48 protein-coding genes are annotated in these 54,661 nt (G+C 49.8%); 45 read left to right on the top strand and 3 right to left on the bottom strand.

The annotated features are described in order from the left end of the window. Window positions 1-79: 79 nt before the first annotated feature. Window positions 80-1,027: an AraC family transcriptional regulator gene (locus PKO02S_RS16215; RefSeq protein WP_127584680.1), complete on the bottom strand. Its 948-nt coding sequence runs from the start codon at window positions 1,025-1,027 to the stop codon at window positions 80-82. A gap of 6 nt (window positions 1,028-1,033) precedes the next feature. Then, window positions 1,034-1,960, bottom strand: coding sequence for an acetamidase/formamidase family protein (locus tag PKO02S_RS16220; protein ID WP_127584682.1), 927 nt, complete (start codon window positions 1,958-1,960; stop codon window positions 1,034-1,036). Between the two features lie 214 nt (window positions 1,961-2,174). Between PKO02S_RS16220 and PKO02S_RS16225 the strand changes: the two genes are divergently transcribed. The 17 genes from PKO02S_RS16225 to PKO02S_RS16305 all read left to right on the top strand — a co-directional run bounded on the left by PKO02S_RS16225 (window position 2,175) and on the right by PKO02S_RS16305 (window position 21,825). Next, window positions 2,175-3,887, top strand: a complete 1,713-nt coding sequence (locus tag PKO02S_RS16225; protein ID WP_127584684.1) for a polysaccharide deacetylase family protein — start codon at window positions 2,175-2,177, stop codon at window positions 3,885-3,887. 89 nt (window positions 3,888-3,976) lie between these two features. Then, window positions 3,977-5,671: a sensor histidine kinase gene (locus PKO02S_RS16230; protein WP_164821489.1), complete on the top strand. Its 1,695-nt coding sequence runs from the start codon at window positions 3,977-3,979 to the stop codon at window positions 5,669-5,671. A 1-nt stretch (window position 5,672) separates the two neighbouring features. After that, entirely contained in the window at window positions 5,673-6,797 is a 1,125-nt protein-coding gene (locus PKO02S_RS16235) for a response regulator transcription factor (RefSeq protein ID WP_127584689.1), read from the top strand. Between the two features lie 158 nt (window positions 6,798-6,955). Further along, a complete protein-coding gene (locus tag PKO02S_RS16240; RefSeq protein ID WP_127584691.1) occupies window positions 6,956-7,675 on the top strand; it encodes an amidohydrolase family protein in 720 nt (239 codons plus the stop codon). Window positions 7,676-7,697: 22 nt separating this feature from the next. Continuing rightward, window positions 7,698-8,474 (top strand): AAC(3) family N-acetyltransferase, encoded by a 777-nt coding sequence (locus PKO02S_RS16245; protein WP_127584693.1) that lies wholly within the window; start codon window positions 7,698-7,700, stop codon window positions 8,472-8,474. Continuing rightward, window positions 8,471-10,117: an extracellular solute-binding protein gene (locus PKO02S_RS16250; RefSeq protein WP_127584695.1), complete on the top strand. Its 1,647-nt coding sequence runs from the start codon at window positions 8,471-8,473 to the stop codon at window positions 10,115-10,117. The genes PKO02S_RS16245 and PKO02S_RS16250 overlap by 4 nt, the downstream gene beginning before the upstream one ends. Before the next feature lie 101 nt (window positions 10,118-10,218). Beyond that, entirely contained in the window at window positions 10,219-11,157 is a 939-nt protein-coding gene (locus tag PKO02S_RS16255) for an ABC transporter permease (protein WP_246067068.1), read from the top strand. A gap of 14 nt (window positions 11,158-11,171) precedes the next feature. After that, on the top strand, window positions 11,172-12,053 hold the full coding sequence (locus PKO02S_RS16260) for a carbohydrate ABC transporter permease (RefSeq protein ID WP_246067070.1): 882 nt from the start codon (window positions 11,172-11,174) through the stop codon (window positions 12,051-12,053). A 50-nt stretch (window positions 12,054-12,103) separates the two neighbouring features. After that, window positions 12,104-13,333, top strand: a complete 1,230-nt coding sequence (locus tag PKO02S_RS16265) for a DegT/DnrJ/EryC1/StrS family aminotransferase (protein ID WP_127584697.1) — start codon at window positions 12,104-12,106, stop codon at window positions 13,331-13,333. Window positions 13,334-13,359: 26 nt separating this feature from the next. After that, window positions 13,360-14,160 (top strand): HpcH/HpaI aldolase family protein, encoded by an 801-nt coding sequence (locus tag PKO02S_RS16270; RefSeq protein ID WP_127584699.1) that lies wholly within the window; start codon window positions 13,360-13,362, stop codon window positions 14,158-14,160. Continuing rightward, window positions 14,157-15,107 (top strand): dihydrodipicolinate synthase family protein, encoded by a 951-nt coding sequence (locus PKO02S_RS16275; RefSeq protein ID WP_307720024.1) that lies wholly within the window; start codon window positions 14,157-14,159, stop codon window positions 15,105-15,107. Before PKO02S_RS16270 ends, PKO02S_RS16275 begins: the two co-directional genes overlap by 4 nt. Continuing rightward, the gene (locus tag PKO02S_RS16280) at window positions 15,085-15,561 is read left to right on the top strand and encodes a RidA family protein (protein ID WP_127584701.1); all 477 of its coding nucleotides are present in this window, start codon (window positions 15,085-15,087) and stop codon (window positions 15,559-15,561) included. The genes PKO02S_RS16275 and PKO02S_RS16280 overlap by 23 nt, the downstream gene beginning before the upstream one ends. Further along, entirely contained in the window at window positions 15,558-16,571 is a 1,014-nt protein-coding gene (locus tag PKO02S_RS16285) for a succinylglutamate desuccinylase/aspartoacylase family protein (protein WP_127584703.1), read from the top strand. The genes PKO02S_RS16280 and PKO02S_RS16285 overlap by 4 nt, the downstream gene beginning before the upstream one ends. Further along, on the top strand, window positions 16,568-17,803 hold the full coding sequence (locus PKO02S_RS16290) for a threonine synthase (protein ID WP_127584705.1): 1,236 nt from the start codon (window positions 16,568-16,570) through the stop codon (window positions 17,801-17,803). The genes PKO02S_RS16285 and PKO02S_RS16290 overlap by 4 nt, the downstream gene beginning before the upstream one ends. Window positions 17,804-17,831: 28 nt before the next feature. Then, complete coding sequence (locus PKO02S_RS16295; RefSeq protein WP_164821490.1) at window positions 17,832-18,698, top strand: creatininase family protein; 867 nt, start codon at window positions 17,832-17,834, stop codon at window positions 18,696-18,698. Between the two features lie 10 nt (window positions 18,699-18,708). Then, complete coding sequence (gucD, locus tag PKO02S_RS16300; RefSeq protein ID WP_127584710.1) at window positions 18,709-20,178, top strand: alpha-ketoglutaric semialdehyde dehydrogenase GucD; 1,470 nt, start codon at window positions 18,709-18,711, stop codon at window positions 20,176-20,178. A gap of 111 nt (window positions 20,179-20,289) precedes the next feature. Then, entirely contained in the window at window positions 20,290-21,825 is a 1,536-nt protein-coding gene (locus PKO02S_RS16305) for an N-acyl-D-amino-acid deacylase family protein (protein WP_164821491.1), read from the top strand. A 5-nt stretch (window positions 21,826-21,830) separates the two neighbouring features. Here PKO02S_RS16305 and PKO02S_RS16310 read toward each other — a convergent pair whose 3' ends face one another. Then, window positions 21,831-23,633, bottom strand: coding sequence for a sensor histidine kinase (locus PKO02S_RS16310; RefSeq protein ID WP_127584714.1), 1,803 nt, complete (start codon window positions 23,631-23,633; stop codon window positions 21,831-21,833). A gap of 167 nt (window positions 23,634-23,800) precedes the next feature. On the opposite strand from PKO02S_RS16310, the gene PKO02S_RS16315 reads away from it, so the two are divergent. From PKO02S_RS16315 to PKO02S_RS16450, 28 genes are all read left to right on the top strand, one after another. Then, entirely contained in the window at window positions 23,801-25,300 is a 1,500-nt protein-coding gene (locus PKO02S_RS16315; RefSeq protein WP_164821492.1) for an ABC transporter substrate-binding protein, read from the top strand. A 59-nt stretch (window positions 25,301-25,359) separates the two neighbouring features. Next, window positions 25,360-26,313 (top strand): carbohydrate ABC transporter permease, encoded by a 954-nt coding sequence (locus PKO02S_RS16320; RefSeq protein WP_246067071.1) that lies wholly within the window; start codon window positions 25,360-25,362, stop codon window positions 26,311-26,313. Between the two features lie 31 nt (window positions 26,314-26,344). Continuing rightward, window positions 26,345-27,175 carry a carbohydrate ABC transporter permease gene (locus PKO02S_RS16325; RefSeq protein WP_127584720.1) on the top strand — a complete coding sequence of 277 codons (831 nt, stop codon included), beginning with the start codon at window positions 26,345-26,347 and terminating at the stop codon, window positions 27,173-27,175. Window positions 27,176-27,193: 18 nt separating this feature from the next. After that, window positions 27,194-28,612, top strand: coding sequence for a response regulator transcription factor (locus tag PKO02S_RS16330; RefSeq protein ID WP_127584722.1), 1,419 nt, complete (start codon window positions 27,194-27,196; stop codon window positions 28,610-28,612). After that, on the top strand, window positions 28,599-30,074 hold the full coding sequence (locus PKO02S_RS16335) for a hypothetical protein (RefSeq protein WP_127584724.1): 1,476 nt from the start codon (window positions 28,599-28,601) through the stop codon (window positions 30,072-30,074). Before PKO02S_RS16330 ends, PKO02S_RS16335 begins: the two co-directional genes overlap by 14 nt. A 29-nt stretch (window positions 30,075-30,103) precedes the next feature. Further along, window positions 30,104-31,225, top strand: a complete 1,122-nt coding sequence (locus PKO02S_RS16340; protein ID WP_127584726.1) for a mandelate racemase/muconate lactonizing enzyme family protein — start codon at window positions 30,104-30,106, stop codon at window positions 31,223-31,225. A gap of 27 nt (window positions 31,226-31,252) precedes the next feature. Next, window positions 31,253-31,732, top strand: coding sequence for a VOC family protein (locus tag PKO02S_RS16345; protein WP_127584728.1), 480 nt, complete (start codon window positions 31,253-31,255; stop codon window positions 31,730-31,732). Beyond that, on the top strand, window positions 31,719-32,672 hold the full coding sequence (locus tag PKO02S_RS16350) for a thiamine pyrophosphate-dependent dehydrogenase E1 component subunit alpha (protein ID WP_127584731.1): 954 nt from the start codon (window positions 31,719-31,721) through the stop codon (window positions 32,670-32,672). Before PKO02S_RS16345 ends, PKO02S_RS16350 begins: the two co-directional genes overlap by 14 nt. A gap of 26 nt (window positions 32,673-32,698) precedes the next feature. Further along, the gene (locus PKO02S_RS16355) at window positions 32,699-33,670 is read left to right on the top strand and encodes an alpha-ketoacid dehydrogenase subunit beta (RefSeq protein WP_127584734.1); all 972 of its coding nucleotides are present in this window, start codon (window positions 32,699-32,701) and stop codon (window positions 33,668-33,670) included. Between the two features lie 37 nt (window positions 33,671-33,707). Beyond that, window positions 33,708-34,895 (top strand): dihydrolipoamide acetyltransferase family protein, encoded by a 1,188-nt coding sequence (locus PKO02S_RS16360; RefSeq protein ID WP_127584736.1) that lies wholly within the window; start codon window positions 33,708-33,710, stop codon window positions 34,893-34,895. Between the two features lie 20 nt (window positions 34,896-34,915). Beyond that, complete coding sequence (locus tag PKO02S_RS16365; protein ID WP_127584738.1) at window positions 34,916-35,662, top strand: SDR family NAD(P)-dependent oxidoreductase; 747 nt, start codon at window positions 34,916-34,918, stop codon at window positions 35,660-35,662. After that, window positions 35,659-36,459, top strand: coding sequence for an SDR family NAD(P)-dependent oxidoreductase (locus PKO02S_RS16370; protein WP_127584740.1), 801 nt, complete (start codon window positions 35,659-35,661; stop codon window positions 36,457-36,459). Before PKO02S_RS16365 ends, PKO02S_RS16370 begins: the two co-directional genes overlap by 4 nt. A 46-nt stretch (window positions 36,460-36,505) precedes the next feature. Continuing rightward, on the top strand, window positions 36,506-36,892 hold the full coding sequence (locus PKO02S_RS16375) for a RidA family protein (protein WP_174819915.1): 387 nt from the start codon (window positions 36,506-36,508) through the stop codon (window positions 36,890-36,892). Window positions 36,893-36,957: 65 nt separating this feature from the next. Beyond that, entirely contained in the window at window positions 36,958-37,992 is a 1,035-nt protein-coding gene (locus PKO02S_RS16380) for an alpha/beta hydrolase family protein (protein ID WP_127584744.1), read from the top strand. Continuing rightward, the gene (locus PKO02S_RS16385; RefSeq protein ID WP_127584746.1) at window positions 37,989-38,885 is read left to right on the top strand and encodes a GNAT family N-acetyltransferase; all 897 of its coding nucleotides are present in this window, start codon (window positions 37,989-37,991) and stop codon (window positions 38,883-38,885) included. Before PKO02S_RS16380 ends, PKO02S_RS16385 begins: the two co-directional genes overlap by 4 nt. Further along, window positions 38,812-39,801, top strand: coding sequence for a phytanoyl-CoA dioxygenase family protein (locus tag PKO02S_RS16390; RefSeq protein ID WP_164821493.1), 990 nt, complete (start codon window positions 38,812-38,814; stop codon window positions 39,799-39,801). The genes PKO02S_RS16385 and PKO02S_RS16390 overlap by 74 nt, the downstream gene beginning before the upstream one ends. A gap of 12 nt (window positions 39,802-39,813) precedes the next feature. Next, window positions 39,814-42,678, top strand: a complete 2,865-nt coding sequence (locus tag PKO02S_RS16395; RefSeq protein ID WP_127584750.1) for a M81 family metallopeptidase — start codon at window positions 39,814-39,816, stop codon at window positions 42,676-42,678. A gap of 39 nt (window positions 42,679-42,717) precedes the next feature. Beyond that, the gene (locus tag PKO02S_RS16400; RefSeq protein ID WP_127584752.1) at window positions 42,718-43,845 is read left to right on the top strand and encodes an amidohydrolase family protein; all 1,128 of its coding nucleotides are present in this window, start codon (window positions 42,718-42,720) and stop codon (window positions 43,843-43,845) included. Beyond that, window positions 43,842-44,216: a Rieske (2Fe-2S) protein gene (locus PKO02S_RS16405; protein WP_127584754.1), complete on the top strand. Its 375-nt coding sequence runs from the start codon at window positions 43,842-43,844 to the stop codon at window positions 44,214-44,216. The genes PKO02S_RS16400 and PKO02S_RS16405 overlap by 4 nt, the downstream gene beginning before the upstream one ends. A gap of 57 nt (window positions 44,217-44,273) precedes the next feature. After that, complete coding sequence (locus tag PKO02S_RS16410) at window positions 44,274-45,641, top strand: acyclic terpene utilization AtuA family protein (RefSeq protein WP_127584756.1); 1,368 nt, start codon at window positions 44,274-44,276, stop codon at window positions 45,639-45,641. Between the two features lie 28 nt (window positions 45,642-45,669). Further along, entirely contained in the window at window positions 45,670-45,975 is a 306-nt protein-coding gene (locus PKO02S_RS16415) for a DUF4387 family protein (protein ID WP_127584758.1), read from the top strand. A 75-nt stretch (window positions 45,976-46,050) separates the two neighbouring features. Then, complete coding sequence (locus tag PKO02S_RS16420) at window positions 46,051-47,406, top strand: MmgE/PrpD family protein (protein ID WP_164821494.1); 1,356 nt, start codon at window positions 46,051-46,053, stop codon at window positions 47,404-47,406. Window positions 47,407-47,415: 9 nt separating this feature from the next. Continuing rightward, window positions 47,416-48,858 carry an NAD-dependent malic enzyme gene (locus PKO02S_RS16425; RefSeq protein ID WP_127584762.1) on the top strand — a complete coding sequence of 481 codons (1,443 nt, stop codon included), beginning with the start codon at window positions 47,416-47,418 and terminating at the stop codon, window positions 48,856-48,858. A gap of 46 nt (window positions 48,859-48,904) precedes the next feature. Further along, on the top strand, window positions 48,905-49,915 hold the full coding sequence (locus tag PKO02S_RS16430) for an SGNH/GDSL hydrolase family protein (RefSeq protein WP_246067072.1): 1,011 nt from the start codon (window positions 48,905-48,907) through the stop codon (window positions 49,913-49,915). Window positions 49,916-49,920: 5 nt separating this feature from the next. Continuing rightward, the gene (locus PKO02S_RS16435) at window positions 49,921-51,324 is read left to right on the top strand and encodes an FAD-binding oxidoreductase (RefSeq protein WP_127584764.1); all 1,404 of its coding nucleotides are present in this window, start codon (window positions 49,921-49,923) and stop codon (window positions 51,322-51,324) included. Window position 51,325: 1 nt separating this feature from the next. Continuing rightward, a complete protein-coding gene (locus PKO02S_RS16440; protein ID WP_127584766.1) occupies window positions 51,326-52,645 on the top strand; it encodes a (Fe-S)-binding protein in 1,320 nt (439 codons plus the stop codon). A gap of 9 nt (window positions 52,646-52,654) precedes the next feature. Beyond that, on the top strand, window positions 52,655-52,795 hold the full coding sequence (locus tag PKO02S_RS33295) for an SDR family NAD(P)-dependent oxidoreductase (protein ID WP_373865214.1): 141 nt from the start codon (window positions 52,655-52,657) through the stop codon (window positions 52,793-52,795). A gap of 789 nt (window positions 52,796-53,584) precedes the next feature. Continuing rightward, a partial coding sequence (locus PKO02S_RS16450; RefSeq protein WP_164821495.1) for a hypothetical protein occupies window positions 53,585-54,661 on the top strand: 1,077 nt, incomplete at its 3' end.

Consider the following 54,661-nt stretch of genomic DNA (forward strand, 5'->3'; position numbering starts at 1 on the left):
CTCCAACTGAACATCTTCGCTAGAGACTATCAGGGTGTTCTTCCCTGGTGGTTTTTCTCATTGCGGTGGGATGATGGAATCACCACGAAACATTTTCTGTAGAGGCCGAGCGATATTGGGTCGGGGTAACGCCCATAATATTTTTAAAAACCCGTGTGAATGTACGCACCGAATCGAATCCGGATTCGAGTGAAATATCAGTTACAGAGTGCTCCGTATGTTTAAGCAGGCTAACGGCGCTGCGAATGCGCAACGCATGCAAGTAATCCAAAAAATTGACTCCGGTGAGCTTCTTAAACAAATTGCAAAAGTAGGAGTTGCTGATCCCATACCGTGTTGACATATCCTCAAGCTTGATCGACTTGTTGAAATTCGAATGAATGTACTGCACAACGTCGTACATATGTTCGAGCGTCGGATTGGGTTTGTCGGAATGCATACGCCCCGTATCGGTTTCATCGATCGCCAAACTTAATCTTGGACGTAACGAGGGGGTCATGTTAATGCCGTAGTAATCATTATGCGCACGGAGAAGAAGGATCAACATTTCGATCAGCTTGGTCAAAATTACACTCGTTCTGCCAATCTCCGCATGGTTGTATTCTCTCCAAATCTCGTTCATCATGCTCATCATGCGAACTCTCTGATCCGCCGATAGCGTAACCCATGAAGGAAGGGAATTCCCGAATAGCAATAAACGGTTCAATAGGCAAGCGTGGAGCGAGGTTTTGGACAACAATCCGACATCAAAGATGAGGCAGTATTTGCGGATCAAGCTTCCTGAGATGCATTGATATTTATGAAGTTGATGAGGCGGAATAAAGGTAACGGTGCCAGGAGACAGGGAGTGGCTGTACCCGTTAACCGTTTCCGATCCATTCCCTTCGATCACGAAGGAAAGCTCCGCAAAATCATGGTGATGCAAATAAGAGCTGTCTTGTGAGTAAGTCCATATCCAAAAAGGGAATTTCGTGCTGTCTTCCTGTGTCTCCGGGATCAATTCCTGATAATAGTGAAGCTTGATCACGCCGTATCACCCTCTTGATATAGAACAGATTTCAAACAAGTAGAGTTTTTGAATTTTACAAGCTACGCTGTAGGCGGGGTTATACAGGTTGGCAATTTGGTATTCGGCCGCTTGTCCCAGCAGCAGACTGGTTTCCTGAGCCGTCAGATGATAATCCTGCTGCAGCCATCGGAACATTTCGGAAGTCGCATGTTGAAAGGCCTGGTCCAAAGGGCGAGCGTTTCCAATGCAGAATAAATGGGTGTCCGTTTCCCCGCGAGGCCAATCGATAGCTCGATCCTTATGGATCCTGAAAGATAGGCGCACATCCATGGAGATTTCAATTCCTGTCCCCAGCAACTCACCGTCTCCCTGGACCGCATGGCCGTCGCCGAGATGAAATAACGCCCCTTCCGCGAATACAGGGAAATAACAGACGACTCCTGAAGTAAATCCGCTAAAGTCCATGTTGCCTCCATAGACCCCGGAGGTTGTTGTAGAGATCGCCTGTCCTCTTGGCGGGGCCACCCCCAGGCATCCCAGGAAGGGTTGAACGGGGAGCTTCAAGCGGCCTAGCGCTCCTTCGGACTCCGGCCAGCTGGCCAGCTTGCTTCCCATATCCACCCGCCAACGGACAAGTTCGGCCTCCGGTAATTGAGAAACGGTTTCGGGGTCAACAACGTTGGGGGCCAGCATGTTCATGGACCATCCCCAGCTGCGATTCGGCACGACCGATTCAAGCCGAACCTCCAGCATATCTCCCGGACAAGCTCCTTTGATAAAAATGGGGCCAGTCATGGGGTTTCCTCTCGAGGAAGCGCTTTTACCGGAATTGTTCCATCCCCTTGCATCGAGTGTGGAAGTAAGGATGGATTCTCCCTCGCAGATGAATGCTTGGGGTTCGTGCGTGCCTATTGTGTTAAAGTAGCGTTGGGGATGAAATAAAATTGACATTGTCGACTTCACCTTATGTCTGTTGGGTTTAGCTTCATCTTATCATCCCGTTCTGCAAATCAACGGATAAAATGATCCGGGATCGGGTAAAAAAACATCCGAAACAAGCCTCGGCGCACAAAATAATTGACCGTCAAGACAAAAATTATGGCCCTACGTGGCAAGAGAGCTAATTTATACTAAGGTTGCTTATCCAAGTTGAGAGAGAGGGGTGTTGAAAATCAAAATCGCAAGTGTAACGGTTCTGTTCGATAAGGAAGAAGCCAGGTCAAGATGGGGCAGGGGAGAGAATGTCCTTCAATATGAATTGAATGAAATCATGCGTCACTTTGGAGCGGGCGTTCAGTGGATAGAGCGGCTGGACGAGCAGGCACTCAGCTCTACCGATGTCCTGCTTGCAGCTCTGGAAGCTCAGGATGAGAGGACGACCCGGATCCTGCTCCAGTATATTGAACGCGGAGGCATCGTGATTTCATACGGCGGGTTGTCCGCACTGGCTGATCGGTTCGGGTATCGGGAAATCGCAACGGATGTCGGATATGCCTGTCTGCCACAAGAGATGGCCCGATCAAGCCGTCCGTTGAGGTATTTGCGCGCTAAACCTTGGATTGCCAGAGAGGAAGCGGGTAATGCCGTTCTATCAGGCCACAATCAGTTGAAGGCGATTAGTCCTGACGGCAAGCCAATCGCTGCCGCGCTGCTGCGTCTGGAGCTGGGCCTGGGCTGCGTGGAGCGATGGGCAATCGACATTCCTCAGACGATCGTCCATTTTCAGCAAGGCAGTAAGCCGGTTATCGAGGATGGCATCCCGGCACCGGACGGGTCCGCCAATGTAGATGAGGGAATATTGAAAGCGGATGACGGAGTGGAGATGGATTGGGACTTCGACCGGCTTGTGACCGATGCCGATGCCCCCTATTTTGCCTATCCTTATGCGGACTATTGGAAAGAAGCGCTGTTCGAGCATTTGCTGCAGAAGGTTACAGAACGCGGTTTGACTTTACCCTTCGTCGGATATTGGCCGGAGGGAGTGCGCGGTGTCGCCCTGCTATCCTTCGACAGCGATGACAACATGGATGAGCAGGGCTCCACTACGCTCGATGTGCTCCAGACTCACGGTGTCCGCACTACGTGGTGTATGCTGGAGCCGGGCTACACAAACGAAACCTATAAGCGAGCGACCGTGGAAGGACATGAATTGGCCTATCACTACAACGCGCGGATTCAGGAAGGCTATGTTTGGTCCGAGGATGAGTTTCAACGACAATTGATAGGGTTGCGCTCCAAAGTGCCTAATCCAGCGATCATTTCCAACAAAAATCATTTCACCAGATTTGAAGGTTGGGGAGAGCTGTTTCGCTGGTGCGAAGCGGCAGGGATCGAGTGCGATCAAACGCGGGGTCCGAGTAAAAGAGGCAACGTAGGATTTCTATTCGGCACCTGCCACCCGTATTTCCCGATTGCGCTGGCGGATGAACAAAACCGGATTTACCATGTGCTGGAGGTCGGATTTCTGACCCAGGATCTTAATGTTAATGCGGCTACATCCGACAGAAGTATTATTTCTCCGCTGTTTGAAGAAGTTGCGGCAGTAGAAGGGGTAGCTCATTTTCTATTCCATCAGAGACATATTCATCGATTCGAGCAAGTGCGCGCCGCGTTGGCCGAAGTGGTGTCGGAGGCGAGGAAGCATGGCTACGAATTCTGGACTTCCATGCAAATCAACGCTTGGATCCGAACAAGAGCTTCGATCCGAGTGAAGGCCGTGACTCCCGAGGGAAACATCACCTGCGAGAACAACATCCGTGGAGCCGTCATTTGGACCCCAATCCCCGATTATGAGGGCAGTCAAGCGGTCACAGAGCCGGGGATCGAGAAAAAATTTGGCGTATGGTGCAAGAAAACCGTATTGCCGCAAACACACTAGAAGACTAAGGGGTAGGCTATAATAGAATAGACAACCAGATAACCGAAACGAGGGATGCCTTGGTGAAGCGCTCCAAATGGATGTATACATTGAAAAGCAGAGTAATTGTCATTTTGCTTCTGAATTCTCTTGTTCCCATCCTGTTCATTGGAGGCATCTCTTACATTTCAATTGGAAATCTGTTGAGTCAAAAGCTGCAGTCCAGCATCAGGGACAATTTAAGGCAGGTCAGTTATACGATTGAGAATGAATTGAACAAATTAAATCATGTCTCCATGCAGCTCTCGTTCGAAACCGGGATAGGCCGAGATATCGAACGATATTATTCTTTGCCGATGGACATTTACGAGAAATCGCAACTGGAGCAGTCTATTCAGAACTATATTAATTTAATCACCTATACGAGCCCTAATTTAGGCTTCAAATATTATTATAGTACGCACCCGATCCAGTCGGCTTTCAAGCAGCCGGAAATCAGATCGGATTTTAACCCGGAGCAGCTGCCCAAGCTAACCAGCTTTAGCGGTATAACGTATAACGGTCTCCACCGGAGTATGGATCCTTTGTCCGAATCGCTTGTTTTTTCCGTTGACAGGCGCATCTTTCTTCCGGGAAACAGCAGTATGCATATTTATGTCGAAGCCAGTCCCATCCTGACTTCAACGATCCTGGGCGGCAGCTTGACTTCCATGCATGTGCAATATTTGATGGCGGATGACCGCAACACGATCATATACAGCGAGAATCCTCAGAACTTCCCTGTCGGCGAGGCCTTTGTTTCGGGCTCTCAAGGCTCAACGCCGGATGACGTTCACGGAAAAATTGTATTCGGGAATCGATCGGAGCAAGGATGGACGATGGCGGTTTTGATCCCCAAGTCGGAGTATAACCGGGAAATTAACGATTGGCTGCAACGGTTCTTTCTGGTCGTCTTGATTTCGCTTGGGGTTGCCATGGGACTCGCCTGGATTTTGTGGAGAACGGTCTATCGGCCATTGTCGGGCATCAACAAAGAAATCCGCTTTATTGAGAACAGCAAATTCAACTCTACCTTGCGCTACCCGGGGATCGCCGAATTTGATTTTTTAATTGATCGCTTCCAGCACATGAGACAAAGAATATTCGATTTCATTACGGAAGTCGAGCAGAACGAGAAAAAAAGAACGCAATTGGAGCTGGAGAAGCTGTTGTTCCAGATCAATCCTCATTTTATCCATAATACGCTGGACAGTATTCGATGGATTGCCAGATTGAATGGACAGGATGAAATCGACCGCATGATTTCGACCTTGAACAAGCTGCTCTATTACAATATGGGCAAGAGTGGAGTAGCTACAATCGGACAAGAATTAAACGCTCTCCGGGACTACGTGGAGCTGCAGCAAATGAGGTATGATTTCCTGTTCAACGTGCAAATTAGTGAAGTGGAAGTCCATCTGCGGGAGTTTGTGATCCCGCGCTTTATTTTGCAGCCGCTGGTGGAGAATGCCCTCTATCATGGACTGAAAATAAATGGGCAAATTTCAGTAAAGGTTGACTTGGAGAGTGGGAAGTCCATTCGGATTGAAGTCCGGGATAACGGTGTGGGGATGACTGCCGAACAGATTGAAGGCATTCAATCTGAAGAAAGCGACCAGAAAAAAAGGGGGATCGGCATCGGCATTTACTATGTTTCTCGAATGCTGAGCGTCCAATACAAGGGACAGGCCCAATTGCAAATCCAAAGCGAACCGGGCAAAGGAACATCAATGGTCGTGTACATTCCATTTACGGAGGCAACCTGACATGTTGAAAGTGTTGATCGTGGATGATGACAAGCTAGTCCGAAAAGGGCTAATTGCAACGATGCCATGGGCGGATTGCAACATGTCGATTGCCGGGGAGGCCAGCAATGGGATGGATGCGCTGGAGTTTCTGCAAGAGCATGAGGTCGATCTGCTGATTACAGACATCACGATGCCGGGGATATCGGGCATTGACCTCATGCGCGAGGTTCGCAGCCGATATCCTAACATTTGGTTAGTGGTGCTGACATTCCATCAGGAATTTGAATGCATTCAGGATGCCTTGCGGGCCGGCGCCATTGATTATATCGCGAAGGTGCAGCTGGAGAAGGAGCAGTCGGCGGAAGTGCTCGCTCGGATAGAAGCGCGAATCCGCCATGAGACCGATCAACTGGGCCAGAAGCATAATTCCCTTCAAATGAGTGAAAGAGAAAATGACGCTTTTTACTCGATTGACTTCGACAGCAAGCGGCGGCCTGATTTGGCGCACACGCTAATCGAACTTCCCGGGATTCGCGAAAAATGGTCGTCGCTTTTATGGGTGTTGAACGAGGATGTATACCAGGATTTGCTGGTCAGAACGAAGCAGCTGTATCTTCCCATTCCTAAGCTGGAAAGCTTGTTCTACGCGGCAATGACCGACTGGATGCGAATCGTTCCGGAGCACAAATGGGTTTCTCCCGACACCTTCGTATCGTTTCCGCATTGGGAAAACTGGGCTCAATGGCTAGATGAGATCCGCCTTCAGTTATATGGGATTTTGAAAAAAAACCACTCTGATGAGCTGTCGGATTGCATTTTGCGGGCCGTTTCGTTTATTAACGCCAATCTAAGCGAAGAGCTTCGATTGGTTGACGCAGCGAAAGTAGCGGCCATGAGCCGAAGCTATTTCAGCCAATGCTTCAAGGACGTCACAGGAAAATCGTTTCACGAATATGTGCGGGATGCGAGAATCGCTCACGCTCTAATCTTGTTGAAGCAGACGGAAAATCCAGTGTATTGGGTTGCCGAGCAGTGCGGGTATCCGAACGAAAAGTATTTCAGTCGGGTGTTTCGCGGACAAGTGGGGGTATTGCCAAGCGAGTATCGCCATGAGATGAGAAAAAACGTACGAAACAGGGTCTAATTTCGTACAATTTTCACGGACCCTTTCCTCCATTGTGAGGCTAATATTTACCCCAATTCAGGACAATTGCTGAACTCTTTCAAAGAGTTTTTTTTTTACAATGAAACCAAGGATGCAAGTCCTTACAAATCATTCTAGAAGGGAGTTGAAAGCCCCGGATGATCATTGACTGCCATTTGCATGTGAAAAACGGAGACTACTACCGTACGGAAAATTCCGGTGAAGAGATTGTTCAAGCACTGGACAAAGGGGGGATCGACAAGGGAGTCGTTTTTGCAATTTGTACTTCAACACGGGAATCGACGGACATGGTCTACAAGGAAGTGCAGAAGTATCCGGATCGCTTGATCGGGTTTGCCTATGCTCGCCCCAGCTACGATCGAATAGTAGCCGATGACATCCGCTATGCTCTTGCTCAGCGCAATATGAAAGGGATCAAAATTCATCGCGGCGAGACGCTGCTCCATCCCGATGTAATCGGGCCTGTATTGGAGGTAGCGATCGAATACGACGTTCCATGCCTGATTGATTCAGGGGACGACTTTCCGGCCATTAGCGGCATTGTGGAGAGGTATCCCATGTTAAAGCTAATTCTGCCTCATCTGGGTTCGCCGTCCGGGAAAGTATTCGAGATCGACAAGTACATCGAATTGGCTCGAAATCATGAGAATGTGTATCTGGATACGGCCTATGTCCCCACATATTGGAAAATCAAAGACGCCATTGAAAGACTGGGCCCGCAAAAGGTGCTGTATGGCTCCGATGGGATCCTTGTCGACCCGCGAACAGAGCTGATGAAGATTGAAGTGCTGAATTTCTCTCCCGAGACGAAGGAGTACTTGTATTACAAAAACATCGCTCGCCTACTCAAGCTGTAAATGTTAATGAGGTGACGGCTTCGTGAAGACCCCGGTAATTACGTACGAGAATTTGATAACAGGCTTACGTAAGTTGGAGCTCCCGCCCAATCCGATTTTACTCACTCACCTCTCTCTGAAATCACTGGGTTATGTGGAGGGAGGCGCGTTAACCGTGATTCGCGCTTTGCTTCATATTTGCGGTAACGAAGGCACGCTGGTTATGCCCACCTTAACCTTCGGAATCGTGAATGAGCATGCGCCGGTTTTTGACGTGAAGCATACGCCGACTAACACGGGACATATTCCAGAAGTTTTTCGCAAGCTCCCGGATTCCAAACGCAGCCGGCATATCTTTTCTTCGGTTGCCGCAATAGGCAAGCAAGCGGAGTCAATCGTTTCCTGGCATGAGGATACACCCTGCGGGAACGGTACCCCGTATCACAAGATTGTGGAAATGGGAGGCTACTCCCTATTTATCGGAGCTGGTTTCGGCAGTAACTCTTTGTTTCACGTCGCGGAAGAATTTGTCCATCCTCCCTATCTGACTTACAAAACGATAGAGAACGCCACTGTCGTGGATCAGGACGGGAGAATAACAAACGGTTCTTATCGTCGTTACAACTGTTCTCAGACTGGTGTTGTTCGTCATTTGGCTCAGATGGAAGCGGTATATCGTGATGCAGGAATCGTTACAGAGACTCGTCTTGGCGAGGCTTCCGTCAAATTAGTGGGCGCTTCTGATAATTTCAAAATAAGCTGCGAGCTATTGAAGCGTGATCCGGACTTTATTTTGAATAAGGGGGAAACGATCAAATGAAAAAAACGAAAGCGGTTTCAATCATGCTGACCGGCATATTGGCCATGGGGACTCTGCTGGCTGCTTGCAGCAAGGAGGAGGGGGGACAAGCGGTTGAATCCTCTCCGACTGCCAAGACCAATCAACCAAGGACCAAGTTAAAGCTGTTTATGGCCGATTCGGGTCTGCCGCATCCGTCTGGGGTAGACCCGAGCAATAACTCTTTCATCAATATCATCGAGGATTATGCGAATGTCGACCTTTCCTTGGAAGTTCCCAGCGCTCAAGATTTTAAGACAAAAGTGGATTTGCTGCTGGCGTCCGGCAATTTGCCCGATATTCTGCACACGACATACGCCGTGGATGCTGAGGCGAGGGCCAGGGAAGGGGCATTTATCGATCTTAAGAAGTACTACGATAAGTCCCCGATGGTTCAAAAGTACATTACACCGGAAATGATGGAATTTGCCAGGGATCCGCTCGCGCCGGCAGGAACGGGATACTGGCGAATCCCGATGTCGAATGCCAAATTCATGAACGGTTCAGGCGTCGTCGCACGGTACGATCTGATCGAGAAGTACAACGGCGGCAAATACCCGGAAACCGTAGACGAGTGGATCGACCTGCTGCGAAAAATCAAAAAAGCCCAACCGGATACCCCGGTGTTCTCAAACCGCGTCATCAACGATAAGTTGCTCAATTACGGAGGGCTTCCCATCTATTATTGGTATGGAGCCTTGCCCTACGAGTACAGGGTCCAGAGTGGAAAAGTGGTATCGAACTTCACATTGCCTGAATTTAAAGCGGCTACCGAGAAGATGAAAATGCTTTATAGCGAAGGCATTTTCGATATCGAATTCGCTGTTGTCGACGCTAAGAAATGGATCGAAAAGTACGTTTACAACGATGTGCTTTTCTCCGTCGACTCGCCTTCGGCCGTAATTCAGGAATACATCTTTGAAAGTCAATTTTATAAAGAAACGCCAAGCTTGAAGTCGCGTGTCTTGGACATGGCACCCAGTCTTACGAAGTATCCCGCCGAATTAAAAGATGTTAAATATACATGGGGGAAAATGCTAAATCCGATTCGGGGAGGACATTCTCTTCTTATCTCCAGCAAAACCAAAGACCCGGATCTGGCTTGGAAGGTTATTGAAGGTTTCGCTGCGCAGAATTTGCATGAGGCGATTTACTGGGGGAAAGAAGGCGAGACCTTCTCCACTCAAAACGGAAAGCGTGTACCGATTGTGGACAAGATTAACGATCCGAGCCGAGCCTGGGCACTTCATCTTGGGGTCATTATGGGCTTTGAGGAAGGGATTGAGATCAAGAAAACGATCGTGGAACAAAATATAGGCAAAGTATACGGGCAAGTGTCCACCAACCTGGATAAGGTGGCTGGCGAAGCCAAAAAAGGCGGATACCCGCTAACAGCCTTCTATGTTCCGTCCGACGCGGCCAAGAATAAGGCGGTCGAATCGCGCGAGTTTATTTCCAAGACTACGGCCGAAGCCATCATGGGGAAGATCACGATGCAGCAATTCGATGAACGGGTTAAAGAATTTGTGAGCAAATATGGCTTTATGTACGACGAAATGACCAAATATATAAATGACAATAAAGATGCGTTGAGAAAGAAAGGCGTTGTAGAAGTGGATTGGTAGTCAACCAAAGACCGGATGTCCGACAAGGGATGTCAGTTGGACCTCCGGTCTGATCCGGACGCGCTTCCTGTGCGTTCATTAACGGTTAAGGAAGTGAGCCTATGAATCAACCGCTTATCGAAAAGGCTGTGAGCATTCGCCGGAAAAGAATCTACAAGAAAACTTTATTTTCCTTGTATTTGTTGCTTGCACCCGCATTGATTTTGTTGTTTGTGTTTCACTACATTCCCATGTATGGCATTATCATTGCGTTCCAGAACTACTCGCCCTATAAAGGCTTCATTCATAGCGATTGGGTGGGGGTGAAATACTTTGCCTACTTTTTATCAGACCCCACGTTTTGGAAAGTGCTCGGAAATACAGTGATCCTGAGTGTCTATGATCTGGTGTTCGGTTTTACGGCCCCCATTTTTTTTGCCTTGCTCGCCAATGAACTGGTCAACAAGTCGTTTAAACGGATTACGCAAACGATATCCTATTTGCCGCACTTCTTATCATGGGTTGTGGTATCAGGATTGTTTTATCAAATTTTATCCCCTACAACGGGAATGGTAAACGAAGCTTTGGGTTGGATTGGTATAAAGCCTCTATTCTTTATGACAGAAGTGGAGTGGTTTCGGTCCATTTTAGTATTTTCTGAAATATGGAAGAACGTCGGATGGTCCGCCATTTTATACTTTGCGGTGATTGCGGGGATCGATACCAGTCTATACGAAGCTGCAATGATGGATGGAGCAGGACGTCTGCGTCAAATTTTTCATATCACCCTTCCTGCTATGGTGCCGATGATTGTACTATTACTGCTCTTGAAAGTTTCTACCATCTTTTCAATCGGATTTGAACGCGTGTTTACGATGCAAAATTCACTTGTTCTGGACGTATCCGACGTAATTAGCACATACGTCTACCGTCTAGGGCTGGAGCGGGCGCAATACAGCCTGACGACCGCCATCAGCTTTGTGCAAAGTACACTTAGTTTTGTTTTGTTGATTACGGCCAATAAAGTATCCAAAAAGTTTGTTGGTCTGGGGCTTTACTGATTGGGGGGACTTAGGTGAAATACAAGACCAAAGCCGGAAAAGTTTTTGAGATCATGAATTACTTGTTTTTTGTCCTGTTCTCGCTGTCCATTCTCATCCCGTTTGTAAACGCCATTGCCATCTCGTTGAGCAGTTATTCGGCTTTGGCCAAAGGAAGTGTAGGTTTGTGGCCAAAGGGCTTTACTTGGGAGTCTTATTATACGTTGGCCTACAGCAAACAGTTTTTGCGAACATTCCTGAATACGGTCTTCCTGACTGCCGTAAATACATCGCTGGTCATCGTTATTTCTTTAGCTGCAGGCTATGCGCTGTCCCATAAACATTTGCTGGGAAAAAAGTTCTTGTTTCCGTATTTGATCATCACGATGTACTTCAGCGGAGGATTGATTCCATCTTATATCTTAATTAACGGGATGGGGTTATCCAATACGTATTGGGCCCTTATTTTGCCGAATGTCATAAATGTGTTTTATATCATTGTTTTCCGTAATTCAATCAGTCAATTACCCCAGGAATTAATCGAATCGGCTGAAATAGACGGGGCCAGCGAGTGGCGCATTTTATATAAAATCATACTGCCGCTTGTCCTCCCTATGGCTATGGCGTTTGTAATATTCAGCGCCGTAGCTTACTGGAATGAATGGTTCGGCGTCTTGATCTACATTCGGGAAAGGAGCATGTGGACGTTGCAATTTCAACTCCGGGATATTCTCATTAATTCCATGTTATTTGATTCCGAGATGCAAAATTCTGCCGCAACGAGCGGACCCAGGGTTCACCCGGACAATCTGAAGATGGCGGCATTATTGCTGACCATCTTACCCATTATTGTCGTGTATCCCTTTGTCCAAAAATATTTTGTTCACGGGCAATTGGTCGGAGCCGTAAAAGGATAAATTTACACCTCAACCCAAACCATTTTTGCAAAAGGAAAGGAACTCGAACAATGACATTGGCCATATTGGGAGGACCTAAAACCAAATCGACGCCTTTCGGAAAAGGTCAGCGGTTTGATTTAGCGGAAGCCAACGAGCTAATAGAAGCGCTCCAGCAAAATACCTTATTCTATCACTACGGTAAAAAGGTGAAACAGTTCCTGAACGATTTCAACGAGCTTTATAATGTCAAATACAGTGTGGCTACCACTTCGGGAACCGCCTCCATCCATGTCGCCCTTGGCGCGGCCGGAGTCAGCGTTGGCGATGAGGTGATCACCAGCCCGATCACAGATCAGGGAACCTTGATCGGGATATTGTACCAGAATGCGATTCCGGTTTTTGCCGATTTGGACCCCCATACGTACAACATGGACCCTGGCTCAATCGAGTCCTGCATCACCCCGCGCACCAAAGCCATTCTAGTCGTTCATCTCGCGGGCAACCCGGCTGATATGGATGAGATCATGAAGATTGCCAGAACGCACAACCTGAAGGTCATTGAGGATTGCGCACAAAGCTATTTGACCCAATATAAGGGTCGTTACGCAGGCACGATAGGCGATTACGGTTGCTTCAGCACCAATGATTTCAAACATATCTCGACAGGCGACGGTGGAATCGTAACGGTTAACTCCGCGGACGAGCAGGATTACTTGACGACCCACGCCTTTGCGGATAAAAACTTCAAAAGATTTGGCGATACGGTGCAGAAGGATCTGCATTATTTGGCTCCCAATTATCGGATGAGCGAGCTGCAAGGCGCTGTGGGCGTTGCGCAGCTGAAGAAACTTCCCTGGATATGCGGACAGCGTCATAAATATGGCGATCGGATTACCGAAGGGATCAGCGGGCTGGATGGCGTGCTGCCGCATAAAGTCGCGGACGGAAACGAAAGCACGTATTGGTTTTATATGATGCGGATTGACGAGACTCGGTTAACTTGTACCCGCCAACAGTTCAGTGAGGCATTGGCAGCGGAAGGAGTCCCGAATTCGGCCGGCTATATTCCCGAGGTCATCTACATGCAACCTATCTTTCAGAAGCGCCAAGCCTATTTGGGCAGTCATTTTCCTTTTGATCTTACCGGAATTACCTACGAACGAGGTCGATGTCCGAATGCGGAAGAAATTTTGAAGACCGCCATCCGGATTAGCGTGAATGAATTTTATTCCGAGCAGGATATCGAGGAAATGATCGAGGCGATCAGAAAGGTCGCCCTCTACTACAAGAAAGCGTAAACGATTTCGAACGGGAGGAGAGTACCTTGTTCCGCAACCAACTTAAAGCTAAATGTTATAACGCGGCAAGTTCAACGGCGTTTGGCGTCTTTATCGGATTTCCTTCGACGCAGCTGGTAGAGATGGCCGCCTATACGGGCTTCGACGCCGTAGTCATTGATAATGAGCATGGCATGCTGTCTGCCGAGAACGTGGAGCATATGGTGATGGCCGCCGAACTGACGGGCATCACTCCGCTCGTGAGAGTCGTTTCGAGCGATCCGGCGGAGCTGCTTAAGGCCATGGATCGGGGAGCGCATGGCGTTCATGTCCCTCAGGTCGAAACGGCAAGTGAAGCGATCCGGATTGTGGAGGCGGTCAAATATCCGCCCGTCGGAAGAAGAGGCGCTGCTTTTTCGATGAGAGCCGCCCGCTTCGGAACCGTTCCCTTGTCTGATTATTTGGAGCGTGCCAACGAGGAGTCCTTCATTTGCATCCACATCGAGACCGGGAAGGCCTTGGATAATTTGCAGGAGATTCTGGAGGTTCAGGGAGTCGATGCCGTCTATATAGGGCCAACCGATCTTTCAGTCTCACTTGGCTGCAAGGGGGATGTCGATCACCCCGAAGTACGGAAGGCGATGGAGCAAATTCGGCATGCAGCCGTTGCAGCCGGAAGAAAGCTCGGTATTCATTCAAGGCATGCAGCTGGCGCTGTTCTCAGACAGGCGTGGGGAGCGGATTATGTGGGAGTGACGGTCACCTCGCTGGTAACGGACGCTTTTTCCGAATATATACGAGCTGTAAAGACGAAGCCGGAACAAACGAAGGAGGCGGATGAACAATGAGCATGGAGTACGAGACAATTGCCAAACGATTGGAAACCATATCGGCCATCCCCGTTACCCCCTTTCATCCGGTAACCAAAAGAATCGATTGGGCCGCATTGGAGCAAAACATACATTTTCTACTCGAACAGGGGCTTCAAGTCATCGTGCCGTGCGGGAACACGAGTGAGTTTTATTCGCTGACTTTGGAAGAAGCAAAAGCCGAGATTGCCAAAGTAGTCGAGATTGTGAACGGTCGGGCCCTTGTAGTCGCAGGCGTCGGGTACTCGACGGAAACGGCTATTCTGCTGGGAGAATATGCTCAAGCGGCCGGCGCCGATGCGGTCATGATTCATCAGCCTATCCATCCCTACGCCACAAGTCGCGGAGTTTACACCTACTTTAAAACCGTTATCGAATCCCTTGCTATTCCATCCGTCTTGTATTTCAAAGATCCGCATATTAGCGATGACATCCTGCTGCAGCTGGCTTTGCTCCCAAAGCTTGTCGGCATTAAATACGCGGTTAACGATCTGCCTCGTTTTGCCCAGCTATGTCGTAACATGCCGAAACACTCTTCCGTAAAGTTAATCTGTGGGACAGCCGAAAAATGGGCCCCTTTCTTTCTGACCGCCGGCGCTTCAGGGTTTACTTCGGGTCTGGTGAACGTACACCCCACATTATCCTTCGAGTTGCTGCAGGCGTTCCGCTCCGGGAATATGGCTGCTATGTGGGCGATATGGGAGAAAACGGTCCCTTTCGAGAACTTGAGGGCGAAGTACAATAACGGGAACAACGTGGTTGTGGTGAAAGAGGCGATGAACCAAATCGGCCATTATGCCGGCGCGACTCGGGAGCCGGTCGATCCGTTGGACGAACGCGATCGTGCCGAAGTGAGAGCTATTCTTGAGGGATGGGGACTACCTACAGCAAGGAGCGGAGACAATGAGCGGCCAAGATCGCATTGAACAGAGAATGTCCGAGTTGGGGATTCGCTTGCCTGATGTTCGCCAGCCGGTCGGCATTTACGTACCCGCTGTAACAAGCGGATCGCTGGTGTTCACATCGGGCACGGGATGTCGAATCGCTGCGGATCGTTTTTTGTATTTGGGTAGAGTGGGCAGCGACCTAACGATCCAACAGGCGCAGGATGCTGCCAGAACGGCCGCCATTAATGTGTTGGCGATATTGAAAGAGCATCTTGGCCAATTGGATCGGATTGAGAGAATTGTGAGACTGACCGGTTTTGTGAACAGCGCGCATGATTTTCACGAGCAGCCCGTAGTGGTGAACGGAGCCTCCCGACTGTTGGAGGAAGTGTTTCAAGAGAAAGGACGTCACGCCAGATCGGCGATCGGCACTAGCAACCTGCCCTTTAATATGCCGGTTGAAATTGAATTAATCGTGGAGATCGGAACATGATGACGTTCAGCGACTTTTCCATAACCCGTCTTTCGCCCGGCTTCAAGGGGGCCTTGAGGCTGCCGCTGTTCGCTTCATTAGGCCGCGAGCTGGAGATGCCTGTAATGGCCGTTAAAGGATATGCGGAGGGACCGACGCTGCTCGTCACGGCCGGCATTCATGGCGATGAGTTTGAAGGAATGGCAGCCATACGCAGTGTTTTCCAGCAGCTTGCCCCAGAGAAGGTGTTCGGCTCATTTATAGGGCTTCCTGTTTGCAACGTGCTTGCCTATGAGCATCAAACCAGAGAGTCGCCCCCTTATGCGGACGGATTAAACTTGGCCCGGGTGTTTCCGGGAAAGAGTACGGGAAGCTACACGGAGCGTCTCGCTTATTCGTTATTCGAGTTCGTTACCCGCAATCTGAATCCGGAAACGGATGTTTTGTTGGATTTTCACAGCGGAGGGACGAAATACGAGTTTGTCCCCTTGATTGCTTTGCATCGGAATGCCCCCAAACGAGCGGAAGCCGAACATTTGATCCGCCGATTCGGAATCGACCGGCTGTGGGAGATCCCGGTGAATCCGGGAACTTTAAACGGGGCCGTATCGGAATATGGGATTACGACGATTGCTACGGAAACGACAGGACGGGGAGCAGCGCGCGAAGAGGATATTCGACAATATGTTACTGGCATTCACGCTGTCATGCATGTCCTGGGCATGATGGAATCGACGGATCCGGCTGTAAACGGCAAGGCCATTCGAACAACCGTCAGACAGTACTTCCATACCTCAGGTTTTTTTCAATCCCATGTTGCAATAGGGGATGAGGTGCACAGCGGGCAGGAGCTGGGGTACGTAGTCAATGAGGAAGGAGAGCGTCTCGAATCCGTAATAGCGGAAGAAAGCGGGGCAATCTGGGCTGTACGAGCATTTTGTTCCGTGTACATGGGAGATCTTGCTTTTCTCATCGGAACGCTCCCCCGAGACCTCGAGAGAGCCTCGGACTTCCGGGAAGGCGGAATATGAAAAAGTGGCTGGTTTGCGGAGCGTGCGGGACACAGTATCGATTGAATGCTCCATCTGGTCTCTGCCTGCGCTGTCAGGAATCGGGCAGGCTTCAAGGGCTGGAAGTGAGTTACGATTATGCGGCGTTAAGCCCGTCTCGAAAAAAAGCTTTTGTTCAAAGAGGCCGTTCCATTTGGGACTTCAGTGATCTGCTTCCATTCGATGAGGGCGTCGTTCCAGTAACTTTAGGCGAAGGGATGACGCCATTAACCCCTATGCTCGCAGCTTCCAGAATGGGCTTCCGGCATATTTACACCAAGAATGAATCGGTTAACCCTACATGGTCTCACAAAGACCGATTCAACAGTGTGGCGATCACCAAGGTTCGCGAGCTTGGCCATAGCCGGGTAGTGGGGACATCTACGGGCAATCAGGGCATATCGACGGCAGCTTACGCGGCGCGAGCCGATCTGAGGAGTACGATCCTGTTCCCGGCGGAGACGCCCAAATTGATGGTGGATTTGGCTTCGCAATACGGCGCGCTTTCGATCGTAACCCAGTGGCATGCAAGGGACAGCATGGTTCAGCGGTTAATGGAGCTCGGGTGGTTCCCGGTCGTGTCCTTGAAAAATCGCGAATTGACCAGTCCGTATGGTATCGAAGGGTATAAAACCATCGCTTATGAAATCCTTGCAGATCTGGGCGCGGCTCCCGACAAAGTGCTCGTTCCCGTTGCTGGCGGCAATGCCTTGTACGGGATCTACAAGGGATTCAGAGAGCTGCAGGAAATGAAGCTGATCGAGCGCATCCCGCAAATGATTGCTTGTCAGGCTTCAGGGGCCAATGTTGTGGAGAAAGCGTTCAAGCAAGGCCTCGAGCGAATCGGCACTCAACCCGGCGCCTACTCGATAGCTACCTCTACGCGGGAAGAGACGGCGGGCGACCATGTGCTTGCAGCGATCTATCGATCCGGAGGCGACACGGTCACGGTTTCCGACGGGGAGATCCAGGATTGCATGCGGACACTGGCAAAGGAAGGATTGTGCGCGGAGGCGGCATCCGCCTTGCCAACAGCTGCCTTGTTTAAGTTAATCGGCGAGAAGAAATTTAAGGAAACCGATACGGCAGTTTGTCTGCTAACTTCCGGCGGCTGCAAATCCCCCGATATTCTTAGCGATTTGCGTCCTCCGGCCGTGAGGATTGAAGCCTCGCTATCGGCTCTTCAGCAGGTTCTCGAACGAATGGGTCTTTGAAATTCCGGACGATCAGGAGGAAACGCCCTTGAGCACGAAACCATACGAGTATGTAAAACTGACTTGGGAAGAAATCAATGAAGCGGTTGAGGCCGGGAAGGTATGCATCATTCCGGCGGCGACCATTGAGGATCATGGTCTTCATTTGCCTGTCGACACGGATGTAGTCATCGCGGAAACCATTTGTAGAGCCGCGGCTGAATTAATCCCTGATGAAGTCGTACTGCTGCCGTGTATTAACATCGGTTATAGCCCGCACCATATCGACGGACCGGGCGTCCTGACTATACGATGGGATACCTTTATCAATTACGTGAGGGACATCACCTCCTCCCTGGCGTATCATGGATTCAGAAGAATTCTCATCGTGAACGGACATGGCAGCAATCGTCCCGTCCTCCAGATGGCTTCGCGCTTGACGGTCGTGGATAACCCGGACACCTTATGCGCGTCCTTGTCATGGTGGGAATTGAAGCAGGTACAGACTGCGGTAAAACAATTTCAGGAATCCGAGTGGACCGGCCATGCGTGCGAGCTGGAAACCTCCATCTATCTGGCTGTGGACGACAGTAAAGTACAAATGGACCGGGCGGTGAAAGACATAAATCCGTATATGAGCGCGCATTTTTGGTCCGACCTCGCGGGAAATCCGCCAGAGGGGTATGCGAATCAGGTGCAGCTAAATGAATATTGGAGTACCGTTTCCGGTACAGGAACGTGGGGAGACCCGACTGTCGCCACGAAGGAGAAAGGGAACATTCTGATCCAGGCGGCCGCGGCCGAGATCGCCGATATCGTATGCGAGCTCAAAGCGCGCCCTATCCGCAAGAGGGTTCCTCATCAAACGGCAGAAGCGCAGAAGCGCAATCGGGAGCTCGGGTTTCAGAAAGGTTGATTGGCATAATATGGAATCTGTATTTGTTGGCGGACAAACTTATTTGAATTATATAAACGGCGAATGGCGTACTGCGGGCACTGGGCAAACCGTTCCCAGCTTAAACCCTGCCCAGAAAAGCGAAGTCGTGGGCTATGTGCAGTCTTCCTCAGCGGAGGACTTGAATCAAGCAGTTGCAAGCGCCAGAGCGGCCCAGCAAGGCTGGAGAAAGCTGTCCGGCTCGGCGAGAGGCGAGTATTTGTTTAAAATGGCCAATGCGCTTGAAAGGCGTATAGATGAAGTTGCGGAGACAATGACACGTGAAATGGGCAAACCACTGCCCGAAGCAAAGGGTGAAACGGCACGAGGAGTTGCCATCCTGCGTTATTATGCCGGAGAAGGATTGAGGAAGATCGGGGACGTAATTCCCTCGACGGACAGCGAAGCGCTTATGTTTACGACTCGTGTGCCGCTTGGAGTGGTCGGGGTCATATCGCCTTGGAACTTCCCGGTAGCCATTCCAATCTGGAAGCTGGCGCCAGCCTTGATTTACGGCAATACGGTAGTGTTGAAGCCCGCACAGGAAACGTCCGTGACAGCTGCAAAGGTTGTAGAATGCTTCGCCGAAGCGGGACTTCCCGGAGGCGTACTGAATATGGTGACTGGCAGCGGATCCGTTATCGGGCAAGGGCTTGCGGAGCATCCGCATGTAAACGGGATTACGTTTACCGGCTCCAACCAAGTCGGTAAACGGGTCGGCCAGGCGGCGCTTGCCAGAGGAGCGAAATATCAGCTTGAGATGGGCGGGAAAAATCCGATTATTATCGCTGCGGACGCGGACTTGGATTTGGCGGTTGATGCAACGATCAGCGGGGGAATCCGGTCGACCGGACAGAAATGTACGGCAACTAGCCGCGTTATTATTCTGCGTGATGTTTACGAAGCTTTCAAAGAGAAGCTCGTGGTCAAATTAAAAGGGTTGACAGTGGGAAACGGCTTGGAGGCCGGTACATGGCTTGGCCCTTGTGCCCATGAAAAACAACTGGAAACCGTACAATCTTACATTCAAAAAGGAATGGACGAAGGGGCGGAGCTGTTGTTCGGCGGTTCAGTGCCGGACTCTCCCGACCTGGCCGAGGGTTTCTTTATTCAGCCCACGGTTTTCGATAAGGTAGCACCGGACATGGCGATTGCCCGAGAAGAAATATTCGGCCCCGTGCTCGCGCTGATTCCGGTCGATTCTATGGAAGCTGCGATTCAGTTGGCTAACGATTCGGATTATGGTCTGAGCGCTTCCATTTACACGCAAAGTATTAGTCACATTCTTTCATTTATTCAGGATATGGAGGCTGGGTTGGTAAGGATTAATTCGGAGACGGCTGGGGTAGAGCTGCAGGCACCGTTTGGGGGCATGAAACAGTCCAGCTCTCATTCACGCGAGCAAGGCCAGGCGGCTATTGAATTTTTCACCTCGATAAAGACAGTATTTCTCAAAGCTTAAGCGACTCTGCTTGGTTAGCTGAGCAAAAATATCTCGTATTTCGCGGATGGAGTAGATTACAATACTATTAGCTACGTGTTAATCCACGCCAACCAAGAGGGGGATATGAACTTGAAATTTGATCTTGTCATTCAGGGTGGTTTGCTTATAGACGGGACGGGAGCTTCGGCCAAAAGGGCCGATCTAGGGATTATTGGAGATCGGATTGAAGCGATAGGGGATCTGACGGGAGCAGATGCCGAACGAATTCTGGATGCATCCGGGAAAGTCGTTGCACCGGGCTTCATCGATGTTCATGTCCACTCCGAGCTGGCTATTCTTGGAGGCATCGATCAATATGCTCCGCTGAAGATGGGAGTCACCACGCAGTTGGCCAGCCCTGACGGCTTCTCGTGGGCGCCCTTGTCGCAGCATCGGTTGCTGCAACAAAAAGCGTATTTGCACGCTTTTTACGAGGACGCGCTAATCGAAACTAACGGTGATATGTCCATGGATAAGCTGTTCTCTATTTTTCACGGACGTCTGCCTTCCAATTTGGCGCTGCAGGTCCCCCATGGTTCGATCCGATTGGAAGCCGTAGGTTGGGAAGATCGAGAAGCGACCGAGGATGAGCTGAAGCGGATGGAGCGGATGGTGAGGGACTGGATGGAGGCCGGAGCGGTTGCCTTCTGTACGGGGTTGGAGTACGAACCGATGCGGCGGGCCAATCTGCGCGAGCTTGTACGCTTGTCCAAGGTTGCTGCCGAATACGGCGGTATTTATGTAGCGCACCAAAGAGGTTATGCAGAACGTGTGGTGGCAGGCTGTGCGGAAACGTTTGCTATTGCCGAACAAGCGGATATTCCCGTGCATATTTCTCATTTTGCCGTAGACGAGCTTGCTGGCGAACAAATCAATTTTGCCTGTTCCCAGGGAATTGATGTCACCTTCGATATGTATCCGTATCCCGCCGGGTGCACCCATCTTCTATTGGCGTTCCCTGCCGAATTGCAGCTCGGTTCGCTAGAGGAAGTCAAGGAGAGAATCAAGCAAAAGAGCATTCGACAACAATATGCGGAACAGCTTAACAAGGCCTTCCCTGTGGACAGGCTCCGTTTTGCCTCGCTCGGAACCCAAGAATCTACGGGTTGGGAGGGGAAGACGCTTGGTCAAGTGCAGCAGGAAATGGGGCTTGATTTACCGGATGCCATTTGTGAAATCTTGCTTAGTACCGACTTTCAGGCACTGATGATTTATCACTGGCCGCAAGAGCGGTATCCCATCTTGAAGCCAACCTTCCAGCATCCGCTTCATATGATCAGCACGGACGGCATCTATGTCGGTCAGAAGCCGCATCCCCGCGGATTTGGGACTTACCCGAAAGTGCTGGGTGAATTTGTTCGGGAGCACAAGTGGATCAGTCTGGAGCAAGCGATCTACAAAATGAGCGGATTTCCAGCGCGGCAATTCAAGATCAAAAACCGCGGTACGCTTATTGAGAATCATTATGCGGATATTGTCATATTCGACCCGGAGACCATCAACGGTAATGCAAGCTTTGAGCATCCGCGGCAGGATCCTTCCGGAATCGAATATGTGCTTGTAAACGGAAAAGTGATCATTCATAACAATGAAATTAGTTCTGGATTGTATGGGCGAATTTTGTAAAAAAGTCATTCAGCTTCTGTATAAGGATCAGGAAATGAAGCGGGAATGTTGATCGTTACGACAGCCCCCGAATGCTCTTGATTGTCGAAGGAAATGGTTAGGGCATCTCCATAGATCAGTCGAAAGCGTCGATAAGTATTGTAGATCCCGGTATGTCTGGAGAAAAAGGGAATCATTCGATCGGCAGGGGACTGCAGCATCTCTTGAAGATGCTCCAGCACCTGTTGATCGAATCCGGGCCCGTTATCGGAGATGCGGATATGAAGACGGTTATCGACTACCGTGATCCGAAGGTCAATGGCAAAATATTCGGCATTTTTCAACTCGTTCCATCCGTATTTCAGCGCATTTTCGACAAAGGGCTGTAAGCCAAGTTTAATAATTAATAGATTGTGTGCGCTTGCATCTACATTGTAATGAATCGTAACGGGCCGATGGTATCTGTAGAAATGAATGTTTTGATAGTATTGTACATACTCAATTTCTTCATGAAGCTTTACCCAACCCTTATCGTTGCGGATATTGTATCTTAGAATGTTGGCGACTTCATGAATGAGATCAGCCATATCCTGTTTTTTTCCTCGATCGGCCAAAGCTTCAATTGTACCTAACGTGTTGAACAGAAAATGCGGATTTACCTGCGCTTGCAATTGAAGCAGTTCTTTTTCCTTTCCCCAAATGGTCTTCTGAACAATCTCATCCTCCATCTTCTTCCGTTCATCCAGCATTTGATTGAAGGTCTGGATCAAGTAACCCAGTTCGTTTCTAGGAATTTTATGAACTTTGGAAATAATGCCATTGCCGAATAAACTCATGCTGTGTTTTAACCTGTATACCGGTTTTAAAATTTGCATAATAAAGACGAATGAAAGGACAAAGGCGACAATAAAGCAGATGGCGCCAATGATGTAGGTCAAATTTCGTGTAGATTTGGTCCCTTTCATTAAGGTGTCGAAGGAGACCAGGTTGACCAGTCTCCAATCGTCAAACATCAAGGACCGATTGGTAAGCAAATAATCGATGGATTGGATGTTGATTATCTGGCTTTCCACATTCGCAGAGTTGTTCCTAAAAAGAGAGTCCACTTTATGAATGATAGCTTCTGAAACGTTGTTATCGCCTATATACATTCCGTTGCTTATGTTGTAGAGAAAAATAGTGTTGGTTTTGGCTGAGTGAGCTGTAGCCACAATCTCGATGATCGACTTTAAATCAAAATTAATCATAAACCATCCATCAATCGTGAAGTTCGCATAATTAATCATGGGTTTAACAACGGACACGACCATCGCTTTAGGGGATTGAACTAATTTATTTTCATGGGGACCAATGAGTTGAAAGGAATTTTTCGAGAAAACCTGCTCATAGACAGGATCGTTTAATAGATTGTAGGAGTAGTTCATGATGGAGTTCATATTTTTCCGGGCCGGATAAATGTTGGAGGAGCGGTCAATAAATATTACTTCGACAACCTCGGGCTTATTAACGATGGAAATCCGAAGCGGCTTCTCAATATCGAAAACGAACAGCTGCTGCGAATAGGCGAGGTCATCCAGGTTCTGCAGAAAATGCTGAAACGGCGGGGTGAAGGATAAATCGTTTATCGTTTTTTCGAATTGGGTTAAATAGGATTCAATCAACGCAACTCCGTTGTCGGCATTGAGTTCGGAGTTTTCAGTAACGAACTTTGTGCTGGCGCGGTACATGGAGGATTGCGAAAAATAGCTGACAATAAATAAGGGCACAATTAAAAACAGGATCAGAATTAAAAACAACTGGTTTTTCAAGGGGCTCGAAGGAAGGAACATCACTATACACCTCAATAGAAATATACTACAGAGAGAATTGTGAATTCAACAAGCAATAGAAGTGAAAAAAAGTAGTACCATTTTATTAAAAAGTTATAACTATGGCTATTAAATATAGGTGGTACTATAACGAGGTAATCCACAAAACAACGAAAAGGGGAATTTGGATGGCAAGAAGAAGGATGTTGATTTTGATAGTGTTCATCTTGGTTTTGGGTACTTTCCTGGCAGCATGCTCCAGTTCAAAAGACGAACCACAGGCAAGCAGTCCGGCAAGTTCAGAAAGTGCGAAACCTACGGCAACGCCAAGCGGCCCGAAGGAGCCGGTCACGCTCAAGGTTTGGTATCGACTGGGCGGTATTTACAAAGAAATGCTCACATCAACGATCGCCGATTTTCAGAAAGCCAATCCCTTGATTACGATCGAAGTGAATGATATCCCTGCTGCTCAATATGCAGCATCGATGCAGGCGGCCATTGCAGGCAATAGCTTGCCGGATTTTTTCTTGAATGAAATAAATATTCCCCTGCAAAAGATGGTTGAGCTTGACTTGCTCAAGGACTTGAACGAGATCTTTCCTCCGAAAAGAATGGCCGAATTTATACCAGGCACATTTACGGAAGGAGTAACCACGTTGAAGGGCAAGGTGTATAGCGTTCCAACGCGTGACCCGCGCCCGGCGGTACCTCTGGTCTTCTATAACAAGGCCATGCTTGCCAAAGCGGGGTATACGGAAGCTGATTTAAACAAACAACTATCCTATGATCAATTTATCGAGATGGTCAAAAAAACAAAGGAAGCTAACAATTCGAAATATGGAATCGCTGTATCTGGCAGAAGCGATTATTGGTGGTTCCACCTTGTCTATTTGAATGCGATGTCATCGGCGGTAGATCCTGATATTGCAGACGGTTTTAACTATAAAACGGGTCAATATGTATATAACAATCCTGGATTAGTGGATGCCATGAAGTTTTTCAAAAAACTGGATGACGAAAAGCTGTTTTTGCCTAACTGGCTGACGATGTCAAACGGTGAAACCACGCAACCGTTTCTGGACGGTAAAGATGCTGCCTTTGCATTTCGACATATCGAATCAACCTCCCTTTATCCTTCAGACACTATAGGTGTAATGAATATACCGACGAAGGATGGCAAGCCGTTTTATGTTGCTTTTAATGAAACAAGCGATCATTTCTGGCAAGTGAACAAGAAAACCAAACATCCGGAAGAAGTGACGAAATTCCTTGAATTTTTCATGGCAGACACATACAAAAAAGGATTGGAATCGGCAAAGCTGAGATCTCCGGTTACCGCTCTGAATGCAACGGTGAAAAATGAGTCTCCGATGTTCAACAAGTTAACCCCAATGATCGATAAAATATATAAAATAGTGCCGAATCCAAGAATTGCGAATGATAAATTGATTGATGTGTATACGGAGTCGACTGCGAAGAAACCTTCCGTTACGGTCGAGAATGTGTTTTATGGCTATTTGGCAGGTCAGATCCCGGATCTGCAAGCGGCTCTTGATAAAGTGAACGCTGAGACGAACAAGGTATGGGATGCCGCTATTGAGACCGTGAATAAGAAAAATCCTCCTGTAGCGAAAAAGGATTTCATCTTCCAGAGCTGGAAACCGTTTGAGGATTATAAGAACAAGTAGCAATTTACATGAAGGGTGGGTGTCATCACCCGCCCTTCTTTCATGGAGGCGAGCTTCGAGTGCAAATCGCTGTGCAAAAACCTATAAAGAAAAGCGGCAGGCTGCATACTTTAAAGGTCAAAAAAATGATTTGGGCCTATATTTTCCTCGTACCTCAGCTGTTATTGTTTCTCTTTTTTACCATATATCCCATTATTATGAGCTATGTCTATGTATTTTTTGACTGGTACGGGCTCGGACCTCTGGAAGATTTCATCGGACTTGATAATTTTAGAACGATTATTGCAGATGAACGGTTTTGGGATGCCGTTAAGATCAGTTTTATGTACATCGGTGGCGTCCTCGTGATCGTCATGCCCGGTTCCTTTTTATTGGCCATGCTTCTCAATGCGAAGTTTATGAAAGGGAAGGCTATTTACAGGACGGTGTTTTTCATACCGGTGATTTCGACGACCGCTATTATCGGAGTTGTAATGCGATTGATTTTCGGCTATGAGGGCTCTTTGGTTAATAGTATATTAATCAAATTGGGCATCCTGAATCAAGCGGTCAATTGGTTCGTGAATCCATCTACGGCGCTGGTCATCTTGATTCTCATTGGAGCATGGATCCAATTCGGTTTAAAAATGGTCTATTGGCTGGCTCTCCTGCAATCGCTCCCTCAAGATGTGTTTGAAGCGGCCAAGATCGACGGAAGCAATGCGATCAATACCTTTCGATACATTACTTGGCCGCTCCTTCTTCCAGGCGCTGCCGTGATCCTGCTGCTTAGCATCATCGGCGGATTTAATGTATTCGATTTAGTAGTCACATTAACAGGGGGCGGGCCATTCTTCGCCACGACTACAGCAGATCTATTTATTTATAATACGGTCTTTAAATCAGGAGGCCTTCCTCGAATCGGACTGGGTTCAGCAGCCGGGATCATTTTTGGGATGATGGTTTTTGCGGTAACTTTGCTGGTGACTTTTGTCGGTAAAATGCTTAGCAATCGGTATAGCGTTAAGGTATAACCATGAAGAAAGAGTAAAGGACTGCTGTTATATGAGAATGAATAAGTTACTTGTATTAATTATCCATGTATTGTTGGCTCTCGTTGCTCTTATTTGGATATATCCCTTAATTTGGATGATGTTCTCCTCCTTAAAAACCGATTCTGAATTTTTAACCGGCGGGCTACAGTTGTTGCCTGATATCCCGCAATGGGCCAATTACAAACGGGCTTGGGAAGTCGCACATTTCAATGTGTACTTCATGAATTCCGTTACCCTTTCCGTTTCTGTCGTCGTTGTGGTTGTGATTGTGAGCTCCTTAATGGGATATTCGCTCGGAAGAGTCCAGTTTCCTGGAAGAAAGTTTCTTATGGGTTTATTCGTATTCACCTTATTCGTTCCCAAAGGATATACGATTTTGCCGGTCTACTTATTCATTAAATGGATTGGACTTTTGAATACGATGGCGGGGCTCATTTTAGTAGAATCCTCAGGCACTCACATCGTTTTCATCCTGCTTTTTGCAGCTTATTTTGCGGCCATTCCCAAGGAATTGGAGGATTCCGCGGAGATGGACGGCTGTGGGTTTATCAAAACCTATTACAAGGTGATGCTGCCGCTAGCCATGCCGATTATCGCTACGGTCGCCATCGTACAATTCATTAACGCCTGGAATTCTTTTTTCGTCCCTCTAATCTTCACATTAGGCTCACCGAATTTGAAGACCTTGTCTGTGGGCATGTATAACTTTTCCAACCATCTAACTACAGATTATCCAGGGATTGCAGCGGCTGCGTCCATTGCATTGATTCCTGTTCTAACCATTTTCGTTTTCTTTCAACGATATTTCATTGAGGGTATTTCAGGCGCCGTGAAAGGCTAACGGAGAATCGAGGTCGACATGAAAATTTGTGTTGTTGAAGATGAGAAGTCTACCCGGGAAAGCATCATTCATAAACTGTCGCTGTTATCTTCCGATAACCTGATTTTTGATGTCGAATATGGTTTTAAGGCGCTGGAACGCCTTCTTCTGATTCAGCCCAATCTTGTATTTATCGATATTTACATGCCTGAATTGAACGGGCTGGAGATGCTGAGGCAAGTGAGAGGCAAGCTGCCTCACACCCGATTTGTCATTCTCACCGGGTACGGAGAATTCGAATATGCGCGTGAAGCGCTATTGCTTGGCGTAGAAGATTATTTGCTAAAGCCGGTGTACGACAAGGATCTGAAAAAGATTGTTGAAAAGGTTCAAACGGATTTGCTGAGTGAGATGAAACTTAACCTTCAGCAAGAGCTAAGGCTGCTGGAACAATCCGGGTATAACATCGAGATCAAAAGCATCGATTATCCCGAGATTTGGTCCGATGAGAACTTGCGGAAAAAAATCCGGATGGGAAAAGACCAATCGGATTCTAAAGATAAAGTCATGATTCAGTTTCAAACCTATAGAGGGATGAAGGGCATCGTAGTTTTAGTTGATTCTACGGAATCGGAGACAGACTGTTTTTACGATTGCCAACAATTCATTAATCAGTTGCGAAAAGAAATAGATCTCTATACAGCATCCTGTTTTTTTGATGAAACCAGGGATTTGGCCGTGATAAGAATGAAACAATCTCACCGTTCGGGTCTTTCTTCCGCCATCATGCTGCGAAATGCAATGGTATCCCACCTAGCATCAGGCAAGTCGGACTTAGTCGAATTTCACAGATTGTTCGATCAATGGACCTCTTATATCGGTGAGATTTCACTTAAATTGCTGCAACGGGAATGCGTTATGCTGTTAGGCTCTTTGGATGGTGCCTTTCAGAATAGCAACATGCGTTTTATTGAAGAAACCGATAAAGCTTACTGGGAAGATTGGGTCCACTCATCCGAGAAATGGAGCGAGCTGCGCAATCGGATGGACTATTTGGTACGGAAAGGTCTTTCCGCTTTGTACAGTTTGGCAGATTCCAATAAATTGACGGATCGCGAGATCGTAGATCGGATCCAGGCGATGATTGCAAATTTCAGTGATTACCAGCACATGAGCTTGGATCGTTTTGCAGAGCAATTTCATATTCACCCTGTTGTTTTGAGTAAAGTGTTCAAGAAACAGACGGGTATCAACTTTATTCAGTATTTAACCAAAAACAAGATGCTTCGGGCAAGCTATCTGCTCCAGCATACGTCCATGAAGGTTCATGAGGTGTCAGCAGAGGTCGGCTATTCCAATTACCGTTATTTCAGCATGTTGTTTAAAAAGGAATTTCATGTCTTGCCGCAACAATACAGACGAAACGAAAGGAGCACATATGCGGATGAACAAGAATGAATTTAAAGTAGGCTTGGCTCAAACTGACATCACTCCGTTGTCGCCTGTATTCTTGGCTGGCCAATTGTATACCCGGCTTTCTGAAGGTGTAAGGGATCCTTTGACGGCAACAGCTTGCGCGATGGAATCGGGTACGGAACAAGTCGTTTTTGTAAGCTGTGATTTAATCAATATCCCCGATGCACTTCGCGATCGAGTGCGCTTGCAATTGCAAGGGCAGGCAGATGCTCCTGATCCGACGCAAGTTATTTTCAATGCGACGCATACACACACAGCACCCGAGCATCGTCTGCCGGCTAAGGATGCGGATCATTCCTCAATTGGAGGAATGAATCTCGAATTGGACGTAATGCCGGTCGAAGAGTATTTGAAGTTCTTGTCCGCTCGGTTGGTTGAAGTCATTGTTCGGGCATGGCAATCGCGACAACAAGGCGGGATCGCTTTCGGCTTAGGTTATGCTGCAGTTGGACGCAATCGCAGATGGGTGGATCGTGAAGGGAAATCGACGATGTATAACGGAGATCCGGCTCTCTACGATTCATTCCGACATATCGAAGGGTATGAAGACCACAGCGTTCAGTTGACTGCGATTTATGACGTGAATCGCCAGCTGACCGGTTTAATAGTGAACCTTGCTTGTCCCTCTCAAGAGACGATGCATGATTTTACGGTTAGTTCGGATTTTTGGCATGAAACTCGCCTGGAAATTCGGAGAAGATTCGGTGAAAATCTGTATATATTACCGCAGTGCAGCGCCGCCGGAGACCTGAGTCCTTCGTTGCTCTATGATCTGGAAGCGAACGAGCGGATGTTGGAGCTTAAAGGAAGATCGATGCGCGAGGAAATCGCCCATCGGATAGTAGCTTCCCTAGAAGAGATTTTACCGTATATCAGCCGGCAGATCGATTACCATCCCATCCTTCAGCACCAAGTAAGAACCGTCAATCTCGCACTCAACCAAATAACAGCAGCCGATGTTCAACAATCCCAAATGGAGATCGACAAGCTTCATCTGGAGTATGAACAAGAAAAGACGAAGCTGGCTAATCAGCCTGAGCTTCGTCAGCAGCCGCGATGGTACGTTCCGCTATCAGCCGTGTATCGCCGGATATTATGGAATCAGAGAGTGATCGCGCGTTATGAGCAGCAACAAAGCGTTTCTACTGTAGCTGCTAAATTGCATATTTTGCGATTGGGAGAAGTAGCCTTTGCCACAATTCCATATGAATACTACCTGGACTTTGGGATTCAAATCAAGCTTCGCAGTCCTGCGCTGCAAACCTTTTTGGTTCAATTAACGGGTGGAGGTACTTATGTGCCAAGTCCGCGCTCTGTGAAAGGCGGTGGGTATGGATCGGTTCCGGCAAGCAACGCGATCGGTCCGGCAGGTGGCCAGGAATTGGCCGACCAAGTGGTTTTTGGGCTACAGACACTTTGGGGAGTAAACGCGGAGAAGCTGTAAAGTGTGTGCTTATCTGGGAGGACTGACACATGGAAACGATCCAAAATGTGACCGCCCGCCAGATCGTCGTACCCCTGGAAAATCCGGTTTGGCTGGGAGGCTACGCGGTCAAACAAAGGGAGTACTGTCTGGTCGAGCTGACGACGGATCACGGAGCGAAAGGCTATGCTCTTGCTTTCACCAGAGGCGCCAACTTGGCGGACATCGTCGTTTCGCTGCTGGCACCGTTGCTTATGAACCAACCTGTCGGGCAGATCGAACGATTATGGGAAACGATGTATTATGGCGTTCGCCTGAATGGCAGGCAGGGCGCCTTGATGCGGGCCCTCAGTCTGGTGGATATTGCCCTATGGGATTTGAAATCGACACAATGGAATGTGCCGCTTCATCGGGTTCTTGGCGGCTATAGGGATTCCGTGCCGGTCATGATGGCGGGCGGTTATTACAGCGCGGAAAAAGGTATCCAAGAGCTTTGTAAGGAGTTTCTGGATTATGTCGATCAGGGCTACAAACATCTAAAGCTTGTTGTGGGCGGTGCGTCCATGGAAGAGGATCTTGCGCGCTTTATCGCCGTACGCAATCAACTGCCCGCCGGGATTCAGCTTGGTGTAGATGCCAATGGGGCTTGGGACGATCCGAAGGCCGTGCTGAGGTGGATCGAGAGGGCTGATCGGGAAACAACTGGACTATCTTTCGTGGAAGAACCGCTGCCTCCGGAGCAGCGGGCGGGATTGGCCTGGCTGCGGCAAGCCTCTTCCACTCCCCTGGCTGTGGGCGAGTTTATCGCGGGAAGATGGATGTTTCTCGAATATATGAAGGAAGGCTGCATGGATATCGTTCGTGCGGATGCGACACTGTGCGGAGGCATCTCGGAATGGCGGAAAATCGCAGCCCTGGCCAATGCCTGGAATCTCCCGGTGATTCCCCATTATTTCGCTCCGCTCCATATTCATCTGGCGTTGGCTTTGCCCGGGTGCAGCTTGATCGAGGTAGTGTCGACAGCCGGGAGAAACAGCAGCTTCCATCTGATCGCCGGCCGCAGCTATGAGTTGAAGGACGGCGAAGCGGTTCCCACAAACGCGCCGGGACTCGGTTATGTCCTGGATCCTGATTTTATCGAGGCCCATACGACCCAGGTAATGTCTGTATAGCGGAAATGAAGGAGAGGCGGGCTTTCCATGATTCAATCCATTCATCATGTGTCCTTTACGATCAAGGAGATGGACCGTTCCATAGCCTTTTATCGCCATCTTGGCTTTCAAGTGGCTTCGGATCGCAGGCAATTGACGGCGGACTACCTGAAGGACATTACAGGGTATGCCGAAGCGGAGATGCATGTGGCTTATTTGAACGGATTTAATGTTCAGCTGGAACTGATTCAATATGTTGCTCCGGCAGGCATCGATTTGGACAAGACGAACTACCATGTCGGCAGCGCGCATATTTGCTTTATTACCGATGACATTCATGCCGAATATGAAAGATTGAAGCAGGCGGGCGTCCGCTTCCGGACGGCTCCCATAGCCATCCGCGAGGGTCCGAATGCGGGGAAAGGAGCGGTTTACTTCTACGATCCTGACGGCTATACGCTGGAGCTGGCCGCTGTCTGGAAACAATCGGATTCGTCGAAGACGGAGAAGGGTGATGGCCATGGGTGACAAGCTGCAGCGATTTTACCGCGGTATGCGTACGATCAGACGTTTCGAGGAAATGGCGATTGAGCTGTATAAAGAAGGGTTGATCGGCGGCTCGTATCATTCCTATATCGGTCAGGAAGCCGTGGCGGTCGGGGTCTGTTCCGCGCTGCGCAACGATGATTATATCACCACCACATACCGCGGGAGAGGCCAGCATCTGGCGAAAGGGGCGGATCCTTACAAGCTGTTCGCCGAATTGCTGGGTCGGGTGGATGGGTACTGCAAGGGCAAGGGTGGTCCGATGCATATCACGGATGTGCAAACAGGCATTCTAGGTGCCAACGGCATTGTAGGTGCAGGAGTGCCGATTTCCGTAGGTGCGGCCTTGTCTGCCCAGATGAGCGGAATCGACCGCGTGTCCGTCGCTTTTTTCGGCGATGGAGCGATCAATCAAGGAGCGGTTTCGGAAGCGCTGAACTTGGCGGCCGTATGGTGCCTGCCTGTTATTCTCGTCTGCGAGAATAACTTGTACTCGGAGATGACGCCCTTCCATCGTTCCGTCAAAAATAAGGATCTGGTCGAACGTGCCGCCGGATTCTGCATGCCCGGGATCATTGTCGACGGCAACGATGTGGAGGCGGTGTTCGAGACGACGTCTGCCGCCGTGGAACGAGCCAGACGGGGGGAAGGACCGACGATGATCGAGGCGAAAACTTACCGGCTGCAAGGGCATATGTTCGGCGACTCGGAAATGTACCGGAGCAAAGAGGAAGTGGCGGCATGGCGCGGCAAGGATCCGCTGGATCGCTTGAAGCGGAAGCTGCTGGAGCAAGGCCTTGCAACGGAATCCTTGCTGGCCGAATGGGACCGGGAGTTGACCTCCAAACTCGAGCAAGCGGTGGCATCGGCGCGCTTAAGCCCCGAACCGGGACCGGAGGCCATCTACGCGGATGTGTATTAAGTTTCGGGATCGGGGGGGAATGCGCGATGCGTGAGATTACGATGGCACAGGCGCTGAACGAAGCGCTCCGGGAGGAGATGGCCCGGGATGAGCGAGTATTCCTGATGGGCGAAGACATTGGGGAATACGGCGGCATTTTCAAGGTAACCAAGGATTTGATCGAGTCATTCGGCGAACGGCGGGTTCGGGATACGCCCATATCCGAAGCTGGTTTTATCGGCGCCGGCATCGGGGCGGCCATGACGGGACTAATTCCCGTAATCGAGATCATGTGGGTGGATTTTACGGCGGTCGCCATGGATCAGATCATGAATCAGGCCGCGAAGCTTAAATATATGTCGGGGGGGCAGACCGGCATCCCGCTGGTCATTCGCACGCAGGGCGGGGCGGGACGCGGCAATGGCGCTCAGCATTCCCAGAGTCTGGAGACGATGTTCGCCCACATTCCCGGTTTGAAGGTTGTCGTTCCGTCCACGCCATACGATGCGAAAGGTTTGTTGAAAGCGGCGATTCGCGATCCAGGACCGGTTGTATTCATCGAAAATAAAATGCTGTACAACAAAAAGGGACCAGTGCCGGAAGAAGATTACGTGATCCCGCTGGGAAAAGCGGAAGTGATCCGGCAAGGTCGGGATGTGACGCTGATCAGCGTATCCCGCATGGTGGATTTCTGCCTGGAAGCCGCCGAACAGCTGGAGAAGGAAGGCCTGTCCGCTGAGGTCATTGATCTGCGAGCCTTGAATCCTCTGGATGAACTCACGGTAGTGGAATCGATCCGCAAGACGATGCGCGGGGTCGTCGTCCATGAAGCCACACGTTCTTACGGCTGGGGGGCGGAGGTATGCGCTTTGCTTCAAGAGAAGGCGTTCGACTATCTGGATGCGCCTATTATGCGCGTGGCGACCAAGGATGTTCCCCTGCCGTACAACCGGACTTTGGAAAAACAAACGATTCCCCAGGTTTCCGATATTCTGGAGGCGGTTAGGTCGCAAATTTGATGCGCATTAACAGCTTGAATTCGGAGGTGACACTCAGATGTCCAAATTGATTCTTTTACCCAAGCTGAGCCTGACGATGGATGAAGGGAAGATTGCTCATTGGATCGCCCCGCTTGGGAAATGGATTGCCAAAGATGACGTGATAGCGGAAATTGAAACCGATAAAGCGGTTGTAGAGCTTCCGATGCCCGAAGACGGCGTGATCGAACGTTTTCTAGTCGAAGCCGGTGAAGAGGTTTTAGTAGGCGCGCCGATTGCGATTTTGCTTGGCAAGGAGAACGCTCCGCTGTCTGCTCCCCCTCCCAAGCGGGAAGAATCGCCAACCTTCCATGTAGCGGCATCCCCGTCCGCGCGAAGAAGAGCCCGGGAATTGGGCGTCGATTATCGGACGTTGACAGGAAGCGGACCGGGCAGTCGTATCGTACATCGCGATATCGAGTTTGCCGCTTCCCAGCAAGCTTCTGCAGACGTTGCCCCTCCGGTCCCATCGTCTGACGCTGTGCCGAAGGCGACCGCCGGTACGGGACGAAAGGTTCCATTGTCCCCCATGCGCCGAACAATTGCGAAACGAATGCTGGAAAGCGTCCAGACGATCCCGCAATTTTCGATTACCCGCCGTGTGGATGTTACATCCCTGTTGAACCTCAAACAACTCATTCAGTCGAGTTTGATGAAGAAGCAGATCAAGCTTTCGCTTACGGATTTCATCATACAGGCGGTGGCGGATACTTTGCTTGAACATCCGTCGCTGAATGCGTCCTTTATCGGACACCCACAGGATGAGGAGTGCCATATTGCCTTGCATGAACATGTTCATGTAGGACTTGCGGTATCCGTCGACAACGGACTGGTCGTGCCGGTTATTCATGAAGCGGAGAAGCTATCCGTTGCGGAGATCGCTTCGATGAGAATGGAGCGGGTAAATGCCATTCGCAACCGCACCCACAAGGCGTCTGATCTACAGGGTGGGACCGTTACCGTATCGAATCTGGGTGCTTATGAAGTGGAACAATTCCAAGCCATTGTCAATCCTCCGGAAAGTCTTATCCTTGCCGTGGGTGCGGTTCGTGAAGAGGTCATGGCGATCTCAGGAAAGATGGAGGTCCGAACGGTGATGCAGCTCACGGGCAGCTTCGACCATAGGGTGATCGACGGCGCACCTGCTGCGGAATTTATGCGCGATTTGGTCAACCGTCTGCAATCCGCGGATTTGCGGCTCATTTAATAGTCCGATAGGAGGCTGCCATGAATGACGAAGTTGGGTTTGATTTAACGGGAAAGGTCGCTTTGGTTATCGGGGCCGGGGAGACGGGGGTGGCTATTGCGCAGGCGCTTGGCACTGCAGGTGCACAGCTGGTCTTGGCCGATTCGGCAAGAGGGCCATTGGAATCGGCCGCGGAGGTTCTAGGATCGCTTGGGTTCAAGCCGGATTGTCGGATGGCGGATCCCTCGGTGAAAGATCAGGCCCTTTGGCTCGTAGAGACAATCAAGGTGGATTACGGGAAAATCGATATACTGGTGAATGCCAGAGAGCATTATGTACGGGGTCCTGCTGCAGAGATGGGACTCGATGATTGGCAGAAAGCCGTCCATATCAACATCAAGGGAGTATTCTATGCCTGTCAGGCCGTAGGCAAGCAAATGCTCCTGCAAGGATCAGGCAGCATCATTAATTTGTCTTCGGTCGCGGGCATGCTCGGTATTGCTCAAACGGTTGCTTTCGCCGCCTCTAAGGGTAGCGTGGATCAGCTGACGCGTACGCTTGGGGTCGAGTGGTTCCCCCGCGGAGTGAGGGTAAACGCGATCGCCGCCTGGAATGACGGGATGCGAGAAGAGGACGGGCCTCTGCGGGTGATGATCGAGAAAAGTCCGGCCGGTCGTATGACGAAACCGAATGAGCTGGCTGGAACAGCGGTTTATTTGGCTTCACGGGCTTCCTCAAGTGTAACGGGGCAAATTGTATACGTAGATGGAGGATACACGGCGCAATGAAACATCCCTTTGATTTAACCGGAAAAACGGCGATTGTCGTTGGAGGCGCGGGCGGGCTTGGCCAACAGCAAGCGATAGGGCTAGCGAATGCAGGGGCAGTCGTGGCCGTGGTGGATGTGAATGCGGAACGATTGGCGTCGGCCATACGGGAGATCAAGCAGCAGGGCGGCAATGCAAGGCCGTTTCTGACGGACATCACGGACCCGCACGCTGTACAGGCGATGGTACACACGGTTGTGGCCGAATTCGGACGAATCGACATTCTCGTCAATGCGGCCGGCATTACGCAGCGCTGTCCCAGCGAAGACTTCCCTGAGGAGCTGTTCGAGCGGATTCTGAACATTAATCTGAACGGGTTGTTCTATGCTTGCCAATCCGTGGGCAAAGTCATGATCAGGCAGGGGGGAGGTCGGATCATCAATGTCGCCTCCATCTTCGCTACAGTTGGTCTCCCGGAGTCGGTCGCCTATTCGATGAGCAAGGGGGCGGTAGTCCAGATTACCCGAACGTTGGCGGTGGAATGGGCAACTAGCCATATCGCCGTCAACGGGTTGATGCCCTCGTGGTTTGAAACCCCGATGGGCAAGGTGGCCGACAACAGGAATCAGTTCTACAAAGGCGTTGCACGGGTACCTTCGGCGGAAGAACTGAAGGAGAAGACGATCGGTCGCGTTCCACTGGGCAGGTACGGAATGCCGCATGAGATTATCGGGGCGACCGTCTTCCTGGCCTCCGATGCCGCTTCGATGGTGACCGGGCATCTGCTGGCCGTAGACGGCGGATTCTTGGCTCAGTAGCAGCGGCATGGCGGGGTCATTACAGCGAAGGAGGTGACATACGATGATGGAACGTAAACGAGTATATTCAGGCGCACCATGGGAATCCTCAATGGGCTATTGCCGAGCCATACGGATCGGTTCACTCGTTGAGGTATCCGGTACGACGGCGATGAAGGACGGAGAGGTGGTTGGCGTTCACGATGCCTACGCACAAACGAAGCGCATTTGCCAGATCATCGAGGAAGCGCTGAACCAACTGGGATCCGGCCTGTCCGATGTATTCCGGACACGGATTTATGTGACGGATATTTCCCGGTACGAAGAAGTGGCCAGAGCGCATGGAGAATATTTCGGAGAGGTCGTCCCCGTATCTTCCATGGTTGAAGTGAGGTCGTTGATTCATCCGGATTTGCTGGTTGAGATTGAGGCTCACGCCTTGGTGGACGAATAGAGGGAGCCTTCGAAATGGGGGCGGCCAATTGCTAGTCCATTAGCATTTATGAAAGGAGTCAGGCCATGGCTTATTCTATATCCGATCTGCATCGTAACGGCGCCCCCAGCTTGATTGAACACCTGCGTTCACAAGATCAGTGGCCGGTGTCGAGAAGCTCGTTGCTTAAGACGTGGTTGGATTATATCGGGGGGGTGCCGGAACGAACGGAGGTATCCTGTGAAACTTTGTCGGAGGTCAAAATGGAGGGCCATTACCGGCGGCACATTCGGTATTCGACGGCTTACGACGATTGGGTGTCTGCCTACTTACTCCTCCCTGCCGACTATGTAGAGCGGCCCACCGCAGTACCCGCTTCAGGCTTTCCGGCCATACTTGCGCTCCATCCTGCATTTCCATCCGGCAAAGAGCATGTTGTGGTTGGCGAAGGCAAGTATGGATTGGAATTAGTGCAGCGCGGGTATGTGGTATTGGCGCCGGATACGCCCGAAATGGGGGAACGGGAAGGTCTGGCCACATCCGAGCTTTGCGTGCAATACCCGACGTGGAGCCCCATCGGCAAAATGGTGACGGATCACCAATATGGTCTGGATCTGCTGTGCGCTATGGAACGGGTGGATCCCCGACGAATCGGTGCGATTGGCCATTCGTTAGGCGCCTACAATGCTTTTTTCCTGGCGGGACTGGATTCGCGGATCCGAGCCTTTGCGGTAAGCTGCGGCTTCAGTACATTTGCCGGCGATCCGCGCCCGAACCGATGGGGATTAGGGGAGAGGATGAATCATCTGCCGCGGTTGACGGCCGATCTGGAGCGAGGCAAAGTTCCCTTCGAGCTTAACGAAATTGCCGCATTGGCCGCACCGACCCCCGCCTTCTTCTGGAGCGGGCAGGAGGATCATGTGTTCCCGCATTGGAAGGAAATTTCCACAGGCATGGAGCAGTTGAAGCGACTGTATGTATTTTTGGGGAAAGGAGAGCGATTCGAGTATTGGATGGGATCGACGGGACATGTTTTTCCCGATGAGGTGCGTGAACTCGCTTATCGGTTTCTGGATCGTTGGCTGATTCCGGAAGTAGAGAGGGGTGAGAAATCGACATGAATGCGATCGAAATCAGAACTATGAGTCAGTGTACGGTCGATGAAATCACGGCCTTGTGGAATGTCGGGTTTCAGCATTATCTCTACGATATGACACGGACGCCCTTCGCCATGCTAAACAGCTTGGGCAAGGAATACATCCATCCCGAGCTGTCCATCGCCGCCTTTATTGACGGAGTGCCCGCCGGTTTTGTGAATGTCGGGATTCGAGTGATTGAGGGGCGGATACTCGCGTGGAACGGCGGAACGGGAGTCAACCCTGCTTTCCGGGGCAGAGGGCTTAGCAAGCAGCTGGTCACTGAAATCATACGCCGTTTGAAAGCATTCGGGGCAGAGTCGTTCACGCTGGAGGTCAACGCCAAAAATGATCCCGGCATTCGCTCCTACAGCAGCTGTGGACTGACCATAGTGGATGGACTGTTCACCATGCGCCGGAAAGGAGATTATGAAGGCCACCCCTTCAGAAGCAAACGAGCTGCAAGCTATCGGTTTCATCAAGGAGCAGCAGATCTGGTGAGCCGGCTTCCCTTTTATTGCAGCGAGCATTCTTCTTGGACCACACAATGGTTTAACCTGGAGAGCCATCAATCCTTGATCGTCTACGATCGAATGGGAAATGCCATCGGTTATGCGCTGTTCAGGCAACAATTCAACGAGAGGGGGGGGCAGGTTTCGGTTAACTTGAACCATTGTGAAGCCGATTCGTCGAGGGAGGACCATCCGGATATTATTCTGGCCCTGCTGGAAAAGGTCATGACGCCGGAAGCAGCAGGGATAGACCGAAATGTCACCTACCTCCGTGCAAGCAATAAGGCTGCGGTTGAAGCTTTATTGGCGGCAGGCTTTGAGAATTACAATGAAGAGAAGCTCATGGTTATGCGATTGGACAAGTAAAAGGAACCCGACTTTCATTTTCAAACCATTTCATAAGGATGAAGGAGAGAGCTATATGAGTCAGTTGGAGCCCCGAAAATTGCCTTATCGATACGAATTTGACAAAAGCGAAGTGGAACAGATTGGCGAGTGCAATGAAACCCATGGTTTTGCCATCGTGAAACATTTCCTGACGGAGGATCAGGTGGAAGCGCTCAAGGAGGAGGTGAGACGTGTAATGGGTCCCGCTGCGGAAGCTTCGGACACTTATACCCATACTCATCCTTCGTTCGTAGAAGCGTCTCCGGTGCTGCGGCAATTTATGGCTGACGAATCCTACATGCGAATCGCCAATCGGTTAAACCGTCATGTGCCCATTATGCTCAACCGCAGCGCAGCCATTTATAAAAAACCGGGAGCGGGACCTATGGCCTGGCATACCGATTGGGAACCCCTGGAACATCCTTATCGAGCGAATGCGGTTCTGAACAATACCGGCGCCTCTTCCATGTGGTTTTATCTCAACGGCATTCGTCCCGAGCGTGGGGGACTGGCCATTATTCCGGACTCGCACACATTGGATTATAGCGGGCCTGAAGGGTTTGAGCTTACGGAGAGGGGCAAGTCGTTTTATCGAAAGGGCACGGCACCTGTGGACTATACGGAAATGGACTTTCCGGAATGTATTCCTCTATACACAGACCCGGGGGATTTGATTATTTTTGCCGAACGCACCTTTCATGGCGTCTTTCCTCATCACGGGGATGAAGTGCGCCTAACCTGCGCGATGTCCTTCCGACCTATCGCTTATCAACCTCCGCAGGTTTGGCCAGTGCCCGAATCGGCTCGCCAATTCATCGCGGATTGCCCGGCTGAGATTTATCCATTGGTGAAAGATTATATCGGCTTCAACGGGGATTGGATCAGTAAGGAGTGAGGTGAAGCTGGGATGCAGGTCGTAGTAGGCGGATTACTGCAAGAGAGCAATACGTTTAGCGAGGCCGAAAGTACGCTGGCGGATTTCAAACGTTATTTTTATCTGACGGGCGAGGAACTGTTGAAGGAGAATGGAACGAAGAACGAACTAAGCGGGTTTTGCCAGGCTGCCTCAGAACAACAAGTGACGCTGCTCCCAACCCTGTATGCCCAAGCGTGTTCCGGCGGGAAAATACGGCGTAAATCGCTGGATGAGTTGAAACGGCAGCTTATGGCGCACTTTGACAACATACCGGCTTACGATGGGGTACTCTTCGCCCTGCACGGAGCATGGGCTGCGGACGACAATGACGATGCCGACGGGGAAATCGTGTGTGCCATTCGGGAGAAGATTGGACCGACTATCCCATTAGTCATCACTCTGGATTCGCACGCGAATGTCACGCGTACGATCGTTGCGAACGTCAACGGGATTGTAGCTTACCGCACGTTTCCCCATTCGGATTATGCAGAGACGGGCTATAGAGCGGCGCAATTGTTGTTTGCCCTGCTTCGCGAGGAAGTCGAATCGCATCTATGTTATGTGAAGCTTCCGATGATAACGCCTGCGGAAGCGCATCGGACAGACGAGGGACCGATGTTCGAGCTGTGGCGCGAAGCGGCGGCCGGAGAGCGGAGCGGCCAATCGCTTGTCACCTCGCTGTTCGCTGTCCAGCCATGGCTGGACGTAGACGAGCTCGGCTTCTCGGCGGTTGTTATGGGTAGGAGCAAAGAACAAGGAGAAGCGGAAGTCCGCCGGCTCGGCAATCTCATCTGGAGCAAGCGAAAGCAATTCAATGTGACCTTGTACTCGGTCCGGCAAATCGTCGATTTCCTGTATAGTCGCGATAAGCCTACCGTTGGACCGATTGTCGTCTCGGATTCCGCGGACAGCCCGGGAGCGGGATCCCCCGGCGACAGCAATGCCGTTCTGAGGGACCTGTTGGAACTTGGAGCCGAGTCCAAGTTCACTTGCCTGCTGTCGATGGTGGATGCTCCCGCCGCCCGCAAGGCTATTGAGGCGGGTGTCGGCAGCACCGTCAGGCTGCAGGTTGGCCATTCTGTCAGCACCGCGTTCGGTGCGCCGCTCGAGATTGAAGGAGTCGTAGACTATGCAACGGAAAGCGGCATCTTCGTATTCGGAGGGGGAACCGTCGCTAATTTGTCGGCAGATATGGGATGCTGCGCGGTCGTATGCATCGGAGGCATCAAGCTGCTGCTGATGGAAAATCCGACCTTCACCGGCGATCCGGCCATGTACCGCAGTGTCGGGTTGGAACCGCTCGATGCCGATCTCGTCCTGGTGAAGTCGGCGGCCCAGTTCCGTGCGGAATATGGAACCGTCACCGATCGAATCTATTTCCTGGACACACCTGGCGCGAGCACGGCCAACCTGGCGAGTTTGACCTTCACAAGAATACAACGGCCGATGTATCCGTTTGATACTGAAGCCCCATTCGACGGAAGTCCGCACGAGGTGGAGGAGCGTTGGAATGTGACGTTTCAATACGGGGTATACGGAACCGGCGATGATGCCTCCAATCCGGAATATCCGCTGTTTATCGACGACTCCCGAAGACAGCGGGGGAAGTGGAGAAGATTCAAGCCGTCGATAGTCGGAGCCAGACAGCTTCATCCTTCCCGAACCGCATCGATCACCGTGACACAAACGCTATCGTTCGAGGAAGCGCAAGAGATCACGCATCGAATTTCGGCGGCGGAGTCACGCTCGAACGAACAGGGAGACCGGACATTTGCCTATATAGGTCCGGATCAGCCGTGGCGAAATCATTGGACGACAGTAGATGAGGCACAGCGGACTTATCAGAGAACGTATACCTCCGTTGAAGAGGTATTGCAGGATTCGGATTCGGGGAGCAACGCCCTTCAAGCGATTCCTTGCGATAACCTGCTCACGGAAGCGGGCAGATCAGCGCTTCAGAATGAATTGAAGACCTGCGTGCGGACGGCGGGATTCGGCACTCGCGCGGGAGTTGTGGCGGCGGCGAAATATTTGGCTGTTGATTTTCCCTTCGATGTAACTTATGTATCCGGCAACGGAGGCGTCTATCATGACGGTGTGATCGCTGTTCCCGGCACATCGCTGTACCGGTTGAATTGTCAAGACGGTCTGAACATTGACAGCGAGACGACGGGTTGGGGCTGTCTGGATGATGTGTTGTACCAGCATACGGAGAATAAGGTGGAAAATCCGGCCAAGCTCCATGGAACGAATTGCAGTTCATTTGTCTACTGGGCCATCAACAACGGGGGATTTGATCTGTACCGGGATACGGACAGCATGATAGCTTACTACCAGCATACCAAGTACGATTTTAACAAAAGCGATAATCGCTATCCGATTATCAAGATGAACGCTTCTTTTCTCGGCAACGGTATCGGCGGACGCGACGCGAGCGACAGGAACAGCTTTGAATTGACCGGCGAAGCCGGCAAGCCGCTTTCCTATCATCCGACCTGGAACGATGCGGATCAAGCCTTGCCAGGCGGAATTCAGCCGGGCGATCTGGTCGCTGTGGGAACGCGCCACATCGGAATGGTGCTGGAAGTAACCGCGGAATATGTTTATACGGTCGATTCTGTGGAGCATCAGAATGACTATGCGCTGTGCTATAACGGCTACGATGACGTTGAGGCTTCTCACGCGTGCAAAACCAGAATTCAAAACGCCAATCCCGATATCGTCCACTCGGGTGTATATATTCGCAAATTTGCAAGGGATCACGGGCAGAACTATTGGACCCGTCTGATCGCTATGGATTATGTGTACAACAATCCGTCTTTCAAGCGAAGCGGTTCTGAGTTTTATGGCATTTGACTTAACGAAGTGAAAAAAAATTCACGAGGAGGAAATACAATGGCGTCAAAGTACAGAGTTGTCGATGTCGATGCGCATTACCAGGATGACCCGAGACCGCTTCACAAGTATATGGAAGAACCATGGAAAACCCGGATTCGCGACTGGAGCGGAAAGTATTACAGACCGGTCGGCGGAGGGATTACGCATGACGCGATGATGGGAGGACGTATCCGGGTAGGCAAGCATAAGGAATTGCTGCAACGAACTCAAGGGATGGAATCGTCGCGGGAAAGTATTCTGGAGACGATGGAAATGTTGGAATTTGAAACCATTATTATGGTGCCGAGCCAGTTATTGCAATTGGCCAACATCAATGACAAGGATCGCGCCAATGTGATGGCCGAAGCTCACGTCCAGTATATGCTTGACGATATCATCGATCCGGAGAAAGGCATATACTGCTGCTTGCCGGTTCCATCGCAAGACCCGGTTGAAGCAGCCAAATTAATTGAGAGATACGGCGCCGAACCTGGATTTTGCGCGATCCTCTTCGTGACCCAGGGACCTGCGCCACCGCTGGGCGATCGTTTCTACGACCCCATTTATGATGCGGCGGAAAAATATAATCTTCCCTGCATCTTGCACAGTGCTTTCTCGGGACCGGATGCCAATACGTATGCGCATGGTTTCGGCAAATGGTCGGAGGCGCACGGGTTGGATTTTGCCATCAGCAATATGATCCAGTTGACCAGTCTGGTTATGCAGGGCGTGAAGGAGCGTTATCCGAAGCTGGACTTTATTCTTCAGGAATCAGGCATCTTCTATATTCCGCAAATGATGTACCGACTGGACAATGAATATATGCGCCGTCGTTCGGAAACGCCTTGGCTCAAGAAGCTGCCGAGCGAATATGTGAAAGATTTTTATTATGGAACGCAGCCTCTGGAATTGCCAAGCAACATTAACCATTTAAAGATGGTATTCGAGATGATCGATGCGCCGAACACGTTGATGTATGCATCCGATTATCCGCATTATGACTGGGATCATCCGTCTTGTATTGAACGTCTGACCTTCTTATCGGAGGAGGACAAATACAAGATTTTGGGTGAGAATGCAAGAAAGGTTATGCGATTTAAATACCACCCGGCTGGTATTAAGATGGAGGTGACAAAGAAAAGATGAGCAAACATGTGATTTGTCATTCCTCTGAAATCAAGGTAGGCGCCCATAAGGTGTTTACAGTCGGTCGTCATTCTTTTGGCTTATTCAAAGTAGAGGGAAGCTATTATGCGCTAAAAAACCTGTGTCCCCACCAAGGAATGCCGCTTTGCGAGGGGGCCGGAGTATTCGATCAAATTGAAGGAGAAGTAACCGCAGATCGTAAATTAAGAGAGTTTGTGGCTGGGGAAAAAAATCTCGTTGCCTGTCCTTGGCATGGCATTGAATTCGATATCCGCACCGGACAATGCTTGTACCGCAAAGATTGGAAAGTCAGGACTTATGAGGTATTCGTGGATGCCGACGATAATTTGCAGGTAGAGTTGCCGGACTAATGAGGATACATCCCTTGTTTGAAGGCGCAATTAAGTTTCGAGAAACTGGGAGGGAATATGGAACCTATTAAAATATTATCGGCAACCGGTATCCTTGGAACCGGATTTAAGGAAGAGACGTTCAATTATTCGTTGTCGCTGAAGCCTGATGTGATCGGATGCGATGCCGGTTCGACCGATGCCGGCCCGCACTTCTTGGGGGCGGGCGTCTCCTATACGTCCAGGCAAGCGGTCAAACGAGACTTAACGATTATGCTGAAAGGCGCAATCAACCACAATGTGCCTTTGCTTATCGGCAGCGTGGGCAATGCCGGCGGCGATACGCATGTGGACTGGACGGTCGACATTGTCAAGGAGATCGCGGCGGAGCAGAACTTGAGCTTCAAGCTGTCGTACATCTACTCCGAGGTGTCTCAGGAGAAGGTACTCGAATTTTTCCATGGCAACAAGATGAGACCTTTGCAAAATGCCCCGGAAATGTCGGAAGAGCGCATCCGGAATTTAACCAAAATTGTCGGTGTGATGGGACCTCATCCCTTCATCGAGGCTTTGCAAAACGGCGCTCAAGTTGTGATCGCGGGAAGATCCAGTGATACGTCCATCTACGCCGCAGTGCCGATCTTAAAGGGGTTGGATACCGGATCGACCTGGCATGCAGCAAAAATTTTGGAATGCGGTGCGGCGAGCGTCGAGCGCAGACAGCATCCGGATTGTCATTTTGCTTGGGTGTACCCGGATCATTTCATTGTGGAACCGCCAAATCCTACTATGAGATGTACCCCGTTAAGTGTCGTTTCCCACATGCTGTACGAGAATACCGATCCGTTCCACCTGTACGAGCCGTCAGGCATGTTGGATGCTTCGGAGGCCGTGTATGAGCCTTATGGAGAACGCGGGGTTAAAGTAAGCGGCAGCCAATATATTCACTCCGATACGTATACGATCAAATTGGAAGGCGTAAGGCGAGTAGGCTACAAAAAAATATCCATCGCCGGTATTCGAGATCCGATCATACTCCAGCAGCTTCCAAGCTATATCGAGTCGGCGGCAGCCTCCATTCGCAGGAAAGTGAAGGAAAGCGTCGGTCTCTCCGAGGATCAATATTTGTTGAACTATAGAGTGTACGGCGAATCCGGCGTACTGGGCGAGCTGGAACCGAATAAAGGGAAAATCGGTCACGAGGTAGGGTTGTTTTTCGAGGTGATAGCCGAAACCTCCGAGTTGGCCACAGCCGTCATGGCTATCGCGTCACATACCATCCTGCATCATCCGGTGAAAGAATATTCCGGCTTCATCAGCAATACCGCCTACCCGTTCTCCCCGCCTTCTGCGGATATGGGAGCGACCTACGAGTTTGCCATTAATCACATTGTGGAAGTGGAGCACCCTAACGAGCTGTTTAGAATCCACTATGTCCAAATCTAATCCAGCATTCAGAAAGGAGGCAGGTTCGATGTATTTATGTGATTTGGCCAAATTGATCCGATCTAAAAATGCCGGTCCCTTTATGTTAACGATTGACATCTTGTTTGAGAACGAAGCGTTCTATCGGCAAGCATTACGATCGGGGAAGCTTAATAAATCCTACTTTTCACAGGTGTACCGGATTGAAGAAGAGAAAATCGAAATCTACGAGTGCGACAACTGTTACGCCTTAAAAATATCGTTCCCCCGATCGACGGTTTCCGGCGGAGTACTGGACAACGATCTCTTCGGCGGACAGCAGCACGCGCCTATCGTTTACTTGGAAATAGAATAGACACGAAATGGAACGGAAGGCTTCTGACTCGGAAGTAGCCTTCCTTCCATTTATATGTGGGGCGGGAGGAATCGAATGGACAAGAATGCTTCGGATCGATTCATAGACCACCTGGCGATGGTGGGAGAAACTCAACTTACAGAAGAGATCGTGCAGCAAACGAAAATGTGTGTGCTGGATTATATCGGATGTACGTTGGCGGGAGCCCAAATGTTGGAACCGCGAAGCCGCGAGTACTTGAAGAGCTTTCGTACGGACACAGGGCTGACAACGGTGGTAGGGATGGGTGAGAAAAGCAGTCTGCTGGCAGCCGCAATGATCAATGGGATTCATGCTCATGTGGCGGAATTGGATGACGGCCATCGCTATGGCATGATGCATCCGGGCGCACCCGTCATCTCGGCTATGCTGGCAGCAGGGCAACAAGAGCAGATGAACGGCCGGCAGTTTATGAAAGGAATTGTTGTAGGCTACGAGGCGGCTATTCGTCTGGCCAGCGCAGTCCAGCCTAATCATAAGCTTCGCGGTTATCATGCTACAGGCACATGCGGCACAATCGGCGTGTCCATGGCGATCGCAGCGGCGCTTGATTTTACGAAGGAGAACATGAAATCCGCCTTATCCGCTGCGGTGACAAGTGCCGCCGGTGTGCTGGAGGTAATCGACGACAATTCCGAGCTTAAGCCGTATAACGTGGGAAGAGCGGTTGTCGCCGGCATGAATGCGGCCTTTATCGGACGAGTGGGCATGAAAGGTCCGGAAAATATTTTGATGGGCAAACGGGGGTTCTTCAGCACCATTGCCGAACCGGTGGAGCTGTCACACATAAGCGAAATCAGCCCTGATCAACCATTATGTATCGAGCAAATCTATCGAAAGCCTTATGCCGCTTGCAGGCATTGCCATTCCGCAATCGAAGCGGCCCTGCAGCTTGGCCGTTCGCAAGAGATCGAATTAAACCAGATCAAGGAAATCAGAGTGGAAACCTATCGTTTGGCCGTTGAAGGCCATGACCATACGGAGATTCGCGGAATATCGTCAGCCAAAATGAGCACGCCGTATAGTGTGGCCGTGTCGTTAAAATGCGGCAAGGCGGATTATCAGCAATTCATGCCGGAATATTTACAGGATGCAGAGGTGGCGGGGCTGGCAAGGAAAGTAATCGTTTGTGAGAATGAGGAATTATCCAAGCTCATGCCTCATAAACGCGTGGCCATCGTGAAGCTTGTGATGAATGACGGGCAGCAACTGACGCATCGGGTGGACTATCCCAAGGGAGAGCCGGAGAACCCCATAAGCTTGGATGAATTAACGGCCAAATTTAGTTCATTAGCCCTGTTTGCCGGAAAAAGCGAGGAAGCTGTCAGCAGGATTATTCATCATGTCTGGCATTTAGAGACGAATCTGCAAGAGCTTTATCATGAATTATAGGGAGATATTATGGACAACAACATGCTTGGCGGAAAAAGCATCATTCTGAGACTGGAGTTCGATACAAATGCCATTAAATTCGGCCGTGTCGCTTCTGTGATTTTTGAAGCGGGCGGTGACATCGTGGCTATGGATGTGATCCAAACCAGCCGCAACCTGAACGTGCGGGACATTACCATTCAATTATCGGATAGCGGAGATATTCACAACATTACAACCGCCATTAAACAGCTTGAAGGGGTAACCCTTGTCAATATATCGGATCGAACCTTTCTCTTGCACCTGGGCGGAAAAATAGAAACCAAACTCAAAACGCCGATTCAAAACCGGGACGATCTGTCCCGTGTCTATACCCCGGACGTGGCCCGCGTTTGTATGGCGATTCATGAAGAACCTAACAAATCCTATTCCTTGACGATTAAGAGAAATACGGTAGCGGTTATCTCCGACGGGAGCGCCGTGTTGGGCCTTGGCAATATAGGGCCTTATGCGGCCATGCCGGTGATGGAAGGGAAGTCCATGCTATTCAAACAATTGGCTGAAGTGGATTCCTTCCCGATCTGCCTGGATACTCAGGATACGGAGCAGATCATTGCGGTGGTTAAATCGATAGCACCTGGCTTTGGAGGCATTAACCTGGAGGATATTTCCTCTCCCAGATGTTTTGAGATCGAACAGAGGCTCAAGGAAGAGTTGGATATTCCTGTCTTTCATGATGATCAGCATGGAACGGCCGTAGTTGTGTATGCAGCCTTAATCAACGCTCTCAAAATTGTAGGCAAATCCATTCATGAAATCAAAGTGGTCGTTTGCGGAATCGGAGCGGCCGGAGTCGCTTGCAGTAAAATATTGCTCTCTGCCGGGATTAAGCAGATCATAGGCGTAGACCGTGATGGTGCATTGTGTGCGAATAAGAAATATGAGAATAGCATCTGGCAATGGTATGCCGACCATACGAATCCCAATCTTGAATCAGGCTCTTTGCAGGATGTGTTGCGTGGAGCCGATGTATTTATCGGCCTTTCCTCAGGGGGGATTGTAAGCCGAGAGGATATAATGGGAATGGCGGCCAACCCGATCGTATTTGCCATGGCAAACCCGACTCCGGAAATTCGTCCGGAAGAGGTCGAAGACATTGTTGGCGTTATGGCCACGGGGAGATCCGACTATCCCAACCAGATTAACAATGTGTTGTGTTTTCCCGGTATTTTTCGCGGTGCCTTGGATTGCCGGGCGTCTGAAATTAATGAAGAAATGAAATTAGCCGCCTCACAAGCCATTGCCTCTTCCATAACGGATGAGGAACGAAACAAGTTTTATATCGTGCCCAGCGTGTTTAATCAGCATGTAGTAAAGGCGATTCGTGATCTTGTGATTAAAGCGGCGATCAGAACCGGAGTAGCCCGAAAAATTCCCAATGAGTACCGATATGCAGTAGAAAAACAAGCCTAGTAGCTATTAGCAGCTAAGATTAATGAGGACCAGGGTGGATGAGCGAATGAAAGCTTTGTTGTCTATGCAAACGATTCAAATGGAATCCAGTTGGTTTCGCGGCGCTATTTCATTGGAGCGATGGGATAAGGGCATTCAGCCATGGCGATTGCCATATGACCAGTTCAACCTATTTGATCCCGGTTTAATGCAAAGGGCCGCCATACCGTCAGGTGTGAGAATCGCTATCGAAACCGACTCCACGCGGCTCGGATTGAAGGTTCAAGCGGCCGCGCAAGAGAGGCAGTTCGATCTCGTTCTGGGACAGGATATTCATTCCAGCCTTACGCTGTCTGCAGGGGATGAGCTCTTGACGGTCGAGCTTCCCGACGGTCTGAAGCAAGCTGAAATCTACCTGCCGCATAAAGTGCCCGTTACCCTTCAAGCCTTGTTAGTGGACGATGGGGCAATCGTGTCTCCCATGGCGGAGCGTCAACCGAGGTGGGTCACGTACGGCAGTTCGATAACGCAATGCAGCGCGGCTGCCAGCCCGGCGCTGACCTGGCCCGCCATTGTCGCAAGAAGGATGGGCTGGGATTTGACCAGCCTGGGCTTTGGCGGCCAATGCCATCTGGAGCCGATGGTGGCAAGATTGATCCGCGATTTGCCTGCCGAGTTCATCTCGCTTTGCCTCGGGATCAATGTGTATAACAGAGGCAGCTTGAATCTGCGCACATTTCGTTCGGCTGTGATCGGCATGATTTGCATCATTCGTGAGAAACATCCGAATACGCCTCTATTTTCTCTGTCGCCGATTTATTCGCCCGTACGGGAAACAACGGATAATAGCGCGGGATTGTGTTTAGTCAAAATAAGAGAGGAAATTCGCGAGGCCGTTGCCATTCTGACTGCCGCCGGCGATCGAAACCTACATTACTTAGACGGCCTGGATATTCTCGGCTCGCAACATGCCGGTTATTTGCCTGATCAGCTTCATCCTAATGCCGAGGGCTACCAGATCATGGCGGAAAATCTTTTGCAAACCGCCACCTTCACGGCCCTGAAAAAGGAGGGATGAAATCGATGGAGCCATCCATTCTTCATGAGCTCGAAACGATCATACCCAAGGAACGTATCCTCCTTGATTTAGCGGATCGTTATTCCTATAGCTTCGATGCCTCCTTCGGCGAATATTTGCCTGACCTTGTTATTCAACCGAAGGATGCCGACGAGATCTGTAAGCTTGTCAAGCTGGCTAACAAATACCTGATTCCCGTTTATCCAAGAGGGGCGGCGACATCCTTGAGCGGTGGCCCCTTGCCGGTGGAGGGCGGGATGGTATTGGACATGTCGCGTCTCAATAAGAAGCTGGTGATCGACCGCGAGAATTTATTAGCGATTGTCTCCCCTGGCGTCATTACGGCGGACATTCATAAAAAAGCGGAGGAAGTCGGACTGTTTTACCCCCCTGATCCAAGCAGCTCGAATGTGTGTACGATCGGCGGCAATCTGCTGGAAAATGCAAGCGGGCCTAAAGGGTTAAAGTATGGGACCACGAAGGAATACGTGATCGGGTTAGAAGTGGTTACGCCTACGGGTGAGCTCATTCGAACAGGGGGGAAAACGGTAAAAAACGTTACGGGGTATGATCTGACTCGCCTCCTTGTTGGCTCGGAAGGAACATTGGGAATCGTCACTGAAGCGATTTTACGCTTAATTCCTAAACCTCAGGCCAAAAAAACATTGCTTGCCGCATTTTCCCAGTTTATCGATTCCGGATATGCCATCACGAAAATTTTGTCATCGGGAATTTTGCCGGCAGCCATGGAGATCATGGATCAGTATTGTATCAGGGCGGTCGAGAACTACCAGCCGAGCGGCTTGCCATTAGATGCGGAAGCGATTCTGATCATTGAAGTGGACGGCCATCCTATGGCCGTGGAAGAAGAGATTCGCAAGTGCGAAGCGATTTGTTGGGAGCAGCAGGCGTTGTTGGTAAAAGTGGCGGCGAATAAAAGCGAGCAGGATGAAATCTGGAAGGCCAGAAAAATGGTTTCTCCTGCTATCGCTCAAATGGGACCGACCAAAATTTCTGAGGATGCGACCGTCCCCCGCGATCAAATTCCGGTTATGATGGATAAATTGAAACAAATCCGCCACAAATATCAATTAAATCTTGTCGTATTCGGCCATGCCGGAGACGGCAATCTGCATCCCAATATCCTGACCGACAAGCGGAATCTCGAGGAGATGAAGCGGGTGGAGGACGCGATAAGTGAAATTTTCGAAGCGGCTGTCGCACTCGGCGGAACGCTCTCCGGAGAACATGGCATCGGTCTCCTTAAAGCGCCCTATATGGAGATGGAGCTCGGTAAGGAATGCCTGGACATGATGAGAAAAATAAAGCAGGCATGGGATCCGAACCATATTTTAAACCCGGGCAAAATATTTCCCAAGCCATCTCAAACCAAGGTGGTGCTAACTTAAGATGAGCCAGACTGACGATTCCGCTAAAAAATCCAAACTGGCTTATGATGCGACAAACATGTGTATCCAGTGCGGCTATTGCCTGCCTGCTTGTCCGACCTATGCATCGATGGGCACTGAATCCGCTTCTCCGCGTGGAAGAATTAATTTGGTCCGATTGGCGGCTGAGGGCAAAATAAGCATTTCAGAGGATTTGGCGAAGCCGATCGATCTGTGCTTGGGGTGTAGAGCCTGTGAACCGGCCTGCCCGGTCAATGTGCCTTATGGCCGTATTTTGGAAGCTGCCAAAGAAGCCATTCAAACGAGCAAATCCGAAAAACAAGCATTCAGCTTGGGGGATCAGGTAGAGGGATTGGCTTTGACGCAACTGTTTCCTTTCCCGCGACGATTGAAAATAGTAGGGAATGCCGTGTGGTTCTATCAAGCTATCGGATTGGACCGTTTGGTTCGAAGCTCAGGAATATTAAATAAAATATCCCCGAAGCTGGCTCAATTTGAAAGGGTGCTTCCCCGCTTGGAAAGGCCGATTCGCCGCACCAAGTGGGGGAGGCTTATCCTGGCGAAAGGCGAAACGAAAAGGAGAGTAGCTTTTTTCGCAGGTTGTATCATGGATGCCTTGATGAACAGAACGAACCGTCTGACGATTGAACTGCTGACATCGGTCGGGTGCGAAGTAATCATTCCCGAGCAGCAACGCTGTTGTGGCGCCCTGCATGCGCATCAGGGAAAAATGGAAGAGGCCCGGACGTTGGCGAGGGCGAATATTGCCGCGTTTGAAGAGTCGGGATCCAGCTGGTACATCCATAATGCAGGCGGCTGTGGCGCCCTGCTTGGCGAATACGATCATTTACTCGCCGAGGACGAGGCTTGGGCGCAAAGAGCCAAACAATTTTCTGCCAAATCCAAAGATATTAGTGAAATCCTTGTTGAGATGGGACCACTTCCTTTCGATAAACAATATGACGGCGGGCGGGTCACCTATCAAGATTCCTGTCACTTGCGCAACGTTCAGCATATTTCTAAGGAACCGCGTCTACTGCTGCAATCGATACCGGGCGCCCATTTCGTCGAAATGGAGGACAGCGCCAGCTGTTGCGCTTCCGGAGGTATATACAACTTGACTCATTATGAACAATCCATGCAGATATTGGACGCGAAGATGGAGAAGGCGGCTAACACGAAGGCAACGACTATCGTTTCAGGAAACCCGGGTTGTTTGCTGCAGCTGCGAATCGGAATAGACCGGCAAGGAGCTTCGGGTTCTATTCGAGCTTTGCATCTTGTTGAAGTTTTGGCCGAGGCATGCGGGTTGGATAAGTGAATTGTTGTTATAGGACATGAGGGATCGGCGGGATATTGTGCCGCTAAAGGGGCCATTACAACCTTGACCAAAGCGCTTGCTGCGGATGAAGCCAGGTATGGCGTTCGAGTCAACGGACTGTGGATGCACGATAGGTATATCGCATGTTAGCGGGCACGAAATCCGTGAATTGGCTCAAAATTGAGGTTTGTAAGGCGGAACCGAGTAGGATGGTTTAGTGGAATATTGTCAGAAAGTATAAATTCTTTACAGAACTAAAGCGTAGGGGGTGTGCTTGCTAAGCACGGTTGGGGTGAGGCAGAACCATAACGTTACGCTATAACGCTATTTCGTCGGAATGGGGGGAGCCGCCGCGAAATAACGCTACGGGATCACGCTATTTGCCCTTGCTCCCCCGAAAAGGCTATTCCGCCCTCCAATAACGCTATGGCATAACGCTATTTGGCCGCAACAGTGCAGGAACGGCGAAATAGCGTTATGCGGGAGCGTTATTTTTCTGACCAAGTTCGTTGTGAGCTAAAATGGAATAGAATTCCTGTTCATCATCCATACTACAAATGGCTGGCGTGCTACTCCAGATCAGGAAATGGGAGGGTGAATATGTCCGATATCAGCATCCATTTATCCGAGTCTCTATCGACGAACGTCACAAAGATAATGAAGCGTATTACAGGGCTTGCATGCATTAATCTTCCGGTACGAAATAGCTCAATCACACATGGTGGCAGCCAGCATACGATTGGCTGCCATTGTTCGTTGAAGTAACGGGCGGGCATTAGGCTTCCGGGCATAATGCCCGCTTTTCTGTTAGACGCCCTCCCGTGTATTCTTGACGGGGATAAAGGGATGCGTATATTAAATTTATGAATTATAATCAATCTAGAATTGAAAGCGTTATTATATATAATTTTGTCAGATTATAATTCAGAGGTGGGAGATTTGAAATCACTTTTTCTTTCGGTCAAAAGTACTTTATTCAGGAAAACAATGCTTCTATATAGTTTTGCAGTATTTCTACCCATTTTAGTGTTTTTTTTATTCTGCTATTCTACGGTTTATCAATCATTTGAAAAAGAAATTTATACCTCCAATATCAACAAATTAAACACGGTTAAGAACGTTTACGATGTGAAAATATCCGAATTAAGGACATTAACGGAAAAAGTCGACGTATCTCCTTCCATGACGTTGTATCAAATCCAAAACCATCCAGATAGCGTTGTTTCTACGTTGTCATTTTTGACAAGACTGCTGGATCCGCTAAGCGATATATTTTTGTACGAAAGAGGTTCCAATAAACTTTTTTCCTCGTCCGGTACATTCTTTTTTTCACTTGTACTGCCGAATTACATCGCCTCCAGCGATTTGACTGTCGATGAGTTTTATTATGTATTAAACCATGCAGATTCTGTAAATGTACGCCGGGTTATCAGCCCCAATGACCAATCCTATCTATTTTATTATTCACCGCTTTCCCCTAACTTTTCCAATCCGACAAGAACCATTGTTTTTGTAATAGACAATGAAAAATTAAAAAAACTGTTTAATTTCTCTGTAAAAGAAGATGTGAATGAAAACGTGCTTGTATTTGATAAAAACCTCCAATTGCTTAGCAGCTTTGTGCCAGATTCAAAGGGGATGGTCTTGAATCAAATTACTCCTCTTCTGGAGCAGCATAACGGAGATTTTTCAGATACCATCCATATAGACGGACGCCAGCTTTATGTCATTGCCTTGCATTCCAATGAGACCGGTTATTACTATGTCAAGATCACAGATATGCAATATGCCATGAAAAGTCTTATCCAAATAAAAAATTGGGTTATCGTGGTTATTTCGCTCATGCTTGCCATAGGTGCGGTTATCATCATGCTGGGACTAAAGTTCAATTATTTTCCGATTCGGAAAATCGCGTCACAATTGAAAGCGTATTCAAAATCCGGGAATGATGAGCTTAGTACGATAGAAAGGGCAGTAGATGATCTCAACCAGCTTCAAGTGGAATACCGCAATTTT

Source organism: Paenibacillus koleovorans NBRC 103111 (genome assembly GCF_004000845.1).
Lineage (GTDB): Bacteria > Bacillota > Bacilli > Paenibacillales > NBRC-103111 > Paenibacillus_AA > Paenibacillus_AA koleovorans.

Bases quoted from the DNA above. Each gene is read 5' to 3' on its own strand.
- PKO02S_RS16220 (WP_127584682.1), bottom strand. From the start codon at position 1,960: ATGTCAATTTTATTTCATCCCCAACGCTACTTTAACACAATAGGCACG.
- PKO02S_RS16235 (WP_127584689.1), top strand. From the start codon at position 5,673: ATGTTGAAAGTGTTGATCGTGGATGATGACAAGCTAGTCCGAAAAGGG.
- PKO02S_RS16240 (WP_127584691.1), top strand. From the start codon at position 6,956: ATGATCATTGACTGCCATTTGCATGTGAAAAACGGAGACTACTACCGT.
- PKO02S_RS16250 (WP_127584695.1), top strand. From the start codon at position 8,471: ATGAAAAAAACGAAAGCGGTTTCAATCATGCTGACCGGCATATTGGCC.
- PKO02S_RS16255 (WP_246067068.1), top strand. From the start codon at position 10,219: ATGAATCAACCGCTTATCGAAAAGGCTGTGAGCATTCGCCGGAAAAGA.
- PKO02S_RS16265 (WP_127584697.1), top strand. From the start codon at position 12,104: ATGACATTGGCCATATTGGGAGGACCTAAAACCAAATCGACGCCTTTC.
- PKO02S_RS16275 (WP_307720024.1), top strand. From the start codon at position 14,157: ATGAGCATGGAGTACGAGACAATTGCCAAACGATTGGAAACCATATCG.
- PKO02S_RS16280 (WP_127584701.1), top strand. From the start codon at position 15,085: ATGAGCGGCCAAGATCGCATTGAACAGAGAATGTCCGAGTTGGGGATT.
- PKO02S_RS16285 (WP_127584703.1), top strand. From the start codon at position 15,558: ATGATGACGTTCAGCGACTTTTCCATAACCCGTCTTTCGCCCGGCTTC.
- PKO02S_RS16290 (WP_127584705.1), top strand. From the start codon at position 16,568: ATGAAAAAGTGGCTGGTTTGCGGAGCGTGCGGGACACAGTATCGATTG.
- gucD (WP_127584710.1), top strand. From the start codon at position 18,709: ATGGAATCTGTATTTGTTGGCGGACAAACTTATTTGAATTATATAAAC.
- PKO02S_RS16310 (WP_127584714.1), bottom strand. From the start codon at position 23,633: ATGTTCCTTCCTTCGAGCCCCTTGAAAAACCAGTTGTTTTTAATTCTG.
- PKO02S_RS16315 (WP_164821492.1), top strand. From the start codon at position 23,801: ATGGCAAGAAGAAGGATGTTGATTTTGATAGTGTTCATCTTGGTTTTG.
- PKO02S_RS16325 (WP_127584720.1), top strand. From the start codon at position 26,345: ATGAGAATGAATAAGTTACTTGTATTAATTATCCATGTATTGTTGGCT.
- PKO02S_RS16330 (WP_127584722.1), top strand. From the start codon at position 27,194: ATGAAAATTTGTGTTGTTGAAGATGAGAAGTCTACCCGGGAAAGCATC.
- PKO02S_RS16335 (WP_127584724.1), top strand. From the start codon at position 28,599: ATGAACAAGAATGAATTTAAAGTAGGCTTGGCTCAAACTGACATCACT.
- PKO02S_RS16340 (WP_127584726.1), top strand. From the start codon at position 30,104: ATGGAAACGATCCAAAATGTGACCGCCCGCCAGATCGTCGTACCCCTG.
- PKO02S_RS16345 (WP_127584728.1), top strand. From the start codon at position 31,253: ATGATTCAATCCATTCATCATGTGTCCTTTACGATCAAGGAGATGGAC.
- PKO02S_RS16350 (WP_127584731.1), top strand. From the start codon at position 31,719: ATGGCCATGGGTGACAAGCTGCAGCGATTTTACCGCGGTATGCGTACG.
- PKO02S_RS16355 (WP_127584734.1), top strand. From the start codon at position 32,699: ATGCGTGAGATTACGATGGCACAGGCGCTGAACGAAGCGCTCCGGGAG.
- PKO02S_RS16360 (WP_127584736.1), top strand. From the start codon at position 33,708: ATGTCCAAATTGATTCTTTTACCCAAGCTGAGCCTGACGATGGATGAA.
- PKO02S_RS16365 (WP_127584738.1), top strand. From the start codon at position 34,916: ATGAATGACGAAGTTGGGTTTGATTTAACGGGAAAGGTCGCTTTGGTT.
- PKO02S_RS16370 (WP_127584740.1), top strand. From the start codon at position 35,659: ATGAAACATCCCTTTGATTTAACCGGAAAAACGGCGATTGTCGTTGGA.
- PKO02S_RS16375 (WP_174819915.1), top strand. From the start codon at position 36,506: ATGGAACGTAAACGAGTATATTCAGGCGCACCATGGGAATCCTCAATG.
- PKO02S_RS16380 (WP_127584744.1), top strand. From the start codon at position 36,958: ATGGCTTATTCTATATCCGATCTGCATCGTAACGGCGCCCCCAGCTTG.
- PKO02S_RS16385 (WP_127584746.1), top strand. From the start codon at position 37,989: ATGAATGCGATCGAAATCAGAACTATGAGTCAGTGTACGGTCGATGAA.
- PKO02S_RS16395 (WP_127584750.1), top strand. From the start codon at position 39,814: ATGCAGGTCGTAGTAGGCGGATTACTGCAAGAGAGCAATACGTTTAGC.
- PKO02S_RS16400 (WP_127584752.1), top strand. From the start codon at position 42,718: ATGGCGTCAAAGTACAGAGTTGTCGATGTCGATGCGCATTACCAGGAT.
- PKO02S_RS16405 (WP_127584754.1), top strand. From the start codon at position 43,842: ATGAGCAAACATGTGATTTGTCATTCCTCTGAAATCAAGGTAGGCGCC.
- PKO02S_RS16410 (WP_127584756.1), top strand. From the start codon at position 44,274: ATGGAACCTATTAAAATATTATCGGCAACCGGTATCCTTGGAACCGGA.
- PKO02S_RS16415 (WP_127584758.1), top strand. From the start codon at position 45,670: ATGTATTTATGTGATTTGGCCAAATTGATCCGATCTAAAAATGCCGGT.
- PKO02S_RS16420 (WP_164821494.1), top strand. From the start codon at position 46,051: ATGGACAAGAATGCTTCGGATCGATTCATAGACCACCTGGCGATGGTG.
- PKO02S_RS16425 (WP_127584762.1), top strand. From the start codon at position 47,416: ATGGACAACAACATGCTTGGCGGAAAAAGCATCATTCTGAGACTGGAG.
- PKO02S_RS16430 (WP_246067072.1), top strand. From the start codon at position 48,905: ATGAAAGCTTTGTTGTCTATGCAAACGATTCAAATGGAATCCAGTTGG.
- PKO02S_RS16435 (WP_127584764.1), top strand. From the start codon at position 49,921: ATGGAGCCATCCATTCTTCATGAGCTCGAAACGATCATACCCAAGGAA.
- PKO02S_RS16440 (WP_127584766.1), top strand. From the start codon at position 51,326: ATGAGCCAGACTGACGATTCCGCTAAAAAATCCAAACTGGCTTATGAT.